Origin of the sequence: Tabrizicola fusiformis, assembly GCF_013328815.1 — a bacterium.
In the GTDB taxonomy this organism is placed as follows: domain Bacteria; phylum Pseudomonadota; class Alphaproteobacteria; order Rhodobacterales; family Rhodobacteraceae; genus Fuscibacter.
This window is the reverse complement of record NZ_JABUHN010000001.1, coordinates 166382-221462: the sequence shown is the minus strand read 5'-3', so window position 1 is coordinate 221462 and position 55081 is coordinate 166382. Positions and strand designations below refer to the sequence as shown.

Sequence of the window (55081 nt, the reverse complement as noted above, 5' to 3'; positions counted from 1 at the left end):
GAAGGGCGAGATTTCGGCCCTGATGGCGACCTTGGGCAAGATGGACCCCGAAACGCGCAAAACGGCCGGGGTCAGCCTCAACGCGCTCAAGGATGAAATCGACGCCGCGCTGCGCGCCAAGAAGGCCGCGCTGGCCGATGCCGCGCTGGACGAACGCCTGCGCTCGGAATGGCTGGACGTGACCCTGCCCGGCCGGCCGCGCCGGATGGGCACCATCCACCCCGTCAGCCAGGTGATGGAAGAGCTGACCGCGATTTTCGGCGATATGGGCTTTGCCGTGGCCGAAGGGCCGCAGGTGGAGAGCGACTGGTATAACTTCGACGCGCTGAACATCCCGCCGGAACACCCGGCGCGGCAGGAACATGACACCTTCTTCATGCACCGTGCGCCCGGCGACAACCGCCCGCCGCATGTGCTGCGCACCCATACCAGCCCGGTTCAGATCCGCGCCATGGCCGAACAGGGCGCGCCGATCCGGGTCATCGCGCCGGGCCGCGTCTACCGGATGGACATGGACCAGACCCACACCCCGATGTTCCATCAGGTCGAGGGGCTGGCGATTGACCGCGACATCAGCATGGCCAACCTGAAATGGACGCTTGAGGAATTCTGCCGCGCCTTCTTTGAAGTGCCCTCGGTCGAACTGCGCTTCCGCGCCAGCCACTTCCCCTTCACCGAACCTTCGGCCGAAGTGGATATCCGCTGTTCCTGGGAAGGCGGTCAGCTCAAGATCGGCCAAGGCGACAAGTGGATGGAAATTCTCGGCTCTGGCATGGTCCACCCCAAGGTTCTGGCGGCGGCAGGGGTTGATCCGACCCAGTGGCAGGGCTTTGCCTTTGGCATGGGCATCGACCGGATCGCCATGCTGAAATACGGCATCCCCGACCTGCGCGCCTTCTTTGAAAGCGACCTGCGCTGGCTGCGCCATTATGGCTTTGCCGCGCTGGACATGCCGAACCTGCCGGGCGGGCTTTCGCGGTAAGTTGGGCAAGGATGGGCAGATTGCCCATCCTCCGCTTTCGCCTGCCGCCCGTAGGATGGGCAATCTGCTCATCCTCCCGCCTGCCGCCCCCAAACAGCGACAGGTCTGGAATCGCCGCTCTTGCCGCAAGGACAGGCGCCGCATAGGCTCCGGGGATATTTGACCCAAATCCTTGTGAGTCCCCCATGGCCGATGACGTTCAGCGCATCACGGGCACCTCGGCGAAATCCGCCGCGCGCCTGTGCAATTTCGTAACCAGCGAAGCCAAGCTTCTGACCTCGCATATCCAGTATCTGGATACCGAGGTTGCCCCGGTCATCAAGGGCATGATCGGGCCATGGGTCGATCTTTTCGGCTATGCCAGCCGCAGGGGCAATTCGGCCTTCAACACCGTGCTGTCCGAACAGCGGATCAAGGCGGTGAAAGAGCGCATCGCCACCTATGCCGAGAATGTCAATTTTCAGCAGCAAACCGGCTTTGGCGACAGCCAGAGCGGCCCCGATGCCAGCGACAATTCCGGCTATTACCGGGCGGTGGATGTGATGGTCTATGCCACCAAGCCGCCGCCGCGCCCGGTGCCCGTCGCCCCCAAACCGCCCGAGGCGACCAAGTTTGAAATCCGCGTCGTCGGCGGCGGGTCGGCTTCGATCCTTGGGCAGGCCGACAATTTCTTTTTCCAGATCACCGATCTGATCCGCAAGAAGACCTGTTTCTTCTTCTATACCGGGGTCGGCATCGGCATTTCGATCCCCAAGATCCCCGGCCCCGGTTCGGTCACCAAGGCGGGGCCGCCCACCAAATTCACCACCTCGCGCCCGGTGGAGCTGTATAACTTCAACACCCGCGCGCAGCTCTATCAGGATGCGGGTGCCACGCTCGGCTCGGCCAGCATCGGCGGCACGATGCGGCTGGCCATGCTGAATTTCTCGGACAGTCAGGGCTTTGTTGCCACTAAGCCCGGGATGATCCCGATTGAGGGCGGATCGGGCGTGCAGATGCCGGGCCTCGGTTCGGTCACCGAAGGCGTGCTGGCCAAGGTTTCGGACGTGTTCGAGTTCAACGGATACTAAAGGCCCAACGCCGCCAGCGCCCGCTGCAATGGCGCGTCGTCGTCGAAATGCAGCCGCACCACCAGCGTCAGCACCCGGGCGCGAAAGGCGGCGGGCAGGCGTGCGGCATCCTTTTCGGTGGTGACAAGCTGGGCGCCTTTCGCAAAAGCCTCGGCCTCCAGCCGCAGCAGCAGGGCTTCGGACAGCGGCGCGTGATCGTCCAGCGGCTCGGCGCGGACCAGCACCGCCCCCAGTTCGCGCAGGGTGGCAAAGAATTTCTCGGGCCGCCCGATTCCGGCAAAGGCCAGCACCCGCTCCCCCTGCCAGTCCATGCCCATCTGCACCGGCGCCAGATGCCCCGTCAGCACAGGCACCCCCCCCAGCGCCGCGCCCCAGCGGGCGCGAAAACCGGCCTGCGCCGGCGCCGGACCGATGGCCAGCACCAGATCGGCCCGCGCTAGCCCCGCCGCAACCGGCTCGCGCAGCGGCCCGGCGGGCAGGCAAAGCCCGTTGCCAAAGCCGGTTTCGGCATCGACCACCACGATGGACAGATCCTTGGCCACCGCCGGGTTCTGAAACCCGTCATCCAGCAGGATCACCTTTGCCCCTGCCGCCTCGGCGGCCTGCACGCCCGCCGCCCGGTCCTTTGCCACCCAGACCGGCGCAAAGGCCGACATCAGCAGGGGCTCGTCGCCCACATCCGCCGCCGAATGCCGGGCCGGGTCCACGCGCACCGGCCCCTCCAGCCGCCCGCCATAGCCACGGCTGACCAGATGAACGTCGCGCCCGGCCACCACCAGCCGCAGCGCAAGGGCGATGGCCGTGGGCGTCTTGCCGGTGCCCCCCGCATTCAGGTTGCCAATGCAGATCACCGGCACCGCGGCGCGGTAGCCGGGCCGTGCCACCCGCCGCGCCGTCGCCGCCGCATAGATCGCACCCAGCGGTGCCAGCAACCGGGCCAGAAGCCCCGGCGCCTCGGGCGGATTGTTCCAGAACCCCGGGGCGCGCATCAGGCCGCCCCATCGGTCAGGCGGCGGATCAGGTCCAGCACGCTGTCGGTCACCTCGGCCCCGTCCGAAGACACCGCCCATGCCGCCTGCGCCAACCGCGCCGCCTTGTCGGGCGCCAGAAGATCGCCCAGCGCCTCGGCCAGATCGCTGCCCGAGGCAACGGCCCGCGCCGCCCGCGCAGCCCCCAGCCGACCAAAGGCCGTGCCATACCCCCCGGCCCGCGGCCCGTGCAATATGGCCGATCCCAGCGCGGCAGGCTCCATCGGGTTGCGCGCCGCCCCCTGCCCGGCGAGGCTGCCCCCCAGAAAGGTTACCGGCGCCAGCCTATACCAGAGGCCATATTCCTGCGGGTTATCAACGATGTAAACCTCGGTCTCCGGGTCCGGCTCTTCATCGCGGCACCGCAGCGCGACGGTCCAGCCCTCAACCTCCTGCATGTGCTTTGCCAAGTCCGCCGCCCGCGCCGGATCCTGTGGCACAAGGATCAACAGCAGCCGATGCGCCAGCCGCAGCGCGGCGCGGTGCGCTTGGCACACCGCCGCCTCTTCGCCCACCGGCACATCGGCGGCCAGCCAGACCGGCCGCGTTGCCATCAGCCCCGCCAGCGAGGCGCGCTCGGCCTCAAGGCAGGGCAACGCGGTGCTTTCCTCTTCCATCCGCCCGGCCACTTCGACCTGCAACGCGCCCGCCCGGCGAAAGGCCCGTGCCGCCGCCTCATCCACCGCCAGAACCGTGCGCACCGTGGCCAGCGCCCCGCGCAACAGGCCCGGAAACCAGCCATCGCGCCCCAGCGGCAGCGAAGGCTCACGCCCGTCCAGCAGCAGCACGGGAATGCGTCGCGCCTCAGCCTCGTGGAACAGTGCCGGGCGCACCTCGCCCTCGGAGACGGCGATCAGTTCGGGGCGCCAATGGTCCAGAAAAGCGCGCACATCAGATTGATGCTCGGCCGGGGGGGGCAGCGCACCGGCGGCGCCGGTGCCCAGCACCGCCAGACCATCCTCTTCGATCAGCCGCCGCGCCAGTTCGGCCAGTCCCTGCGCCGCTTCGGGGCGCGGCGCATGAAACCAGACCAGCCGCCCCGGCGGGCGCGCTGGCCATCCCTGCCCCGAAGACGGCTCCCGCCGCCCGGTCAGATTGTAAAGCCTGCGGCCAATCGACAGCGCCATGGTCAGGCGGGGCTCAGGCCCCCAGTTCCTCGGTCTCGGAACCCGGCGCCGCCTCGTCGCGCAGGCGGTGAATATGGGCGATGAAATAGCGCATATGGGCATTGTCCACCGTGCGCTGCGCCTCGGCCTTCCAGGCCGAAAAGGCACTGGCATAGTCGGGGAACATGCCGACGATGTGTATTTGCGAGACATCCCTGAAGACGTTCTTCTGCGGGCTGACCAACTCGCCGCCAAAGACGAGGTGAAGGCGCTGGCTCATGGAAACTCTCCGCATGGGTTGGGCAATGGGTTGGCGGGCAGGCTATCCGCTTGCATCGGTGGGGGCAAGCCGGGCCGGGCAGGCCAGTTGCAACGGAAATCATCGCTCACAACAGGCAAAGACCTGATATGAAAAGGAAAAACTTACAAAACCCGCGCGATATCCCCGCTTGCCCCCGCGCCGCTGCCCGGCTAGCCTGCGCGGCAAAGCAGCACAGCAAGGGGCCCGCCCATGTCCGCCATCGAAACCCGCCTCGCCGAACTGGGCGTTACCCTGCCCGACGCCCCCGCCCCGGCGGCCAATTATGTGCCCTTCGTGGTGGTGGGCAATCTTGTCCACATCTCGGGCCAGATCAGCGCCAATGCCGCAGGCCAGATCAAGGGCCGTCTCGGCGCCGACATGAGCGTGGAACAGGGCGCCGATGCCGCCCGTGCCTGCGCCATCTCGCTCTTGGCGCAGTTGAAGAAAGCCTGCGGTGGCGACCTGTCCCGCGTGGTGCGGGCGGTGAAACTGGTGGGCTTCGTCAACTCCACCCCCGAGTTCACGGACCAGCCCAAGGTGATCAACGGCGCCTCCGACTTCATGGTCGCGGCACTGGGCGAGGCCGGTCGCCACGCCCGCTCGGCCGTCTCCGCCGCCTCGCTGCCCTTCGGCGTCGCGGTCGAGATCGAAGGCATTTTCGAGATCGCCTGATGCGCGCGGCCCTGCCCGAAATCTTTCTGACCACCCCGATCGCCCATCGCGCCTATCACAAGCGCAGCGAAGGGCGGCCCGAGAATTCGCTTCCCGCGATGCGGGCGGCGCTTGTCGCGGGCTATGGCATCGAATGCGACCTGCAACTGACGAAAGACGGGCAGGCGCTTGTGTTCCACGACGAATGGCTGGAACGGCTGACCACAGCCACCGGCTTTGTCCGCGACTACACTCTGGCCGAAATGCAGGCCATCGGGTTGAAGGATTGTGCCGAACCCGCCCCCGGCCTCGCGCAGATGCTGGACCTTGTCGCAGGCCGCGTGCCGCTGCTGATCGAGCTGAAAGACCCGACCGACACCATGTCAGACACCGACGGCAGGCTTGAGGCCGCCACTGCTGCTGCCCTTGCGGCCTATCGCGGCCCGGTCGCGCTGATGTCGTTCAACCCGCATGTGATGGCCCATCTGGCCCGGCTGGCGCCGGCAATCCCGCGCGGCCTGACCACCGCCGCCTATGATTACGAAGGCTGGGCGCCGCTTGACCCGGCGCGCTGCGACGAACTCCGCGCCATCCCCGATTACAACCGCACCGGCGCCAGCTTCATCAGCCACGAAGCCGCCGACCTTGGTCGCCCGCGCGTGGCCGAGCTGAAGGCACAGGGCGCTGCAATCCTGACATGGACGATCCGCTCGCCCGCGGATGAGGCAAAGGCGCGGACCGTGGCGCAGAACATCACCTTCGAAAACTACGCCGCGCCGTTCCCGGCTTGACCGCTTTCCTGCCTGCCCCATTTCATCTTGGCGAAAATATCCTCGGGGGCACGGGGGCAGACAGCCCCCGCCGTGGCAAAGGGCGACCGGATGGACCTTGAAGCGCATCTCCTCGATGGTATGGCCGCCATCCCCGCCGCCGAATGGGATGCGCTGGCCTGCCCCGAGGCGGCGGAGGGCCGCCCGGACGACCCCTTCACCACCCACCGCTTTCTGTCGGCTCTGGACCGTTCCGCCTCCACCGGGCCGGGCACGGGGTGGAGCGCGCGGCCCCTTGTGCTGCGGCAGGGCGGGCGGGCACTGGCCGCCCTGCCGCTTTACGTCAAGACCCACAGCCAGGGCGAATACATCTTCGATCAGGGCTGGGCCGAAGCCTATGAGCGGGCCGGCGGGCAGTATTACCCCAAATTGCAGGTGGCCGTGCCCTTTACGCCCGCCACCGGGCGGCGGTTTCTGGGGCCCGCCTCCCTTCGCCCCGCGCTGCTCGAAGCGGCCATCGCGCTGACACGCTCAAACGGCCTTTCCTCGCTGCATGTCACCTTCTGCACCGGGGAAGAGGCGGACGCGCTGGCGGGACATGAGGGCACGCTGCACCGGGTCACCCAGCAATATCACTGGGAAAACCCCGGTTACGGCAGTTTCGACGACTTTCTCGGCCAGCTTTCCAGCCGCAAGCGCAAGATGATCCGCAAAGAGCGCGAGGTGGCCCGCGCCCATGGGCTGACGATCCGCGCGCTGACCGGCGATGCGCTGCGCCCGGAACATTGGGCCGCGATGTGGAGCTTTTATCAGGACACCGGCAGCCGCAAATGGGGCCGCCCCTATCTGACCCGCGCCTTCTTTGACGAGATGCACGCCACGATGCGCGCGGATGTGCTGCTGGTGCTGGCCTATGACGGCACGCAGCCGGTTGCGGGCGCGCTGAACCTGATCGGACGCGGCACGCTTTTTGGCCGCTACTGGGGGGCGCTGGCGGATTATCCCTGCCTGCATTTCGAACTGTGCTATTATCAGGCGATGGATTTCGCCATCGCCCATGGCCTGCGGGTCGAGGCGGGGGCGCAGGGCGAACACAAGCTGGCGCGCGGCTATCTGCCCGCCCCGGTGCATTCGCTGCACTGGATCGCCGACCCCGGCTTTCGCAAGGCGGTGGCGCAGTATCTGGAGGGCGAGCGGCGCGCGGTGGATGAAGAGATCGAGGTGCTGACCGCCTATGGCCCCTTCCGGCGAGGCGGGGCGGCAGACTGACCCGGCAGGACCGGGGGTTTCACACCCCCGGACCCCCGTGGGATATTTGCAGAGAGAGGATGGGTAACAACGCAGATGCTGACATTCTACACACACCCGATGTCACGCGGGCGGATTGCGCGCTGGATGCTGGAGGAGGTGGCCCAGCCCTATGAAACCGTGGTGCTGGACTATGCCACCAGCATGAAGGCCCCCGATTATCTGGCGGTGAACCCGATGGGCAAGGTGCCCGCGCTGGTGCATCCCGGCGGGGTGGTGACAGAGGTGGCCGCGATCTGCTGTTTTCTCGCCGATGCCTATCCGCAGGCAGGGCTGATGCCTGCCGAGCGTGGCGCCTTCTATCGCTGGATGTTCTTCGGTGCCGGGCCGGTGGAGCAGGCGGTGGTCAATACCGCGATGGGTTGGGTGCCCAGCCCCGACAGGCGCCGGGCCGTCGGCTATGGCTGCATCGAGGATGTGGTGGCGACGCTGACCGGGCATCTCGACGGGCGGCGCTATTTCTGCGGCGATGCCTTCAGCGCGGCGGATGTCTATGTCGGCAGCCAGATCGGCTGGGGTCTGCGCTTTGGCACCCTGCCCGGCAATGCGGTGCTGTCGGGCTATTGGGACGGGATCAAGGAGCGGCCCGCACTGGCGCGGGCGAATGCGCTGGATGATGCGCTGATGAAAAAGGAGTAGGGCGATGGCCGCCGTTCTGTTGTCGGACGAAGACCGCGTAACCCGGCTGCCCGCCTTGGGTGAAGCGGGCTGGGGTGCGGTGCCCGACCGCGATGCGATCCGCAAGATATGGAAGTTCCGCAGTTTTTCCGAAGCCTGGGGCTTCATGTCGCGCGCCGCCTTGGTGGCGGAGAAGCTGAACCACCATCCCGAATGGTCCAACACCTATAATGTGGTGGATGTAACCCTGACCACCCATGATTGCGACGGGCTTTCGGCGCTGGATATCGAGCTGGCGCAGAAGATGGACAAGCTGGCGGGAGAGGCAACGGTGGTGCGCAACCATTCCGAGCCGGTGGACTGCCTGTGCAAGATTCATGCAAAGGGCGCGCCGGAATAACCGGCGCAGCCCGGTTGTTCAGATCGCGTCGAGCATCGCCTCGCCGCCCGAAATCTCGCAGGCCGAGGTTTCCTGACCTTGGTTCAGCACCTTGACCACGCCATCTTCGGCATAAAGCGCGAAACGCTTGCTGCGGTCGGCAAAACCCAGATGCGGCACCGAGAATTCCTGCCCGATAGCCTTGGTAAAGCTGCTGTCGGCATCGGCAAGGAAGGTGATGCCGCCTGCCGCCGCGCCGGTCGCCTCGCCCCAAGCCTTCATCACGAAGGGGTCGTTGACGGCAATGCAGATCACCTCATCCACACCCTTTGCCGCCAGCTTTTCCCGCACACGCAGGAAGCTGGGCACATGCGAGGTGGTGCAGGTGCCGGTAAAGGCGCCGGGCAGCCCGAAAATCACCACCTTGCGCCCGGCGAGCTTGTCGCCCAGCGCCACGGTTTCGGCGCCATTGGCGCCCATTTGCAGCAGATTGGCCTGGGGCAGCTTGTCGCCCACGGAAATCGTCATTTGGTCCCTCGCGCGTTGCGTTTCCTCTGCATCGGGATATAGGCTCCGCGCCGGGACAGGACCAGAGGGGGTTTCACATGTCGCATGTCGTGGTGGTGGGGGCCGGGCAGGCCGGATCGGCTGTGACGGCCAAGCTGCGGGCCCTTGGCTTTGACGGCGAGATCACCCTGATCGGCGAAGAAGCAGCCCCGCCCTATCAGCGCCCGCCGCTGTCGAAAGCCTATCTGCTGGGCGAGATGGAGCAGGAGCGGCTTTGGCTGCGCAGCCCCGAGTTTTATGCCGAGCAGCGGATCACCCTGCGGCTTGGCGCGGCGGTGACGGCGGTTGATCCCGCAGCGCAGACGGTGACTGTGGGCGGCGAGGTGCTGCATTATGACGATCTGGTGCTGACCACCGGGTCACGGCCGCGGCGCCTGCCTGCGGCGATCGGTGGCGATCTGGCCGGGGTCTATGCGGTGCGCACACTGGCCGATGTCGATGCCATGCGGGCCGAGTTTGTGCCGGGGCGGCGGCTGGTTGTGGTGGGCGGCGGCTATATCGGGCTTGAGGCGGCGGCAGTGGCGCGCAAGCTGGGCGTCGCGGTGACGGTGATCGAGATGGCCCCGCGCATCCTGCAACGGGTGGCGGCACCGGAAACCTCGGACTGGTTTCGCGCACTGCATGGGGCCCATGGTGCCGAGATCCTTGAGGCGACCGGGCTGGAGCGTTTGCTGGGCGAGGGGCGCGTGACCGGCGTGCGCCTGTCGGACGGCCGCGAACTGCCCGCCGATTTCGTGATTGCCGGGGTGGGTATCACCCCGGGCGCGGAACTGGCCGAGGCGGCCGGATTGGCGATTGAAAACGGCATCCGCACCGATGCCCAAGGCCGCACCAGCGACCCGCATGTCTGGGCGGCGGGCGATTGCGCCAGCTTCCCGTGGAAAGGCGGGCGCATCCGGCTGGAATCGGTGGGCAATGCGATTGATCAGGCGGAATGCGTGGCGGCCAATATTCTGGGCGCGGGCAAGGCTTATGAGGCCAAGCCATGGTTCTGGTCGGATCAATATGACTGCAAACTGCAAATCGCCGGGCTGAACAGCGGCTACGACCGGATAGTGACGCGGGGGGGCGAAGGCGGTTCGGTCTCGTTCTGGTATTACCGCGGGGCGGAGTTGCTGGCGGTGGATGCGATGAACGATCCGCGCGCATATATGGTGGGCAAGCGGCTGATCGAGGCGGGAAAATCGCCTGACCCGGCGCTGGTGGCCGATGCGGGCAGCGATCTGAAAGCCCTGCTGAAGTGACGGGCCGCGCCGCCTTGCCGCGCAGGAGACCGGCATGAGGATCATCGGTGGCGCGCGGCGCGGGCTGCAATTGGCGGCGGTGGGCGAGGGTGACCCGAAGGCCCATCTGCGGCCCACCTCGGACCGGGTGCGCGAGGCGATTTTCAACCTGCTGATCAATGGCGGTTACGGCGACCCGATCACCGGCGCGCGGGTGCTGGACCTGTTTGCAGGCACCGGCGCGCTGGGGCTTGAGGCGCTGTCGCGCGGCGCGGCGCGGGTGGCCTTTGTCGATGACGGCACGGCGGCGCGGGCGCTGTTGCGGCGCAACATCGAGTTGATGCAGGCGATGGGCGTCACCGATGTCTGGCGCCGCGATGCCACCCGGATGGGGCCAAACCGGGGCGCGGGCTATGATCTGTTGTTCCTTGACCCGCCCTATGGCAAGACGCTGGGTGAGGTCAGCCTTGCCTCGTGCCGCGAGGGCGGCTGGATCGCACCGGGGGCGCTGGTGGTCTGGGAAGAAGGCATGGCCCCGCTGCCGCCTGAGGGGTTCGATATGCTGGATCAGCGCAAATACGGCGACACGCTGGTCACGATCCTGCGGGCGCCGGATGCTCCCGGGAAAGGTGCGTGAAATCACGCACCCTACCCATGTGATGCCGTAGGGTGCGTGATTTCACGCACCTTTCCTGCCCGGCTTCAGTCGTTCGGGCTAAAGAATTTACCTGCGGGCGACAGGGTGAAAATCTCGCAACCCGTCGCGGTGACGCCGACCGAATGCTCATATTGCGCGGAAAGCGATTTGTCGCGGGTGATGGCGGTCCAGTCGTCAGCCAGCACCTTGGTCTCGGGCCGGCCGAGGTTCACCATCGGCTCGATGGTGAAGAACATGCCCTCTTCCAGCACCGGCCCGCTGCCCGCGCGGCCATAATGCAGCACATTCGGCGGTGCGTGAAACACCCGGCCAAGGCCATGGCCGCAGAAATCGCGCACCACCGACATGCGGGCAGCCTCGACATGGGTCTGGATCGCATGGCCGATGTCGCCAAAGGTGTTGCCGGGCTTTACCGCCGAGATGCCGCGCATCAGCCCTTCGTGGGTGACATTGATCAGCCGCTGGGCAAAGGGTTTGGGCGTGCCCGCCACATACATCCGGCTGGTATCGCCGAACCAGCCATCCACGATCACCGTCACGTCGATGTTCAGGATGTCGCCGGGTTGCAGCACGTCATTGCTGCGGCCCGGAACCTTGCTGCCCGGAATGCCGTGGCAGACGACGTGGTTCACGCTGATACAAGAGGCGTGCTGATAGCCTTTGTAACCGATGGTGGCCGAGGTGACGCCGCGCCGCACGATCTCTTCGCGGATGAAATCGTCGATCTCGCCGGTGGTGGCGCCGGGTTTGACCAGCGGCCCCACCATATCAAGGATTTCGGCGGCAATGCCCCCCGCCGCGCGCATTCCTGCAAAATCCGCCTCCTGATAGATGCGGATGCCGTCTTTGGTCACGCGGCCACGGGTATCTTCCAAGGTCAGCCTCTTTGCGGTTCGGACCCTAGATAGGCCATGGCGCAGGGATTTGCCAGTGGCGCAGGGCCAAGCCGCCGCTTTGACATCCGCCGGCACCGGCCTATACCCGGAGTTGCGACAAAGAGGTGCAACATGAGCAATCCCACCGCAGCCATGCTGGTGATCGGAGACGAAATCCTCTCGGGCCGGACCCGCGATTCCAACATGCATTATCTGGCCGGCGAGTTGACCCGCATCGGCATCCGCCTGCAAGAGGCGCGCATGGTGGCCGACGATCACGGCGATATCGTCGCGGCGGTGAATGCGCTGCGCGGGCGCTATGACACGGTGTTCACCTCGGGCGGGATCGGGCCGACCCATGATGACATCACCGCCGATGCCATTGCCGCCGCCTTTGGCGTGGCCATCGGGCACCGGGCCGATGCGATGGCGCTGCTTCAGGCGCATTATGACCGCTCCGGCCAGCCCTTCAACGAGGCGCGGCAGCGGATGGCGCGTATCCCCGAGGGGGCGCGGCTGATCGACAATCCGGTGTCGATCGCGCCGGGGTTCAGTCTGGACAATGTGCATGTGATGGCGGGGGTGCCGGGGATCTTTCAGGCGATGGTGGCCAGCGTGCTGCCGACGCTGACCGGGGGCGCGCCGCTCTTGTCGCAAAGCCTGCGGGTGAACCGGGGCGAGGGCGAGATTGCCACGCCCTTTGCGGCGCTTGCGGCCGAGTTCCCCGACCTGACCATGGGATCATATCCGTTCAACCAGAATGGCGCCTATGGCACCAATCTGGTGGTGCGCGGCACCGATCCGGGGCGGCTGGATGCCGCCATGGTCAAGCTTGTGGCGCTGTTCGGATGAAGCAGGATGCGCTTTTCGCCGCGATGGAGGCGACATGGCCCGCTGCCCGCGATTGGCGCCTTGGCCCACTCTGCCTGCGCGATGGTGCCGGGGGGGGCAAGCGGGTTTCTGCGGCAAGCCTTGAAGGGCCCTTTGCCGCCGCCGACCTTGATGCCGCCGAAGCGGCGATGGCCGAACCGCTGTTCCTGATCCGCCCGGGCGAAGAGGCGCTGGACAGCGCCCTTGCCGCGCGGGGCTACCGCGTGGTCGATCCGGTGCTGGCCTATGCCATGCCGGTGGCGGGCGTCGCGCCGCCGGAACGGATGACCACCTTCCCGCATTGGCCGCCGATGGAGATTGCCCGCGCGCTTTGGGCCGACGCGGGCATCGGTGCGGCGCGGCTTGCGGTGATGGAACGGGCTGCGGGGCCGAAATGCGTGATCCTGGGCCGGGCACAGGACCGTGCGGCAGGCGTGGCCTTTGTCGCCTGTCACGGCGATATCGCCATGTTGCACGCGCTTGAGGTGGTGCCCGCCCTGCGTCGGCAAGGTTCCGCGCACAATATCCTGCGGGCCGCTGCCGCATGGGCACTGGATCAGGGCGCTGTTACATTGGCGCTGGTGGTGACCGAGGCGAATGCGGCGGCCCGGGGTCTTTATGCTTCTCTCGGCATGAAGCTTGTGGGACAATACCACTATCGACAGAAGTGAGCCCAGAAGAGGCCAGAGCAGGTGAAGACCCGGATTGCCCCGTTGCGGCGCTGTGCTGCGGCCTTGGCTGCGACCGTGATGGTTGCGCAGCCCGCGCTTGGGTTTGACCTGATGCTGCCCGGCCCAGCGGAAACCACGGCCAGCCGGACCGATCCTTCGACCACCTTCCGCCTGCCGATCGGGCCCTATGCGGCGGGCGCCCTGCCGACACAGCAGACCGAGGGCGCGCTGGAACAGACGGCGTGGAAAATCGCCACGCCCGGGCTTTCGACGCTGGAACTCATCGCACCCCTGCGCGAACAACTGGCCGCGGAAGGCTTCTCCGCGCTTTACGAATGCGAGACCGAAGCCTGTGGCGGGTTCGACTTCCGCTTTGGCACCGATGTTCTGCCCGAACCGGACATGCATGTTGATCTGGGCGATTTCCGCTATCTCGCGGCCGAGCGCAGCGGCCCGTCCGGGCCGGAATTCGTCGCGTTGCTGGTCAGCCGGTCGGCACATGACGGTTTTGTTCAGGTGACACGGATCGGCAGGGGGCTGCGTCCGGCGCCGCTCTTGACCACTTCGACCAAATCGCCCTTCATCGCGCCGGTGCCCGACCAGTCGGCCTTTGCCCTGCCCGCCCCGCCCCCCGGAACCACGGTGGAAAGCGCTGCCAATCTGGGCAAGCGTCTGGAACTGGGGCAGCCCGAGGTGCTGGAGGATCTGGTCTTTGCCACCGGCAAGGCCGAATTGGCCACGGGTGATTTCGCCTCGCTCACCGCGCTTGCCGGTTGGCTGACGGCCGATCCGGCGCGGCAGGTCACGCTGGTCGGCCATACCGATGCCTCGGGCGCGCTGGCGGGCAATATCCGGCTGTCCAAGGCGCGGGCGGAAAGCGTGCGCGCCTATCTGATCAACCGGCTGGGTGTGGGCAGCGGACAGGTGCAGGCCGAGGGGGTGGGCTATCTGGCACCCCGCGCCTCGAACCAGACCGATGAGGGGCGGCAGAAAAACAGAAGGGTCGAGGTCATTTCGACCTCGACCAAGTTGCTCGCGCCTTGAGGAAACTGTCGTGCGGATCGGATGGTGGGGGCCTGCGGCCCCTCACCAGTTGTCGGGGCCCTTGTCGATATAGCGCCGCGCCAGAAAGTCGATGAAGGCGCGCACCTTGGGCTGGGTAAAGCGGCCCGGCGGATAGACGGCATAGATGCCCAGAACCTCGACCGGCAGACCGGGAATGGCCTCTTCGACCTGACCTTGTTTCATCGCATCCGCGTAAAGGAAGCTGGGCAGATAGGCGATGCCAAGGCCGGAAATCGCGGCGTTGAGCAGACTTTGACCGTCATTCACCGTCAGCCAGCCCGCCGTGCGCACCTGCCGCTTTTCGCCCGAGGGGGCGGAAATCTTCCAGACATTGCCATTGGCCTGATTGGAATAATGCAGCAGCTTGTGGTCGTTCAGATCGTCGATCTTCATCGGCCGGCCGTATTTCTGGAAATAGGACGGCGAGGCGATCATCCGCTTGGTCGTCTCGGTCAGCTTGCGGGCGCGAAGTGAACTGTCTTCCAGCTCCCCCACCCGGATGGCAAGGTCGAAGCCTTCGCTGATCAGTTCCACATAGCGGTTGTTCAGCACCATGTTCACGGTGATGTCGGGATATTCCAGCAGGAAATCCCCCAGAATGGGCGACAAGAGGTTCACCCCGAAATCGGTGGCAACGCTGATGCGCAGCAACCCCGACGGCGCCGATTGCATCGAGGTGACCAGCGCATCCGCCTCGCCCGCATCGTTCAGAACGCGGCGGGCGCGGTCGTAATAGGCCAGCCCGATCTCGGTCGGCGAAACGCGGCGGGTGGTGCGGTTGAGTAGCCGCGCGCCAAGGCGGGCCTCCAGTGCCGAAACGTGTTTCGACACGGCAGATTTCGAGATGCCCATCTTCTTGGCGGCATCGGTGAAGCCGCCTTGGTCTACGACCGTGGCAAAGGCTTCCATTTCAGTCAGACGATCCATTGTTTTCCCCAGGTTGGCAGCGAGGGCAGATGGAGCGTTATTGATCCCGAAATCGGGCAGGATCGCGGCGCGGACGCGACCGATCCGGGGTATTATGGGCTATCGTTGATGGCAGGGAAACGAAACGGCGGGTCAGAGACGGAACCGCGCCGGGTCCAGCCGCAGGATCAGATTGGGGTCCGGCGAGATGCTTTGCCAGATATCCCAAAGGCTTTCCTGCCCCACGCCAAAGAAGTTCCCGTCCCTTTGCGCCAGAAGGTCGGTGACAATCTGGAAATGCACATGCGGCGCCCAGCCGCCATTTTCCGGCCAGTCGCCCAGATGGGCGATGATCTGCCCCGCCTCCACCTCTTGCCCGACCGTCAACAGGCCCGGCAAAGTCCCCGCAAGATGGCCGTAGAGGGTGAAGAAGGCTACCTCCCCGGCCTGATGTTCCACAATAAGGGTGTGGCCATAATCCAGCGGGTCGGCGTTATAGGTCAGATGCCGCACCTTACCCGGCAGCGGCGCATAGAGCGGCGTCCCTGCGGGGGCGAAAACATCAATGCCAAGGTGGATCACCCGCCGCTCGGGGCTGGCGGCATCGGCAAACTGGTCGGTGGCGTAGACGCTGCGCTTTTCGCCATAGCTGCCCAAGCCATAGGGCACGCCTTTAGCGGCAAACCACGCATCAAAGGCGCGGTCGGAAAAGGCGGGCATATCCGGCACCTCGCCCCGGGTCAGCAGGGCGATTGTCGGGCCGTTGCCGATTTCGGGCAGGAAGAGCGGCGCCGGGCTTGTGCTTTCGATATGCGCCCGCACCGCCGCCGCACCCGCCACCGCAGGCAGGCCGCGCCCGGCGCGCATCACCGCCGCCAACAACCCCTGATCGACCGAGGCGAGCCGCCGCGCCGTATCCTGCGCCACACCATCCCCCGCCGCCAGCGCGGCATGAACCTGCGCCAGCGTCAGGTCAGGCGCCTGTCCGGCAAGGGCGCGCAGGGCGGTGTAAAGGTCGGGCTGGCCCGAAAGACGCGCGATGATGTCAGACAAGGCAATCCTCGTTGCGGATGTTCAGCACTTCAAATTCCCACCCGTCATGCTTGCGCGCGAAATGGCGCGCGACGGTGCCTCCAGATTCCAACAGCCATGCCAGCCCGCTGCATGTGTCACTGATCAGCGCACGGCGGTAAGCTGCGTCCAGCTCCTCGGCCTCGGGTTCGTCAAGCTCGTGAAAGATGTGCAGTGCCGAACCGCGCGCCTCCACCTTCAGAATGCGGTGCCCCGGCTCGACCAGCAGCGGATCGGGTTGCCCGGCGGCAACCTCGGCGATCACCGAAGGCAGCCCCCGCGCCTCGATCTGGTAGCGCAGGAAGTGGTCTGAAAACACCAGCTCTTGCGAAGCTTCGGCGATGACAGGCTCAAGCCGGGTTTCCAGCACGGCCGCCATCCCCTTGTTCATCACAACCAGCGAAATGCCCATCACCATCACGGCGGCGGCAGGCAGATCCCACGACGGCAACAGGCGCCGCTGCCCCTCGGTTCCCTCGCGCGAGGCGGTCAGCAACAAAGGCAGGTTCAGCAGCGGCAGCATTTGCAGAAAGGCCCATCCGGCATGGCCAAAGGCATCGCGCGACCGCGCCTTGCCCAGCCGCGCCAGCATGACGCCGACGATCAGCGCCGACAGAACATCGCCGAACGGCAACAGCCAGAACAGATCGGCCCGCACGGCGACGGGCATGGCAAACCACGCGAATTGCTCCACCGTCAGCAAAAGGATCAGCAGCAAAACGGCCAGCCAATGCGGCCCGCGCGCAATATACTGCCCGGGGCTTGGCAGTATGAGGCCCAGAACAAAACCGGGCAGCGGCATCAGATAGGGGATCGCCGGCCATTGCTCGAGCGCCGTGACATATTGAAAGGCCAGACCGTTCAGCGTCATCACACCACCCCTTTCCGGCAGGCTGGCGTGCAGGCGCCGCAAAGTCCAGCCCCCGGGGCGCGCAATCACGCTTGCCGCTGCCCGCCAGCCCCTTTATTCCCTTGCCCCAAGCCAATTCCCGGAGGAACCGCCATGCGTAATCAGCGCTTCGACAAATCCCGGCTGCCCAGCCGCCATGTCACCGAAGGCCCGGCCCGCGCGCCGCACCGCAGCTATTTCTACGCCATGGGCATCACCGAGGAAGAGGTGCATCAGCCCTGGGTTGGCGTCGCCACCTGCTGGAACGAGGCGGCGCCCTGCAACATCGCGCTGAACCGTCAGGCGCAGATCGTCAAGCACGGCGTCAAGAAGGGCGGCGGCACCCCGCGCGAATTCACCACCATCACCGTGACCGACGGGATTGCGATGGGGCATGAGGGGATGCGCTCTTCGCTCGCCTCGCGCGATGCGATTGCCGACACGGTGGAACTGACGATGCGCGGCCATTGCTATGACGCGATCGTCGGCCTTGCCGGTTGCGACAAGTCGCTGCCGGGCATGATGATGGCCATGGTTCGCCTGAACGTGCCGAGCGTGTTCATCTATGGCGGTTCGATCCTGCCCGGCCGCTACAAGGGACAGGACATCACCGTTCAGGACATGTTCGAAGCTGTGGGCAAAGTACAGGCCGGCAACCTGTCAGAGGCCGAGCTGGACATCATGGAGCGGGTGGCCTGCCCGTCCTCGGGGGCCTGTGGCGCGCAATACACCGCCAACACCATGGCTTGCGTGTCCGAGGCGCTGGGTCTGGCGCTGCTGAATTCGTCCGGCGCCCCGGCGCCCTATGAAAGCCGCGACCAGTATGGCGAGGCGTCGGGCGTCGCCGTGATGCATCTGATCGAAAAGAACATCCGGGCGCGCCACATCGTCACCCGCAAGAGCCTTGAGAATGCCGCCCGCGTGGTGGCCTGCACCGGCGGCTCGACCAACGGCGCGCTGCACCTTCCGGCGATTGCCCATGAGGCGGGGATCGACTTTGACCTGTTCGACGTGGCCGACATCATGCGCGACACGCCCTATTTCGTCGATCTGCGTCCGGGCGGCAAATATGTGGCCAAAGACCTCTATGAAGTCGGCGGCGTGCCGGTGGTCATGAAGGAACTGGCCAAGGCTGGCCTGCTGCATCTGGACTGCATCACGGCTTCGGGCAAATCGCTGGGCGAAAGCCTTGAAGAAATCACGGGTGAGGCCGATGGCCGCGTGATCTATCCGGTTTCCGCCCCGATCACCAAGACCGGCGGCGTTGTTGGCCTGCGCGGCAACCTTGCCCCCGATGGCGCCATCGTGAAGGTGGCGGGCATGACCGAGGCCGAGCAGGTCTTTACCGGCCCGGCCCGCGTCTTTGAACGCGAGGAAGAGGCGTTCGAGGCGGTCAAGGCCCGCACCTACAAGGAAGGCGAAGTCATCGTCATCCGCAACGAAGGCCCCGCCGGCGGCCCGGGGATGCGCGAGATGCTGTCCACCACCGCCGCCCTGTCCGGCCAAGGCATGGGCAAGAAGGTGGCGCTGATCACCGATGGCCGCTTCTCGGGCGCGACGCGCGGTTTCTGCGTGGGCCATGTGGGGCCGGAGGCGGCGCATGGCGGGCCGATTGCCCTCTTGAAGACCGGCGACATCATCACCCTGAACGCCCTGACCGGCGAGCTTTCGGTGGCGCTGTCGGATGAGGAACTGGCCAAACGCAAGGCGGAATGGAAAGGCCCGCGCAAGACCGACTATAACGCCGGTGCGCTGTGGAAATATTCCCGTCTGGTGGGATCGGCCCGTTACGGCGCCGTCACCCATCCCGGCGCCAAGGCCGAGTCGCATGTCTACATGGATCAGTAAGGCCGCGGCCTTGCTTTGCGCCCTCGCTCTGGCCGCGTGCCAGGTCGAGGGCGGTTTCGGCACCACCCGCAGCGCGCCCGTCCTGAACGGGGCGCTGACGGTTGCGGTGCCCGCAGGTTATTGCGTGGACCGGGGTGCCAGCCGCGAAAAGGGCGACAGCGCCGTGGTGATCATGGGCCGCTGCGCCGATACGGCAAGCGTGCCCCCGGCGCTGGTCACGGTCGCCGTCGGGCAAGGCGGTTCATCAGGGGTAATGACGGCGGGTGGGAAGGCCCTTGCTGCATTCTTCACCTCGCCGCAGGGCCGTGCCACGCTGTCGCGTGACGGACGCGCCCGCGATATCCGGGTGATCGAGGCTATTGGCGCGGGCGATGCGCTGCTGCTGCATCTGACCGACCGCGAAGTGGGAGAATACTGGCGCGGCATCGTCGGCCTGAAGGGCCGCCTTGTCACCGTCTCGGCCACCGGAACCCCCGCCGTGCCCCTGTCCCCGGCCGAGGGGCGCAAGCTGATCGACCGGCTTCTGGCCGCAATGACCGCGGCCAACCGCAGTTGAGAAATAACTTCCTCGTAGACCCCTGCTGAGGGAGTCTTTACTCCTTTGATGAATAAACGAATCGTTTCCGGGCGGCAAACAATGCCCGGACGGAAAAGGGCAGGTTTCGGCAATGTCGGGGGTGATGTCAGGGCTTCTGGACCGGATGCTGCACAAACGGATGCTGCGCCGCTGGGCCGCCGCCGCCGATACCGCCGCGGGCACCGATCTGGAAAGCCTGCGCTCCCTGCGGGCCCGCGCCCGCAGCCTGCGCCGCAACCTTGACCGGGTGATCCATCTTGCCGAACACCGGCTGGCGCTGCCTGTCATCGGCTCGAACTTCATACGCAAGCCGCTGGGCACCGACTGGGCCTGGCGTCCCGAATTGTGGAAAGGCCCGATCCCGGTGCCCGGCTTTGCCACCGTGCCCGGCAAGGCCGAAATCAATCCCGGCGCCACCATCTTTCACGACTGCCGCCGCAGCGAACTGACCGTCCGCCAGATCCGCAACACGCGCGAAGCCGACATCGCCCCTTTCGGCTTTCGCATGGATGTGTTCCGCTTTGACGGTTCCTTCCTGTCGCTGGTGATCGACCTGCCGCCTGAGGCGGCACAGGGGTTGCGGCTCAAGCATCTGATCCGGCTGGACGTGATCGTCGAAATGGAAAAGCCGCTGGAAATCTTCGCGCGGCTGAACATCAAGCACGGCCCGAATGTGGAGCAGATCGTCCGCGAACTGCCCCTGAACGAAGAAGAGGTGATGGTGGAATTCGACCTTGCCTATTCCAAACTGAACGAAAAGCGGGTCGAACGGCTGTGGGTGGACCTGATCTTTGAAGGCCCCGAAATGAACCAGATCATCCTGCGCGACGTGACCTTCAGCCGCCGCCCGCGCGCCGAGTTGTGAGGCCCGACATGAGCGATATCACCCTGACAAAAACGCGCATCCGGGCCGGAATCTGGGAAGGCATTCTGGCCGGTTCCTCGGCCATGCCCTCGCTCGACGTCGTGCATCTTGAGAAAACCATCCCCGGCGTGACGGTCACCGCCGTGACCGAGCGTCCGGGCGACTGGCTGGTCAAGGTGCCGGTGCCGGTCGAAGCCCTCAGCGAAGGCGTGCAGACCTTCCTGATCCGGGATACCGGAACCGGCGAAAAGCTGCAGCATTTCACCATCATCACCGGCGTCGCCATGGAAGACGACCTGCGCGCCGAGATCGACCTGTTGCGCGCCGAGCTGGACATGCTCAAACGTGCCTTCCGGCGCCATTGTCTGGAAACGGCGGGCTGATCCGGGGCCCGAAAAGTTTTCGGCGAAAACTTTTCTGCAAGAAGATTTTTCGGACGAAAAATCTTCGCAACGGCCTAGAAATCGACGGCGAGGCCTTTTTTTTCCCAGTCGCCATAGCGCACCGGCTCTGGCCCATCGCGCCCGCCCAATTCGGTCGGCAGATGCTGCGGCGGGGTGGCCTTGCGGCGGGCTTCGGCTTCGGCAAGGGCGCGCCGGGCGGCGGGCGGAAGATCGGGTTTGGGATCGGACATGCGCACTCCTCGCGCCGTCTGGTCTTGCGGGCGCTGCCAGTGATATAGGCGCGCAGGGCGGCTTTGGGCAAGGATGGCGGAATGGCGCAGGCAAAACCGGCAGGACAGACGGCGCGGGGTGGCGCGGTGGCCCTGCTGAACGCTGTTCTGGGCGAAGGACGGCTTCTGTCGCAGCTTCTGACCGAAGATGGCCCGCTTGCGGGGCTTTCGGGACCGGAACGCGCCCGGGCGCAGCGGCTGACACTGGCGGTTCTGCGCGCAGTCGAGCCGGCAGACCGGCTGCTGTCCCCCCTTTTGCGCCGGGCGCCGCCGCTGATGGCGATGAACGTGCTGCGGCTGGCGGTGGTGGAATTGGCCGGTGGGGCCGCCCCGCACGGCGTGGTGAACGAAGCGGTGGGTCTGATGCGGGCGGGTCGCAAGACGATGCATCAGGCCGGTCTCGTCAATGCCGTCTTGCGGCAGCTTCCCCCCGATTTGCGCCTGCCCGGCCCGGCGCAACGCTTGCCACGCTGGTTGCGCCAGCCGCTGGTCCACGCCTGGGGGCGCGAGGCGGTCAGTGCGATGGAGGCGGTCTTTGCCGCCCCGCCGCCCCTGGATCTGACGTTGCGCCCCGGGGCCGACGCGCCCGCCGGGCAAACTTTGCCCACTGGCAGCCTCCGGCTGGACGAGACGGGGCAGGTTTCCGCCCTGCCCGGATATGCCGCAGGTGGCTGGTGGGTGCAGGATGCCGCTGCTGCCTTGGCCGCACCGCTGCTGGGGGCTGTCGCCGGGCAGCGGGTGCTGGACCTGTGCGCGGCACCGGGGGGCAAGACGCTGCAACTCGCCGCTGCCGGGGCAGAGGTGACGGCTCTGGATATCTCGGAACCGCGCCTTGGCCGGCTGTGCGAAAATCTCTCCCGCACCGGCCTGCGGGCAGAGGTCATTGCCGCCGATGCCCTGATCTGGCAACCCGGCGCGCCGTTCGATGCAATCCTGCTGGATGCGCCCTGTTCGGCCAGCGGCACGCTGCGCCGCCATCCCGACCTGCCTTTCGTCAAGGATGGCTCAGAGCTGCCGGGGCTGGTTGCCTTGCAGGCGCAGCTTCTGGACCGGGCGCTGGCGTGGCTCAGGCCGGGGGGGCGGCTGGTCTATTGCACCTGCTCGCTCTTGCCGGAAGAGGGCGAGGCGCAACTGACCGCCGCCCTTGCCCGCCATCCGGGGCTGCGGGTTCTGCCCCCCGCGCTGCCCGGCATCGCGCCGGACTGGATCACCGCCGAAGGGGCCTTGCGGCTGCGGCCGGATTATTGGGCGGATCGCGGTGGCATGGACGGGTTCTTCATGGTCTGCCTGACCCGCGATTGAGGCACCTTCACGGGTGATCCAGGGACCGCGCTGGCCCGTATCCCCGCCATGACCGCGCAAACCGCCCCTTTCCAGATTTGCCGTGCAGCCCCGCTGCGCCGCCGCTATGCTGCGGCAGCAGAAGGGCAGACCGCGCAGGAAAGGGCAGCCGTGACCGCAACCGAGCCCGATCTTGCGGCCCTTATGACCGCGGTGCGCGACCGGCAGGATCGCGCGGCCTTTGCCGCGCTGTTTCGTCATTTCGCCCCGCGGATCAAGGGCTTCCTGATCAAATCAGGCACCGAGGCCGCGCTGGCCGAGGAATGCGCGCAGGATGTGATGGCCACCCTCTGGCACAAGGCGCATCTTTACGATCCGGCCCGCGCCGGGGTGGCGACCTGGGTTTTCACCATCGCCCGCAACCGCCGCATCGACCTTGCCCGCCGCGACCGGCGGCCCGAGCCGGAAGACCTGCTCTGGATGCAGGATGGCACCGAACCCGATCAGGCAGAGCTGTTCGAGGCGGCCGAGGAAAATCGCCGCCTGGCCCAGGCCCTTGCCGACCTGCCCGAAAAACAGCGCGCACTGGTGCAGCGCGCCTTCTGGGGCGAGCGCTCGCACAGCGAACTGGCCGCCGAAACCGGCCTGCCGCTGGGCACGATCAAATCGCGCCTCCGCCTTGCGCTGGACCGGCTGCGCACGCGAATGAGTTAGACCATGGCCCACTATCCGATCACCCACCACTTGACCGATGACCTGTTGATGTCCTATGCTGCGGGCACCCTGCCCGAAGCCTTTGCGCTGGTCGCCGCCAGCCATGTTTCCCTCTGTGACGAATGCCGGGCGCGGCTGGGCGCCTATGAGGCGCTTGGCGGTGCCGTGCTGGACACGGAGGCAGAGGCGATGACCGACGACGCGCTGGAGCGGGGCCTTGCCGCCTGCCTGTCGCGGCTGGACCGCCCCGCGCCTGTCCAGCGCCCGGCGATGCGGCAAGGGCCGCTGCCCGGGCCGCTGGCCGATTGGATCGGCGGCGGGCTTGAAACGGTGCGCTGGCGGCCGCTTGGCATGGGGGTGCGTCAGGCGATCCTGCCCACCTCGCGCCGCGCGACGGCCCGGCTGTTGCACATCCCGGCGGGGGTGGCGGTGCCCGACCACGGCCATCGGGGAACCGAACTGACGCTGGTGCTGCAAGGCGCCTTCCGCGATGAAACCGCTCGTTTCGGTCCCGGCGATGTGGAAGTCGCCGGGCAAGAGCTTGATCATCAGCCGGTTGCCGAACCGGGGGTGGATTGCATCTGCCTTGCCGCCACCGATGCGCCGCTGCGCTTCAACGCGCTGTTGCCACGGCTGTTGCAGCCGCTGTTCCGTATCTGAGCCTTAAAGGTTCAGAAACACCGCAATCGCGGCGCCCGGATGGTCCAGCGGTTCATCCGTCAGGATCAGTTCGGCAAGGTCGGGCCGGTAAACCGCCAGCAACCCGCCCGGGGGCGGTATCAGCCGTTCTACCACCGTCAGCACCCGCACCTGCGGGCGCGGCAGGGCGCGGGCGGTCATCACGTTGAAATCGTCCGAAGGCGCCGAAACGCCTTCGGCCCGCACCGCAACATCGCCGGCAAATGCCACGGGCTGCATCGGCCGGGCCGCCAGATGCACCCCTTCCCCCACCAGATCGAAACCCGGGCCGGTCAGGACCGTCAGGTTCCGCTCTACCCCCGGAAAAATCGAGAAGGGCCCGTTTTCAACCACACTCGCCCGCGACAACCGCCAGAGCATTCCCTCCGACCCGTCGGCGCGGGCCATCTCGACAGTGACGCCCTTGCCATTGGCCCATGGCATGGGGCGGAAATCAGCGGCGCTCAGATGGCGGATCATTCGGCAGCCTGCGGCGCGATGGGCGGGGCCGATTGCGGGGCCAGTTCCTCAAAGTCGAAATTGTCCAGACGGCGGGCGCGGCGGGCGGCCTTGTCAGAGGAAATCCTGATCTCTTCGATATCCTTCGCCGCCTGCCCGAAGTGGCGGTCCAGATTGCCCACCCGGTCCGAGAGCCGTTCGACATCCTTGTAAAGCTCGGCCAGTTCCTTGCGGATGGCGCCCGCCTGTTCGCGCATCCGCGCATCTTTCAGCACGGCGCGCATGGTGTTCAGCGTGGCCATGCAGGTGGTGGGCGACACGATCCAGACCCGCGCCGCGAACCCCTCGCGCACGAGTTCGGGGAAATTCGCGTGCAATTCGGCATAGACTGCTTCCGAAGGCAGGAACATCAACGCACCATCGGCGGTTTCGCCTTCGAGAATGTATTTCTCGGCAATGGCGCGGATATGCTGACGCAACGCGCCGCGCATCAGGGTCGCCGCCTCTTGCGCCTGCCGCGGAGTTTCGGCACGGCGGATCGCCTCATAGGCTTCCAGCGGAAATTTGGCGTCGATCACGATGGGGCCGGGTGGCTGCGGCAGATGCACAAGGCAATCGGCGCGCTTGCCGTTGGACAGCGTGGCCTGCATGGTGAAGGCGTCGGATGGCAGCGCCTTTTGCACGATGTCATTGAGCTGGATTTCGCCAAAGGCGCCGCGGGTCTGCTTGTTCGACAGAATATCCTGCAAGGACAGGACGTTGCCCGACAGCTTCTCAATCTTCTCCTGCGCCTTGTCGATGGTCTCAAGCCGCTGCTGCAACTCGCCCAAGCTGCGCGCGGTGCGGGTGGAGGAGCCGTGCAGGCTTTCGCCCATCTGTCGGCTGACTTCGGCCAGACGCTGTTCCATCAGTTGCAGCATGGCCGACTGGCTGACCGCCTGATTTTCGCTGACATGGTGCAGGCCGCCCGCCAACCGTTCCTGCCCGTCCGACAGGCTTTGCACCCGCTGCGAGAGCCAGCCCATTTCCCGCATCAGCGGTTCGGCCGCCTGCGCCGAGCGGCCCGCCGTCCGCAGGATCAGCAACAGCACGGCAAGGAGCAGCAAGACGAGCCCGCCCACCACCAAAGCCTCGGGTGAATTCCATGCGAAATTCTGGCCAAACAGCGTGATCATTTGCGGCCGAACAGACGTTCGATGTCGTGCAGCTTCAGCTCGACATAGGTGGGGCGGCCGTGGTTGCACTGGCCGGAATGCGGCGTTGCCTCCATCTCGCGCAGCAGCGCGTTCATCTCATCGGCGCGCATCTGGCGGCCCGAGCGGATCGAGCCATGGCAGGCCATCCGGCTCAGGATCGCCTCAATCCGGGTTTGCAGCGTGTCGCTGCGGCCAAGGTCGGAAATCTCGTCCAGCACATCCTGCAACAGGGCCGCCGCCGAAACATTGCCCAAAATGGCCGGCGTTTCGCGCACGGCGACGGCGCTGCCGCCAAAGGGTTCGATGACAAGACCCAGCCGGGCAAGATCGGCTGCCACCTCCATCAGGCGGGCGGAATCATTGGGCGAAAGCTCGACAATCTCGGGGATCAGCAGGGCCTGCGCCTTGATGCCGGTTTCCGCCATCTGGCGTTTCAGGCGCTCATAAACCAGCCGTTCATGCGCGGCGTGCTGATCGACGATCACCATGCCGGTGGCGGTCTGGGCGATGATGTAATTCTCATGCACCTGTGCGCGGGCGGCGCCCAGCGGAAAGGTCTCGACCGCCTCTGGCGGCGCTTCGACCCGGGCCATGGGCGCCTCGGCAAAACCGGGGGCGGGCATCGGGGTTTCCGGTGCCTGCCAGAGCGTGGCGCGGGCAAAGCTAGTCTGCGACGGACGGTCCATCTGATAGATGCGGGGCGCCTCGGGGCGGAGGGCGGCCAGCGTCGCATCGGCCACGGTGCTGCTGGCGCGGTGGCCCGCCCCCGACAAAGCCGTGCGCAACCCGGTGATGATCAGGCTGCGCACCGCCTCGGGCTCGCGAAAGCGCACCTCGGCCTTGGCGGGGTGGACGTTCACATCCACCCGCTCAGGGTCGCAGATCAGGTTCAGCACGGCGGCGGGGTGACGGTCGCGCGACAGGAAATCGAAATAGGCCACCCGCAGCGCACCCAGAAGCATCCGGTCCAGAACCGGGCGGCCATTGACGAAAACGAACTGCTGCACCGAAGAGCCGCGCGAATAGGTCGGCAGTGCGGCATAGCCGGTAAGGTGCAGCCCCTCGCGCTCGACATCAATGCGCAGGGCGTTGGTGGTAAAGGCCGCGCCCAGCACCTGCGTCAGCCGCCCCTGCAGCGCGTCAAAGAAATCGCCCGGTTGCGGATCGGCGCGGAAGATCACGCGCGGCGCCTCACCCTCGGCGATTTCGGACAGGGTAAAGCCCACCATGGGTTCGGCCATCGACAGGCGGCGGATGACATCGGCAATCGCCTGCGCCTCGGCCCGGTCGCTGCGCAGGAATTTCAGCCGGGCGGGGGTTGCATAGAAGAGGTCGCGCAGCTCGATCACCGTGCCGCGCGACAGCGCCGCCGGGCGCACCGGCGCCACGCGCCCGCCCGTCACCGCGATCTGCGCCGCCTCGTGCCCTTCGGCCCGCGAGGTGATGGTCAGCCGCCCGACCGAACCGAGCGAGGCCAGCGCCTCGCCCCGGAAACCGAAACTGGTGATGTTCAGCAGGTCGCTGCCGTCGATCTTGGACGTGGCATGACGGGCCACGGCGAGCGGCAGATCTTCCGCCGTCATGCCGCAGCCATCATCGGTGACGCGGATCAGCACCTTGCCCCCGGCGGAATAATCCACCGCGATGCGCCGCGCCCCGGCATCCAGCGCATTTTCCACCAGTTCCTTCACCGCCGAAGCAGGCCGTTCCACCACCTCACCCGCAGCGATGCGGTTGATGGCGGCTTCGTCCAGCGGGCGAATGACAGGGCGCGCAGCATCCTGCATATGGGGGGCATGAAGGGTCATGCCCCTATCACTAGCAGGCGGCTGAGATTCGGCCAAGGGAATGTTCCCGTTTCGGCCCTATTCGGTGGGGGTAAGTCCGGTCGCCCCGCCGACCACCACGAAGAACAACTCATCCGGCTTGATCAGCCGCGCCGCCACGCGCTTCACATCCTCCAGCGTCACCGCCTCGACCCGCTGATTGCGGGTGCGCGGATAATCGGTGGGCAGGCCCATGATCTGCATTCCGACAAGGATCGAGGCAATCGTGCTGTTGCCGTCAAAGCGCAGCGGATAGGCGCCGGTCATATAGGTCTTGGCGCGGGCAAGCTCTTCGGGCGTCACGCCTTCTGCCGCGACCTTGGCCCATTCCGCGCGGATCACCTTGATCGCCTCGGCCACCTTTTCGTTGCTGGCCTGAAACTGCCCGACCAGCGTTTCGGCATGGTCATAGCTAGCCAGCCCCGTGCCAATGCCATAGGTCAGCCCGCGCTTTTCGCGCACCTCGGTCATCAGCCGCGCCGAAAACCGCCCGCCGCCAAGGATTTCGTTCAGGAGGACGGCGGCAAAATAATCCGGGTCGTCAAAACGGATGCCGCCTTGGGTGAACTGCACCACCGACTGCGGCCCCGGATAGGGTTTCAGCATCAGCCCGCCTTTCAGCGTGATCTCCGCCTTGCCGGGCAGGGGCGCCCCGGTGGCGGGCAGGTCACCCAGAAGCCGGTCCAGCAGTTTGCCCAGATCCTCGGGCGAAATATCACCTGCGGCCGAGACGAACACCCGGTCGCGGGCAATCGCGCCCTTCCACGCCGTCACCACATCGTCGCGGGTCAGGGCGGTGACACTGTCAATCGTGCCGTCGCCGTTGCTGCCATAGGGATGGCTGCCATAGGTGCGCGCCGCCATAAGATCGCCCGCGATGGTGCCCGGGTCTTCGGCGCCGGCGCGCAAATTGGCCAGAACCTGCCCCTTCACCCGATCCACCGCATCCTGATCGAACCGCGGGTTCACCAGCGCCTCGCGCAGCAGGGTCACACCCTGATCCCGGTTTTCAGTGAGGAACTGCGACGAGACGGAAACCCCGTCACCATCAGAGGAAAACCCGATCTGCGCCGCCAGCGAATCGCGTGCGGCGGCAAAGCCTTGCGAATCCATGGCGCCCGCGCCTTCTTCAAGCGTGGCGGTCATCAGGTTGACCGCCCCCCGCTTGCCGGCCAAGTCGAGCGAGTTGCCGCCCTGAAACCGCAGCTCCAGCGCCACGAAGGGGATGGTGTGATCTTCGACCAGCCAGGCCTTGATCCCGCCGGGCGAGGTGACGGCCTGAATGGCGGTTTCGGCCTGCACGGGCAGGGCCAGTGCCACAAGAACGGCCAGCGAACGCAGGATCATTGGGCTTCCCCCTTTTTGGCGGTCAGCCAGCCGGTGACGGCCTGATCGCGGTTCAAGACCTTGGCGGCGGCGGCCATCACATCTTCGGCGGTGACCGCTTGCAGGATGGCGGGCCAGTCCTGCACATCCTTGACCGTCAGCCCCACCGCCAGCGCCTGACCATAGCTGCGCGCCAGCCCGCCGGAATCGTCGCGGGCATAGATTTCCGAGGCGCGTATCTGGGTTTTGATCCGCGCCAGTTGCTCGGCATCCGGGCCGTCCTTCAGGAACTTCGCAATCACCTCGTCCATCGCCGCCTCAAGATCGGCCAGCGAGGTGCCCGGCACGGGTGAGGCGTAAAGGCTGAAAGTGTCGGGATCGACGGTGGTGCCATCATAGCCCGCCGCCGCCCAGACCGCGATCTTGCGGTCGAATTGCAGCGATTTCGCCAGAACCGAATTGATCGGGTCGCCCCCCAGCAACTGCGCCAGAATGGTCAGCGCCGCCGCCTCTTTCTGGTCGCCGGTATTCCGCTCGGGGGCCAGATAGCTGCGGATCAGATAGGGCTCTGAAACCCGCTCATCCGACAGCACAAGGCGGCGCTCGGCCAGTTGCGGCGGCTCTTGCGGGCGGTCGCGCGGCACGATCCGGTCCGAAGGCGCCACGGGGCCATAATATTCCTTGGCAAGGGCCAGAACGGCCTCGGGCTGCACGTCGCCAGCGACCACAAGGATCGCATTATTGGGCGCATAATTGGCCTGATAGAAATCCAGCGCATCCTTGCGCGACAGCTTCTCCATCTCATGGCGCCAGCCGATCACCGGAATGCCGTAAGGATGGTTCAGGAACTGCGCCGCCGACATCTGTTCATTCAAAAGCGCGCCGGGGTCGCTGTCAGTGCGTTGCGAACGCTCTTCCAGAATGACCTGACGTTCGGTTGCAACATCGTCTTCGGTCAGTTGGAGGTCGCGCATCCGGTCGGCCTCCATCTGCATCATCAGGCCCAGACGGTCGGCAGCAACCCGTTGGAAATAGGCGGTATAATCATAACTGGTAAAGGCGTTGTCGGTGCCGCCATTCTCTTCCACCGTGGCCGAAAGCTCCCCCGCGGCCAGATCGTCGGTGCCCTGAAACATCAGGTGTTCCAGAAAATGCGCAATGCCGGAATGGCCCGGAGGCTCGTCCGAGGAACCGATGCGATACCAGACCATCTGCGTGACGACCGGAGCGCGGTGATCTTCGATCACCACCACCTGCATTCCGTTGTCGAGGGTGTATGAGGTCACCTCATCGCCCAGCGCGGGCGCTGCGCCAAGGGCCAGAAGGCAGAGGGGTCCGAAAAGGCGTCGCGGCATCGCTTCCTCGCGGCTTGGGCTTGCCGCGCCAAGCTACGCAGCCGGGCGGCAGGCGCAAGGCCCGCCATCCGACAGGACGATCACTTCTCCTTGGGCAGACGCGGCGGGGCCGAGGGGGTGCGCACCCCCGCCTGACGCCAGCGCTCCAGCTCGCGGTGCTGATCCAGCGCCATCTTGCGATACGCCTTGAAATAGACGTTCACATTGAACATCCGCTCCAACACCCGGCCGTTGTTCTTGCGCCGGAACTCAAGGTCTTCCGAGGCGAGGGTGTTGCGGATGCCCGCCTCGGTGCCATAGCGGTTGGCGCGGGCGTAAAGCGCCGCATCCGCCGATGGAATGCCGCCCGCCTTGGCCGGATTGCCGCCCAGCGCCACGATGGCATCGGCATGGGGGTTGGGGTCCGTCAGGTTGGAACCGCCCGGCGTGGGTTCCGGCAGGGTCGCCAGATCTTCCGGCAGCTCCAGCGCCTTGGGCGGCAGGATGGCAAATTCGTCCGGCCCGTTGGTGTCGGAGGTGACGTTCATCAGAATCGGCTGACGGTCGCCCCTGCCGCAGGCCGTCAGCGACAACAGCGCCACGCCCGCAACCGCGAGAACCACCCGAGCTGCCGTCATGCCTGCCGCCTCCGCCACCTGTCTCTGCGTCGTCTTAGCCTATCGCCCGGCCCGCGTCACGGGGTCTTGTCGCCGCGCGGTCCCTTGCGGCGTCAGCCCGCCCGGCGTTTGCGCGTCTTGGGCGGGTTGGTGAACAGCACCAGTCCCAGCGCCCCGGCAAAAACCGCAATATCGGCAACGTTGAAGGAATAGGGATTCTCGATGCCGCAGCAGGTCATGTTCAGGAAATCGGCCACATAACCATAGGCCAGCCGGTCCACCACATTGCCCAGCGCACCGCCCACCAGAAGCCCCGCCGACAGTTCCGACCATGGGCCGAATTTCGCCCGGCGCACCCAGATCACCACCCAGGCCGAAATCGCCAGCGCAATCAGGATCAGACCCCAGCGCGCAAGGTCCGCATCATTCGAGAACAGGCCGAAGTTGACCCCCCGATTCTCGGCCCAGCGCAGGTTCAGAAGCGGGTCGATCACATCGACCTCCCCCCGCTCGCGCAACCCGACCAGACGGATCACCGCCAGCTTGGACAGTTGATCCGCCGCGAAGGTCACAAGTCCCGAGATGACAAGGCGGCGCATGTCAGTGCCGGAAATGGCGCTGGCCGGTGAAGACCATGGCCAGCCCTGCCGCATCCGCCGCTTCGATCACCGCGGGGTCGTTCATGCTGCCCCCCGGCTGGATAACCGCCGTCGCCCCGGCCTCAGCCGCGGTCAGAAGACCGTCGGGGAACGGGAAGAAGGCATCCGAGGCGACGACCGACCCTTTGGTCAGCGGCCCGGGCAGGCCCAGCGCCTCGGCCATGTCTTCGGCCTTGCGGGCGGCGATCCGGGTGCTGTCCACGCGGCTCATCTGGCCAGCACCGACGCCCACGGTCGCGCCATCCTTCACATAGACGATGGCGTTGGATTTCACATGCTTGGCCACTTTCCATGCGAACAGCAGGTCGGCCAGTTCCGCCGGGGTCGGCGCGCGTTTGGTCACCACCTTCAGATCGGCGGCGGTGATGCTGTCCACATCCGAATCCTGCACCAGAAAGCCGCCCGCAACCTGACGGAAGGCCAGATTGCCCGTCTTTGGGTCAGGCAGCGCGGCGGTGGTCAAAAGGCGCAGGTTCTTCTTGGCCGCGAAAATCGCCTTGGCCTCATCACTCGCACCGGGGGCGATCACGACTTCGGTGAAGATCTTCACGATCTCTTCCGCGGTTTCGGCATCCAAGGGCTGGTTCAGCGCCACGATCCCGCCAAAGGCCGAGGTCTGGTCACAGTGATACGCCCGCAGATAGGCGTCCTTCAGGCTGCCCGCCTGCCCCACGCCGCAGGGATTGGCGTGTTTGATGATCGCGCAGGCCGGGCCTTGGGTAAACTCGGCCACCAGTTCAAAGGCCGCGTCGGTGTCGTTGATGTTGTTGTAGGACAGCTCCTTGCCCTGCCACTGACGCGCGGTCGCCACACCCTCGCGGCGGCTGCCATCGGTGTAGAAGGCCGCCTTCTGATGCGGGTTCTCGCCATAGCGCAGCGTCTGCGCCAGCTTGCCCGCGAAAGAGCGATAGCGCGGCGCGGGTTCCTTGATCTCACCCGCAAGCCATGTCGAAACGGCGGTGTCATAGGCGGCAGTGCGCGAATAGGCCGTCAGCGCCAGCTTCTGGCGAAAGGCCAGCGTGGTCGCCCCGTGATGCGCCTTCATCTGGTCAAGCAGCCCGGCATAATCGGTGGGATCGGTGACCACCGCCACGAACTTGTGGTTCTTCGATGCCGCGCGGATCATCGCCGGACCGCCGATGTCGATGTTCTCGATGCAGGTGGCGTGGTCGGCACCCTTGGCCACGGTTTCCTCGAACGGGTAAAGGTTCACGATCAGAAGGTCGATCGGCTCGATCCCATGGGCGGCCATCGCCACCAGATGCTCGTCATCGTCGCGCAGCGCCAGAAGGCCGCCATGCACCGCCGGGTGCAGCGTCTTGACCCGGCCATCCATCATTTCGGGAAAGCCCGTCACGTCGGACACATCGCGCACCGGCAGGCCCGCCGTGCGCAACATGCCAGAGGTGCCGCCGGTGGAAATCAGCTCTACCCCCTGCGCGTGCAGCGCCCGGGCGAGGTCCAGAAGGCCCGATTTGTCGGATACGGAAATCAGCGCGCGGCCGATGGGGACAAGATTGGTCATGGTCTGCCCTTGCGTCACAGAGGGACCGGCATCTCGTCGCGGTCCAGATCGCGGATGGCCAGCGGAGTATCCTGCGCCTTCGCCAAGGTCCAGCCCAGCTTGGTCTCGATCCCCACCGCGCGGCCAGAAAGGACGATCTGACGCGCCGGTCGCGGCTTCAACCGCCCATTTTCCAGATAGACCGAGGGGTCGAGCGACAGTTTCGCGCCGCTTTCATGACGGAATACCCAGATCTCACCGCTTTTCAGGGCCAGCGAAACCGCCGTGCCGCCAAGGTCCAGCGCGGCATCGACATCGGGATGCAGGTGGAACCGCAGCGACCAGGCCACCCCCTCCAGCCCACCGCGCGCCAGCAGCCGCTCGAATCGCTGGCGGGCCGCCGGGGTTTCGGCAATCAGATCGTCGCTGCCGCGCAGGCGGCGCCCGTCCGCCGACAGATGCAAGTCGCGCCGATGGATCAGCCCATGCGTTGTCAGCCAGCCGTCATGCGCCAGATGCAGATGCACCCCTTCGGCATCCCCCCCTTGCCGCAGCAAGGTCACCGCCGCCCGGTCGGCCAGTACATCGCCCCGCGCATCCAGCCGGGACGAGGAATAGCCGTCCAGCCCCAGCACCGAATGTGAAGGCGTGGCCCGCCCGGCCTGCCGCCACTCGGCGCCAAAGCGCAGCCCCGATCCGCAAGACACCACCAGCGGCCGCCGCCCCGAAGTCACCTCCATCGCCAGGGTCGAGGCATGAGCCGCCGCCCCCGCCCGCCCATCCGGTGGCGCCGCGGCATCGACGATCAGCGTGGTGCGCCCACCCTGCAACCGGGCAAACCCCATGGCAAGGCCAAAGCCGCCCTGCGATGTCGGCTTCACCCCCGCCACCGACAGCGCCTGTTCCAGCCGCCCTTCGGCCCCCCGCCCGCCGCCATGAAACCGCGCCAGCCCGCCATCGGCATGACGCAGCAGGCGCAGCGCCGGCGCCATCCGCTCCAGCGCCGCCAGCAGCGACGAGGGCGGAAGCCGCCCGGTTTCCGACAGAGCCGTCTCGGCCCAGGTCAGCAAGGTGAACACCTCGAGCAATTCCTCGGGGTTGCGGGTGGGAATGCCGCCCTCGCCATCCACCTCCCGCCCGCAATGCTCGGCCAGCGCGGCAATCGCCGGAGCGGCAAGCGCCTCCATCCCGGTCAGGGCCAGCGTCGCGGAAACCAGCCCGGTCAGCGCCTCGATCCGCGGCAGACCGGGCGCGGCATGGGACCAGCGCCGCGACAGAAACAACGTCTGCGCCGCGAGCTGGCGATAGAACAGGTCGCTGGCCGCGCGGTCGCGCGCCGTCAGCAGAAACAATGCATGGTTGATCCAGCGGATCAGCCGCCGCCCGGTCAGATCGGGGGTCCAGCCCGGCCCCTGCCCCTGCCCATAGCGCGCGATCCATTGCCAGAGCCAATCCTGCGCCCGCGCCCGCGCCGCCGCATCCCCCACCGCGGCCAGATCGTCCAGCCAGGCAAAACCATGCGCACCGTCGAGAAATCCCGGCTCGACGCTCGCCACGTCCCAGATCGAAAGTCCCGGCGCCTCGACCAGCGGGCCAGCGAACAGGAAATTCCCCGCCAGCAACTGCCGCCCCCGGGCGTGCAACCCGATCGAACGCGGCTCGGGCTGCGAGACAAAGCCCGTCGCGGCCCGCGCCCGAAGCGCACGCCACATCGCCAGCCGATTGCCAAGGCTTGCCCGCCCCATGATGATTCGCCCGTCCTGCCCATCCCCTGTTGCCCGGGGCTCGGAACGGACCATAGCTTTTCAAAGCCCCCCTGTCACCCGCCGCACCTTTGGCCGGCCTGCCTCCGCCGGGGATATCCGGACCAGGACAAAGGCCGCAGATTTCATCTTGGCGAAAATATCCCCGGGGGCCGGGGGCGGGCCCCCGGCGGCGCCACCCGCGCCAAGGGGTCAGGGCGGCGCGGGCGCAACAGGGTCGGCGACGCGACGTGGAGGCGCCGCCTTGCTTCAGGCCAGATGGTCAACCCGGTGCAGATATTGCGCCAGCTTGCCGATCTCGCCCATCCAGCGGGCGATCAGCCGGGGATCATGTGGCGCAGGATGCACCCCCGCCGCAATCTCGCGCGCCTGCACCGCCTCGATGGCCAGCGACACCGGCACCGACACCAGCCGCCCCATGGCCGAACCACGGGCATCGCCCCAGGCATCCATCGCCCAGGTTTCGTGGAAGACGGCGCGTCCCTCGCGCTCGGCCTTCAGGCTGACGAACAGCACAACGCGGTCCGGCTCACCGGGCGCATAGGCGTTTTCCTTCAGCAAAGCATTGGCGCGGGCGGTCAGGGCGGCATCCACTTCGGCGGCGCTGGCGCCTTCCAGCCCCTCGATCTCGGCAAAGATCGGCGCCCATGCTTCGGCCCAGCCATTCAGCCGGATGGTTCCCCGCACGAAATCGCGCACTTTCCATGCCGGATCAAAGCGGTAATCGGTCAGGAAAGGATAGCTGTCGCGGTTGGGATAAACCTCAAAGCTTTCCGGTTGCGGCAGCGGCGCGTCATAGGCGGTGATCGCGTCCCAAGGCCGGTTGACCCGCAATTCCGAGAAATTCCGCAAAGAGCGCGAGGGCGAGCGCAGCGCCTTCAGCACCCCCGCCGGGGCCCAACTGAACTTATAGCGGAAAGCGTTGGGAATCTTCGGCACACCGCCACAATAGCTGAAGAAACTCAGCACATTATCGGGGTGATAGGCGGCCGAGGCGCGGTAGCGCGCCACAAGGTCATGCGCCATCAGGTGGTCGATGCCCGGATCAAGGCCGACCTCATTGACCGAAACCAGCCCCTTGGCGCGGAAATCGTCATCCAGCGCCTTCATCTCGGGTGCGATATAGCTCGACGAGGTGAAATGCGCCCCCTTCGACAGGCAGGCTTTGGCAATCGCCACATGCTGATCGGCGGGCAGCATCGACACCGCGATATCGCCGGGTTCCAGGGCCGCCGTCAGCGCCTCAAGCGAATAGGCGCGGATGTCGCTGGCCAGATCGCCCACCACCTCGCGCGCCTTTTCCGGCGTGCGGTTCCAGACCACGACCTTCTGCCCGGTCTCAAGCAGCCGCCGCAGCCCCGGCCCCGACGAAAGCCCCGTTCCGCACCAGTGAATCGTCATGTCCATCTCCCTTCAGAGGTCCGCCGCGTGGCGGTCATATTCGGTCTTTGCCCGGCCCCAGACCCCGGCCTCCAGCGCACCCAGCGTCAGGAGCGAGGGCAGAAGCTGCGCCGCGTAATCCTCGCTCGACTCCACCGGCATCAGCGACGGCAGGTTGTCGATGGCGGTCACGTCCAGCGGCGGGTTTCCTGCCACGCGCAGCGCCGGTGCGTCCCAATCCGTCGCGCGGTCATAGACCTTGATCGGAGAGAAATCCGAAGTCGGGTCGCAGGCGATATCACCGATCACCGTCAGCTTGCGCGCGGGGTCGGTCTTGGCGCTGGCGGGCACGAACACCGGGCAGCCGGGGCGGGCAAGGATGCAGTTCAGGAAAATCTCGTGTTGCAGCACTTCCGGGAAAGGGCCGCCGCCCGCCGTTTCGGCCATGTCCCATTGGGTGACCTTGATGCCCAGATCAGTGCAAAGGTCGCTGGCGCCGGTGCCGACCCGGCCCAGCGCGCCGATCACCAGCGCGCTCGGCAGGTCATGGCCGGTCAGTTCGGCGTCCAGCTCGGCCAGAAGCGCCGCCTTGCTGACGGCCTTCTTCACTGGGCCGCAAATCTCGCCCCGTTGCTGCGCCGCCCAGCATTTCAGGCTGACTGCAGCCCCGGCATAGCCGGCCCAATAGCCGAAGGCGGCCACGCGGCGGCCCGTCTGGTCCACCAGATATTCCAGATCGTAAAGGGTGCCGCCCCCCGCCTTGAACCGCTTCAGCAGCACCTGCCCCGCCGGTTGCCCCTTGTAGGCATGGCCGAACATGATGTGGCGATGGGTCAGGGGCGTGCCATCCTCGGGCAGTTCCTTGAGCCCGAAAATGATCGCATCGACAGGCGCCTGCGGCCAAAGATTCTCGGCGGCAATCTCGCAGCCCGCCGCGAGGTAACCGTCGATCGGAATGGCCCGGACCGAGCTTTCCTCGACCGTCACGCGGATGCCCGCCTTGATCAGCGCCGCGGCACCTTCGGGGGTCAGGCCCACACGTTCCTCGTTCGGGCGCTGTTCGGCGCGGACCCACAGATGCGTCATGGCATTCTCCTTCGGCTGCCCTCTGGTCGGACGGCGCGAGAGATACCAGATCAGGGGAAGACCGAAAGCGGAAATGCGGGGGGCAGGGTGCGGCGAAGATGGCTGTTGGGGGCGGGGGCGGCGCTGGCCGGGGCAGGATGGTTCCTGTGGCCGCAGGGCGCGGCGCCTGTTGCCGCGACATTGCCCCGGCCCACAGGGCCGCTGCGCACCTATCACCTTGGTCACAGTCTGGTGGGCCGCGACATGCCCGCGATGCTGGCGGCAATGGCGGGGCATGACCATGCCAGCCAGTTGGGTTGGGGCGCCTCGCTGCGCAACCATGCGACGGGCGAGGTGCCGGGCTTTGCGGTGGAGAATGACCACCCCGACCATCTCCCGGCCGAAACCGCGCTGGCGGGGGGCGGTTTCGATGCCGTGGTGCTGACCGAGATGGTGGAACTGCGTGACGCCATCCGCTGGCACGATTCGGCGCGCTGGCTGGCACATTGGGCCGGGGTGGCGCGAGCGGGCAATCCGGGTGTGCGGGTGTATCTGTATGAGACATGGCACCGGCTGGACGACCCCGAGGGCTGGTTGCAGCGGATCGACGCCGATCTGTCGCGCCGCTGGCTGGATGAGGTGTTACGCCCCGCCATGGCGCGGGGGGCGGGGGATATCCACCTGATCCCCGGCGGTCAGGTCATGGCAGCGGCAGCACGGGCGATCGAGGCGGGCGGCGTGCCGGGCCTGACCTCGCGGCGCGATCTGTTCCAGCCGGGCGACCCGATTCATTTCAGCGATCTGGGGGCCTGGCTGATGGCCGTCACCCATCACGCAGTGCTGTATCACAGGCTGCCCGCAGCAGCCCCGGTTGCCCGCGCCGATGGCAGCCCGGCGGATTTGCCGTCCGAACCCGCGCTGACGCGGCTGCAAGAGGTGGTCTGGGCGACCATCCGCCGCTATCCTGAAACCGGACTGTCAGGAACCCCGGGGTAAGATGTCGCTGTTTTCGCTGTTGTTCGAGGTGTTGTTCGTCGGGCACAGCCTGATCGGCCCCACCCTGCCCGAACTGGTCGAGGCGGCGCTGGACCGACACCAGCCGACCGTGGTTGAGGTGCAACTGATCAATGGCGCCTCGCTGGCCTTCAACTGGGATCATTCGGTGGAGGCCGAGGGCGTGGATGCCCGCGCCCGGCTGGCCAACCGCCCAGCCGATGTGCTGATCCTGACCGAAGCGCAGCCGGTCAGCGACCCGCGCGGCCATGCGGGCAGCGCCGAGGCGGCGGCCCGCTTTGCCACGCTGGCGGCCAAGACCAACCCCGAGGTGCGCGTTTTTCTTTATGAGACATGGCCTGCACGGGGTGAAGGGGCGGATTGGCTGGCAGGCTGGACCGCGGCCATCGCCGCCGACCTGCCGGCATGGGAAGGCATCGCCGAGATGGCCAGCGCGCATGGCGTGCCTGTCGCGGTGATTCCCGCCGGTCAGGGTATGGCGCGGCTGGCGGCGGCGATGCAGGCGGGCCAGGTGCCGGGGCTGCCCGACCCTGCCGCCCTGCTGTCCGACGATATTCACCCCAGCGGCAAGGCATTGTATTTCCTCGCCATGGTGCAGGTGGCGACCATCACCGGCCAGTCGCCCGAAGGACTGCCCGCGCGGCTGACCCGGGCCTGGCCTTCGCGCGATGCCGCGATCACCGCGGAACAGGCGCAGGCGATGCAGCGCATCGCATGGGAGGTCGTCTCTGCCTATCGCCCCGCTGGGGCGCCGGTGCCTGCCGCCGCCGGACCCGAGACGCCAGAAAACCAGCCCGCTGTGGCCGAAGTGCCGGCCGCCGCCCCGGCGCCACTGGCCACCTTCCCGCCGGTGACAAATCCGAACCTTGCGCTTGGCCTCTCCTCCGTCACCGACTGGTCGGTGCAGCAGCCCTTCCTTGACCTGATGAAAACCGCGCGGCCATGGGTTGGCCATCTGCCCGGCCAATGGGGCGGGTGGGAGCATGACCAGCTTGCCGAAGGTGGCTATCTGGATGCCGAGGGCTGGCCCAAGGCCCTTCCGCCCGAGGTGACGGGCCTGTCCACCCTGATCCTGACCGACCTGCCGCCCGAAGCGGCGGGCGTCGCCGGACGCTATGTTCTGACATGGGAGGGGGACGGCGCCCTGCGGGTTGAAGGGCGGGCAGCGGTGGTCAGCGCGACGCCGGGACGCATCCTGTTCGACTATACCCCCGGCGAAGGCACCGTCCTTCTGACCATCGGCCGCACGGCCCCGGCAGACCCGATCCGCCACATCCGCGTGGTGCGCGAAGACCGGGCGGCGCTGTTGGAAAGCGGGGCGATCTTCAACCCCGACTGGCTGGCGCGCATCCGGGGGGTGAAGATGCTGCGGTTCATGGATTGGGGCATGACCAATGACAGCCGCCTTGTGACGGCTGCCGACCGGCCCCGGCCATCCGATTACACATGGGCCCGCATCGGTGTTCCGGTCGAGGTGATGGTGGCGCTGACCAACGAACTGGACGCGGATGCCTGGTTCGCCGTGCCGCATCTGGCCGATGACACGCTGGTGCGCGACATGGCCGGGGTGGCCAAGGGGCTGGAACCCGGACGGCGGGCTTGGGTGGAATATTCGAATGAGGTCTGGAACTGGCAATTCGCCCAGGCCCGCTGGGCCGAGGAGCAGGGCCGCGCCCGCTGGGGTCAGGATCAGACCTGGGTGCAATTCTATGCCCTGCGCGCCAGCGAGGTTGCCGCCATCTGGGCAGAGGTCTTTGCCGATCCGGCCCGGCTGGTGCGGGTGATCTCGGTGCAGACCGGCTGGCTGGGGCTGGAAGAGGCGATCCTGAACGCGCCACTGGTGATGGCCGAAGGGCGCCCGGCCCCGGTGGACAGTTTTGATGCCTATGCCGTGACCGGCTATTTCTCGGCCATGCTGGGCAGCGAGGGCAAGGCGCCCGTGGTGCGCGACTGGCTGGCACAAAGCCGCGCGGCAGACTCGGCGGTGCCCTATGCGCTGGCCAACCGGCTGGCGGCACAGGAATTGCGTGACGGCTCGGTCACCGGCGATCCGACCGACACGCTGGCCACACTTCTGACCGAAACGCTGCCCTATCATGCGGCAGTGGCCGCCGATCATGGGTTGAAACTGGTGATGTATGAGGGCGGCAGCCATGTGGTGGGCTATGGTCCGGTGATGGAGGATGCCGAACTGACCGATTTCTTCGTGCAACTGAACGCCGCGCCCGAGATGGGGGCCCTGTATGAAACCCTGTTGGCCGGATGGTCCGCCATGACGGATGCCCCGTTCAATTCCTTTGGCGATGTCTACCGGCCCGGGAAATGGGGAAGCTGGGGCGCATTGCGGCATCTGGGCGACGACACGCCGCGCTGGCGGGTGCTGTCGCGGGGCTGCGCGGCATGTTGAGCTTGATCATCCCCGCCTCGAATGAAGAGGGGTATATCGGGGCCTGTCTTGCCGCCCTGATCGCCTCTGATCCGGTGCCCGGCGGGGCCGAGGTGGTGGTGGTCGCCAACGGCTGCCGCGACGCCACCGCAGCGCGGGCACGCGATTGGCAGGAACGTGCCGCAGAGGCAGGATGGCGCCTGACGGTGCTGGAGCTTGCGGCGGGTGGCAAGCCCGGGGCGCTGAACGCGGGCGATGCGGCGGCGGCGGGCGATCTGCGCGCCTATCTCGATGCCGATGTGATCGTCTCGCCCCCCTTGATGGCGGAACTGGTGGCGGCGCTGGTGGGGCAAGCCCCCCGATATGCCACCGGCACCGCCCGCATTCCCCCTGCGCAAAGTGCGGTGACCCGGGCCTATGCCCGCTTCTGGCAGCGTCTGCCCTTTGCCCGGTCAACCGCGCCGGGCTATGGGCTTTTTGCCGTCAATGCGGCGGGACGGGCGCGCTGGGGGGCGTTTCCCGGCATCATTTCGGACGATACCTTTGTGCGGCTGCAGTTTGACCCGGCAGAGCGGGTGCAGACCCCGGCCCGCTATGACTGGCCGATGATCGAAGGTTTTGCCGCCCTGACCCGGGTGCGGCGGCGGCAGGATGCTGGGGTGGCCGAGATTGCCCGGCGCTTTCCGGGCCTGCTTGACCGCGAGGGCAAGGCACCGCTTGGCAAGGGGCAGCTTGCACTTCTGGCGCTGCGCGACCCGTTGGGTTTTGGCGCCTATGCCGCCGTCTCGCTGGCGGTAAGGCTGGGCAAGGGTCCGTCCGTCTGGACACGCGGGCGCTAACGCCGATTTCTTCAAAGAAATCGGGCGGAGTTCTGAAAAACTCCGCTCTCGGGTGTCAGAGGTCAAACGTGGCAAAGACCGGGGCGTGGTCGCTGGGCTGGGTCCAGCCGCGCACATGGCGCAGGATGCGGCTGCCATGGGCGGCAGCGCTGATATCGGGGGTGGCCCAGATATGGTCCAGCCGGCGGCCCTTGTCGGCGCTGTCCCAATCGGGGCTGCGATAGGACCACCAACTGTAAAGCAGCCCCTGCGGGATGTCCTGCCGGGTGACATCCACCCAAGCCCCCGCCTCTTGCGCGTCGTGCAGATGCTGCACCTCGATCGGGGTGTGGCTGACGATCTTGAGCAGCGCCTTGTGGTTCCAGACATCGTCTTCGCGCGGCGCGATGTTCAGATCGCCCACCAGAATCGAGCGTTCCGGTCGGTCGGCGCGGAAAGCATCCCGCATGTCGGTCAGGAAATCGAGCTTCTGGCCGAATTTCACATTCTGCTCGCGGTCAGGAATGTCGCCCCCGGCGGGCACATAGCAGTTGTGGATCACGACGCCGTTTTCCAGACGCGCAGCCACATGACGGGCATGACCCAGCTTGGCGTAATCCCTGTCGCCCGCATCGGTGATGGGCAGCTTGGACAGGATGGCCACGCCGTTATAGCCCTTTTGCCCGCGCGCAACCATGTGGGTATAACCAAGGGCGCGGAACTGCTCCATCGGGATGCTCTCGACCGGGCTTTTGCATTCCTGCAGGCAAAGGATATCCGGGGTTTCCTCGGCCATGAGCTGCGCCACCAGCGCCTCGCGCAGGCGAACCGAATTGATGTTCCAGGTGGCAAGGGTAAAGGCCATGGGCGCGCTCCGCTAAGACTGAGCGGCCAGACTAGTCGCTTGGCCCTGACGTCTCAATCGGCAAAGAGGTGTCCGAGGGCAAAGAAAGGCCCGGTCCATCGGGGGCCGGGCCAAAGTCCAACAGGGAGGTGTCCCATGCATACCACGGAATCCCGCCCCGCCGAATTGCCTGTGTTCAGATAAGCGGAAACCATGGTTTTTCGGTCACAACCCCGGATTGTGGCGCCTGACCAAAGCCCGGCCAGCCCCTTGACGGCCCGAAAGGCCCGCGCCAATCATGCCGCCATGACCGAAGCGCCCCTGTTCCGCGAGCGGAATTTTCGTTTCCTGTTCACCGCTTCGGCCTTCACCAATCTGGGCGATGGCATCCTTGCGGTAGCCTTGCCTTGGGCCGCCACGCTGATGACGGACAATCCGCTGCTGATCGGGCTGGTGGCCACGGCACGGCAATTGCCCTGGCTTTTGCTGTCGCTGCCCGCCGGGGTGATGACCGACCGTTTCGACCGCCGCCGGGTGATCCTGGCCTGCGACGGGCTTCGGCTGATGCTGGCGCTGGGGCTGGTGGGGCTGATGCTGTCGGGTGCGGGCGGGGTCTGGGCGCTGATTGCGCTGACCTTTGCGCTGGGTTCGGCCGAGGTGCTGCGCGACAACACCGCGCAAACCATGCTGCCGCAAGTGGTGGGCACTGCGCGGCTGGAAAAGGCGAACGGGCTGATCTGGACGACGGAGCAACTGGGCGGGCAGTTCCTTGGCCCGCCGCTGGCCGGGCTGCTGATCGTGCTGTCCATTGCGCTGCCCTTCGGCTTTCAGGCGGGGATGCTGGCGCTGGCGCTGCTGCTGGTCGCGCGGATGGTGTTGCAGCCGGTTGCGCTTGGGCCACGGCAGGCGTTCTGGCCCGCCCTGCGCGAAGGGATGGTCTGGCTTTGGCAGCACGCCACGTTGAGGCGGCTGGCCTTTGTGCTGGGCGCCTTCAACTTCTTTGGCAGCATGGTCTGGGCGGTGATGGTGCTTTACGGCCAACGTGTGCTGGGGCTGGACGCGGCGGGCTATGGCGCGATGCTGTCGGTTCTGGCGGCGGGCGGGCTGGCGGGCAGCCTGCTGGGCCCGGCGCTGATCGCACGGATCGGGCCGACGGCGGCGCTGTTTCTGGGCATGGCTGGCTTTGGCACCTCTTGCCTTGTGCTGGCGGTCAGCTCTTCGGTGATGCTGACCACGATTGCCCTGACCATAGAGGCGTTTTCGGCGCTGATCTGGAACATCGCCACGGTCAGCTACCGGCAGCGGCATATTCCGGGCCCGCTTCTGGGCCGGGTGAACTCTGCCTATCGGTTCTTCGGCACGGGCACCAACCCGATGGGCGCCTTTGCCGGTGGGGCCATCGTGGCGGCGGCGGCCCCGCTGGGGCAAACCGCGCTGCACCTGCCCTATGCCATCGCCTTTGCCGGAACGGTGGGGATGATCGCCTATGCAGCCTTCCGGCTGCGGTTGGATTGAAAAAAAGGCCGGGCACAAGGCCCGGCCAGGTCCAACAGGGAGGTGCCGTGTCATAACCCCGACACGGCAAGGGGAACCTTCGGGCCTTGCGACCGTAACCCGAATATAGGAACCGATTCGGGCGGCAATAAGGCCCCAAGCGGCATTTTGTTTCCGATTACGCCACCAGCTTGTAACCGCCATTCTCGGTCACCAGCAGGCGCGCGTTCGACGGATCAGCCTCGATCTTTTGCCGCAGCCGGTAGATGTGGGTTTCCAGCGTATGCGTGGTCACCCCGGCGTTATAACCCCAGACCTCGTGCAGCAGCACATCACGCGCCACCACGCCCGACTGCGCCCGGTAGAGGAACTTGAGGATATTGGTCTCTTTCTCGGTCAGGCGCACCTTCTTGTCCTTGGCATCGACCAGCATCTTTTGCGCGGGCTTGAAGGTATAGGGGCCAAGCTGAAAGATCGCGTCTTCGGACTGTTCATGCTGGCGCAACTGCGCGCGAATGCGGGCCAGCAGGACCGGAAACTTGAAGGGCTTGGTCACATAGTCATTGGCGCCCGCGTCCAGACCCAGAATGGTGTCGGCATCGGTGTCATGGCCGGTCAGCATCAGCACAGGGCATTTCACCCCGACCTTGCGCATCCGGCGGCACAGCTCGCGCCCATCGGTGTCGGGCAGGCCGACATCAAGGATCACCAGATCGTAAAGCCCCGCCTTGGCCTTTTCCATGCCCTCGGCGCCAGTGCGGGCCTCGAACACGTCGAAATCCTCGGTCATCACCAATTGCTCGGACAATGCCTCGCGCAGATCGTCGTCGTCATCGACCAGCAGAATTTTCCGCAACGTTGCCATATCGGGCCTCCATTCCGTGCAGCCTCTCTTGGCCGCGTGAACCGCATCTGAGCGTGAAACACCCTGCCGACAAGATTTGCTGCAAAAGCCTCACGCGGTCGTGTCGCAGCGCGGCGGAATGTTTCAATTCCGTCACCTTGGGCCTATGTAGGGCGCAGGAGATGCCCATGACACTTGCCCCAACCCAGACCGAAAAACTCGCCCGTGCCCGGGGTGACCTGCGGCTTGGCCTGCCGATCGTGCTGGCGGGCGGAGGGCATGCGATCATCGCGGCGGCGGTGGAAACGCTGTCGTCCGACCGGCTCATGGCGCTGCGGGGGCTTGGGCCGCTGGTGCTGGCGCTGACGGCGCGGCGGGCGGAAACGCTGAAGGCCCGCGCCTATGACGGCGATGTCGCCCGCATCGCGGTACCCGAGACGGTGGGGCTGGAATGGCTGGGCGCGGTGGCCGATCCGGCGGACGATCTGCGGGTGCCGATGAAGGGGCCGCTCGCCTCGCACCGCACAGGTGAGGCTGGGTTGCACCGCGCGGCGATCCAGCTTGCCAAGGCGGCACAGCTTTTGCCCGCCGTCCTGACCGTCGATCTGGCCGAGGGGCTGGCCTTTGCCGCAGAGCAGGGGCTGACTTTTCTGACGCTGGCCGATTGCAGCGATCTTTTCCGTCTTGCCCCCCTGGAAGAGGTGATTGCCGCCCGCCTGCCGATGGTGGCCAGCAATGCCGGCCGCGTGCATGTCTTTCGCCCCGATGATGGCAGTTCGGAACATTATGCCATCGAGATCGGCCGTCCCGACCGCGACCAGCCGGTGCTGGCGCGGCTGCATTCGGCCTGTTTCACCGGCGATGTTCTGGGCAGCCTGAAATGCGACTGCGGCCCGCAGTTGCGCGCCGCACTGGCCCAGATGGGCGACGAGGGGGCGGGGGTTCTGCTTTACCTCAACCAAGAGGGGCGCGGCATCGGCCTTGCCAACAAGATGCGCGCCTATTCGTTGCAGGATCAGGGCTTTGACACGGTCGAGGCGAACCACCGTCTTGGTTTTGAGGATGACGAGCGGGATTTCCGCATCGGCGCCGAGATTCTGAAACGGATGGGATTTTCGTCGGTCCGGTTGCTGACCAACAACCCGCGCAAACTGGCCATGATGGAAAGCTGCGGCGTGCATGTGGCCGAGCGGGTGCCGCTGAAAGTGGGCGAGACGGCACAGAACGCGGGCTATCTGGCCACCAAGGCCGCCAAATCAGGGCACCTGCTGTGAGCCCCGCCGATCTGGTGGTCACGCCCACCGGCCTGCGCTTTGCCGGGCGGCATTTTGCCTGCACCCTTGGGCGCGGCGGCGTGATTTCCGCGGCAGACAAGCGCGAAGGCGATGGCGCAACCCCCACAGGCGCGCACCGGATCGTCGGGATGCTCTATCGCCCCGACCGGATGGTGCGGCCCGCCAATTGGGCGGTGCCGATCGGGCCGGGCGATCTGTGGTCGGATGACGCGCGTGACCCCGACTATAACCTGATGGTGCGCAAGCCGCATGGTTTCGGGCATGAGGCGCTGCGGCGGGCGGACCCGCTTTACGATCTGGTGCTGATCACCGACTGGAACTGGCCGCAGGCGGTGCCGGGACGCGGTTCGGCCATCTTCATCCATCGCTGGCGGCGACCGGGTTACCCCACGGCGGGCTGTGTCGCGCTGGCCCCGGAAAGCCTCTTGTGGATCGCCCGCCGCCTGCAACCCGGCGCGCGGCTTCTGGTTGCTGAAAATCTTCCCAAAGCGCTTCGGTTCCGCTAACCTGTTTCCGCTAACGGGAGGAAGCACAATGGCCGGATCATCCACACCTGACGAGGTGGTTTTCGACATGCGCCGCAAACGGTCGGCGCCCGATCTCTGGCCGATGCTGGAGGCGCTTTACGGCAGCCACCCCGGATATGATAGCTTCCGCGACGACCTTGAAGCGGCGCTGGCCGCAGGCTGGAAGGCCCGGCCCGTCGACCTCAAGCGGCTGGATTTGCAGCGGGATATTGAACCCGATTGGTTCCAGCGGCCCAATATGGCCGGCTATGTCTTTTACATCGACCGCTTTGCCGGAACGCTGAACGGGGTGCTGGACAAGATCGGCTATCTCGAAGACCTCGGCATTTCCTATGTCCATTTCATGCCCTGCCTGAAGCCCCGCCCGGGCGATTCGGATGGCGGCTATTCCGTGATGGATTATGGCGCCATCAACCCTGCGCTCGGCACGATGAAAGACTTCAAAGCGGTATCAACTGCCTTGCGGCAGCGCGGCATTTCGATCTGCGTCGATCTGGTGCTGAATCACACCGCCAAGGAACATGACTGGGCGGAAAAGGCCCGAGCGGGTGACCCGGCCTATCAGGACTATTACCTGATGTTCGACACGCCCGACCTGCCCCGCCAATATGAACAGACGCTGGTCGAGGTCTTCCCCGACAACGCCCCCGGCAATTTCACCCATTACCCCGAGATCGGCAAATGGGTCTGGACCACCTTCAACGAACATCAATGGGATCTGAACTGGGCCAATCCCCGGGTGTTCCTTGAGATCGTGAAGGTCATGCTGAACCTCGCCAATCAGGGCGCCGATGTGCTGCGGCTGGATGCCGTGGCCTTCATGTGGAAGCGGATGGGCACCCGCTGTCAGTCGGAGCCCGAGGTTCACATGATCCTGCAGGCCCTGCGCGCCTGTTGCCGCATCGCCTGCCCCGCGCTGATTCATCTGGAAGAGGCCATCGTCAGCCCGCAGGAAATGCTGCCCTATCTGGGCCGCGGTAAACACGACGGCAAGGAAGGCAATCTGGCCTATCACAACAGCCTGATGGTGCAGTTCTGGGGCGCGCTGGCCACCCGGGATGCCCGGCTGATGGCGCATGTGCTGGGCAGCCACTTTCCCGACCGGCTGACCAATGCGACCTATGCCACCTATATCCGTTGCCACGACGATATCGGCTGGGCGATCACCGATGAGGATGCGGCGGCGCTGCACATGAACGGGCCGGCACATCGCGCCTATCTTTCGGCCTTTTATGAGGGCAGTTTCCCCGGCTCTTTCGCCGCCGGAGCGCCGTTTCAGGTGAATGAGGCGACGGGGGACAAGCGGATTTCCGGCAGCTTTGCCGCGCTGGCCGGGCTGGAAAAGGCGCGCACCCCGGATGAGGTGGAGGCGGCGGTGCAACGCATTCTGCTCGGCCACGCGCTGATCGCGGGGTTTGGCGGTATCCCCCTGATCTATATGGGCGACGAGTTGGCGATGGGGAATGACCACGGCTATCTGGACGTGCCCGAACATGCCCATGACAGCCGCTGGCTGCACCGGCCCCGGATGGATTGGGCGCTTGCCACTGCGACCGAGGGGGTTTCGGCGCGGGTGTTGCAGGGGGTGAAAACCATCCTTGCGCGGCGGCGGGCGACCGAAGGGTTGCACGCCGCGCATCCGCAGCGGGTGCTGCCCTGCCCGCGCAATCCGGTGCTGGCCTTGCAGCGGCTGGCACCGACCGGGACAATTCTGGGCCTGTATAACTTCTCGGAACATTGGCAGCAGGTGCCGGGGCGCTGGCTGCGCGATCATGGCCTGCTCGAGGGCTATGACGCCTTGTCAGATGCCAACGTGACCCTGCATGACGACCAGCTTGCCCTGCCGCCGTTCGGCAGGGTGTGGCTGCGGTAGGATGGGCAATATTGCCCATCCTACTGAACGCTGCGGGCCCCGAAAATCGCGCTGCCGACGCGAACATGGGTGGCGCCCTGGGCGATAGCTGCCTCAAAATCGCCGCTCATGCCCATCGACAGGCCGGTCAGGCCGTTGCGGGCGGCCATTTCGGCGAGTTGCACAAAATGCGGCGTTGACGCCTCACCCTCGGGCGGAATGCACATCAGGCCGTGAACCGGCAGGTCCATCGCGCGGACGGTGGCAACAAAGGCATCCAGATCGGCGGGCAGAACGCCGGCCTTTTGCGGCTCTTCCCCGGTGTTGACCTGCACGAAAAGCTGCGGGCAGGCGCCCCGGGCCTGTGCAAGCCGGGCCAGTTTTTCGGCCAGCGCGGGGCGGTCAAGGCTGTGGATGGCGTCAAACAACTCGACCGCCGCTTTGGCCTTGTTGGTTTGCAGGGGGCCGATCAGATGCACCGAGACCGGGCCAAATTCGGCGCGGAAGGCGGGCCATTTCGCCTGCGCCTCTTGAACGTAATTCTCGCCGAACAGGCGATGCCCGGCTGCCAGCACGTCGCGCACGCGGGCGTCGGGCTGCACCTTGGATACGGCGATCAGGTGGACGGAGCCGGGGCTGCGGCCTGCGCGCAGGCTGGCCTCAAGGCAACGGCGGGTGATATCGGTGTAAGACATGGCGGCCTCCTGCCGGGCACTTGGCCACAGGAGGCACAAAAAGAAAAGAGCGGGCGCAAGGCCCGCTCTCTCTTGCTCAAATCCCGAAGGATTAGAACGACATCGTGATACCGATGTCGGCGATCGAGTCGTCGCCGTCCGAGACGATACCGCCCTTGACAGCAGCGCCGCCGCCCAGGTCGTAGGTAGCGCCCAGACCGAAGACTTCCGGAGCATCGTGGTAGAAGGCGGTGATGGTCGCAGCGCCAGCCACATAGTCAACCGACAGAGCGAAGTCGGTGTCGGCGAGGTGGTCGGAGTCCAGAACCACGGCCTTGACGGTCGCAGCGCCGAAGGTGGCCGAGCCGCCCAGCGAGATGGTCTGGTCATCGAAGCCGAAGCCTTCGTCTTCGTAGCCCAGGGCCACCGAGAACGCGTCGGTCGAGTACTTCACGGCCACCGAGTAGGCGTCCGAACCCAGCTGGCCAGCGCCCAGGGCGAAGGTCACAGCGCCGGTGCTGTATTCATACAGCATGGCGGTCTTCGGGTCGCTGCCGAAGTAGCCGACTTCGTTGTACGAACCCAGATCGGTGAAGCCAACGGCCGAAACCTGACCAACCAGAGCCTGAGCGGCCGAGTCGACGTCGCCGAAGGTCAGCTTGCCGAAAGCGCCCGAGATGTAGACGGTCGAGTCATCGTTCGTCAGTTCGCTATTGCCGAAGGGCGCACCATTGCTGTTGCCGCCGAACTGGTCAGCGCGCATCGAGGCGCCGAACGACAGGCCGCCGTCGGTTTCACCCGAAGCGGTGAAGACGATACGAACGCGCGACGAGAAGTAGGTGTCGTCGCCGTCATAGATCAGACCCATGCGGGCCGAGCCCGACACGGCAACTTCAGCAGCGGCGAAGCCAGCCGAAGCGGCCAGGATGCTCGTCGCGAGAAGAACCTTTTTCATGTTTTCCCTCTTTCCTCAAGGTCAAGCCCACCGCAGGGGAATCCGCGGGGGAATGGATGGTATTTCGCGCCACGGGCCGACGATTGCAACTTCGACAGTCCGCCGCCGGAAACTACGGCCCGCGATGGTGCAGCAATGCCACAGTCACGCCAGACGCCCCGCAGCCTTGCCCCGCGCCCCAGCCGGGGCTATTCACGCGCAGGCCCGCTCAACGAATACACTGAGGAATATCTGATGAGTTCTGCCGTTGACCGCGCGATCCGCGATGCGAAAACCGCCCTTCGCGCCGGGCAGGGCCGGGCCGCGCGGCGGACCCTGCTGGACATGCTGGAACGGTTTCCGGCCAATCCGCGCCTGCAAAATGAGCTTGCCGGCCTGGCAACCACGCTCTCGGGCCTGCCCGCGCGGGGCTTTGGCCCGGCACATGTCAAGCGGATCGTCGCCATGCTGGGCGCCGGAGCGATTGCCGAGGCCATAGAAGAGATGGTGGCGCTGGCGCTGCTGAACCCGGCCAACCCGATGGCGCGCAATGTTCTGGGGCGGCTTTATCTGGATGCCGGGGTGCCGCAGGCCGCGCTGCCGCATCTGATCACCGCGGCCCATGCCGATCCGGCCTTTCGGGAGGCGCAGGTCAATCTTGCCACCGCCTATCTGCAACTGGGCCGTGCCGCCGAGGCGGTTGCCCCGCTTGAGGCGGTCCTGCGGGCGCATCCCGACTTTGTTCCGGCGCTGGACATGCTGGGCCGGGTGCTGGTGACGTTGGAACGCGGGCGCGAGGCGATTGCGCCGTTCCGCCGCCTGCTGGCGCTGCAACCCGGCGACCCGGAGGTGCTGCTCAGTCTGACCAATGCCCTGAATGCCGCGCAGGAAACCACCGAAGCGGCAGAGATTCTGCACGGGCTGGTGGCGCGCGATCCGGCCAACCACCGCGCGCTGAACAACCTTGCCAATATTGAACTGGCCGAGGGCCGCCTGACCGAAGCCGAAGCCCATGCCCGCGCCGCCATCGCGGCATCGCCGCTGACTGCGGCGGGCAATGCCTATTACAACCTTGGCCGGATCATCACCTTTGCCGAAGGCGACCCGGCGATTGCCGCGATGCAGGCCCTTGCCGTGCGCAAGGAAACCATGCCGCCGGACGAACAGGTGGCGCTGATGTTCGCGCTGTCCAAGGCGCTTGAGGATATCGGCGCGGTGGACGACAGTTTCGCCGCACTGGCCGAGGGCAACCGGCTGAAACGCGCGACATTGAACTATAGTCTGGATCAGGACCGCGCCCTCTTGGGCGATCTGCGCCACCGCTTTGCCGCCGCCGTGCCGGGCCTGAACCCCGCCGATCTGCCACCGCCGCCGGTGGTGCCGATCTTTGTCGTGGGCATGATGCGGTCAGGCACCACGTTGACCGAGCAGATCATCTCGGCCCATTCGCAGGTGCATGGCGCGGGCGAGTTGCGGTTTCTGGGCGGTGCGGCGGGCCCCGAGATGGCCGCGCAGGACGGCCCGCTGGACCCGGCGGCACTGCTGCGCATCCGCCAGAGCTATCTTGCCGAACTGGCGGCACTGGCGGGCGGGGCGTCCTATGCGGTGGACAAGCTGCCGGCGAATTTCCGCTTTATCGGGCTGATCCGCAAGGCGCTGCCCGAGGCGCGGATCGTGCATCTGCGGCGCGATCCGGTGGCGGTGTGCTGGTCGAACTACAAGACCTATTTCAACGCGCAAAACATCGGCTACGCCTGGGACTTGCAGGAAGTGGCGGGATATTACCGGCTTTATGAAGACTTCATGGCGCAGATGGATGCCGATTATCCGGGGCAGATCCTGACCGTGGATTATGCCGCGCTGACCGAAACGCCCGAGCCGGTGATCCGCGGCATCCTCGATTTCTGCGGGCTGCCGTTCGAAGAGGCGTGTCTGCGGCCGCAGGAAAACACCCGTGCGGTGCGCACGGCCAGCGTGCGTCAGGTGCGCAGCGGCATCTACAAGGGATCAAACAGCAAATGGCGCGGCTTCGAGGCGCATATGGGACCGCTTCTGCAGGCACTGGCCCAGCCATGATCCACGTTTGGGGAAAAGCCTTGGCACGCAATGGCGGCTCGGCTAGACAGCAGAAAGCACCATTCTGGGGGTCTTCGATGAAGCTGAACCGTGTCGCACAAAGCGCGCTGCTCGTGGGCCTTGCGGTCGCACTTGCCGGTTGCGGCGGGCTTTCCAGCGGTGACAGCGGGCTTTTCGGACGCAAGCAGGCCGATGCCGTGCCGACGGAAAGCCAAGTTTACGCCCGAAGTGCGCGCGAAAAGCAGGAAGAGGCGATTGCCGCCGCCCGCTATGAAAAGGACCGCAACACCGGCTCGACCCTGTCGGACCTCTTCGTCAAGCGCGACAACCCCAACACCACGGTCGAGGTGAACAAGTATATCTGGGCGGCGGCGCTGGATGTGCTGAACTTCCTGCCCATCGAATCGGTCGATCCCTTTACTGGCGTGATCGTGACCGGCTATGGCAAGCCGCCGGGCGGCGGACGCGCCTACCGCGCGACGATCTATGTGCAGGATCCGGCACTGGACGCCCGCAGCCTGAAGATTGCCATGCAGACTTCGGGCGGCGGTGCCGTTGCCCCCGAAACCGTGCGCGCCATCGAGGATGCCATCCTGACCCGCGCCCGCCAGTTGCGCATTCAGGACACCAAGCTTTAAGCGCGCTGCGGGTTGATCCGCCGGACCGGGGCGCTGCCCCGGACCCCGGGATATTTTGGCCAAGATGAAAGGGGCCCGTCGCTCTGGACCTTCCGGGGTTCGGCGGTGTATCCCGCTTGCGGAACAGAATGAGGCCCCAGATGTCGCGCTACGACCCCGCCACGATCGAACCGAAATGGCAAAAGGCCTGGGACGAGGCCGGGGCCTTTGCCGCGCGGCGCGATCCGGCCAAGCCCAAGTATTATGTGCTGGAGATGTTCCCCTATCCGTCGGGGCGCATCCACATGGGCCATGTGCGCAATTATACGATGGGCGATGTGGTGGCGCGCACCAAGATCGCGCAGGGATACAGCGTGCTGCATCCGATGGGCTGGGATGCCTTCGGGATGCCGGCCGAGAATGCCGCGATGGAGCGGGGCGGCCATCCCAAGGAATGGACCTATTCCAACATCGCCGACATGCGCGCGCAGATGAAGCCCCTGGGCCTGTCGATCGACTGGTCCCGCGAATTTGCCACCTGCGACCCGGAATATTACGGCCAGCAGCAGGCCATGTTCATCGACATGATGGAGGCGGGGCTGGTCTATCGCAAGGCCGCCGTGGTGAACTGGGATCCGGTCGATATGACCGTTCTGGCGAATGAACAGGTGATCGACGGGCGCGGCTGGCGTTCCGGCGCCTTGGTGGAACGGCGCGAGCTGACCCAGTGGTTCTTCAAGATTTCCGACTATTCGGCGGAATTGCTGTCGGCGCTGGACGGGCTGAAGGACTGGCCCGAGAAGGTGCGACTGATGCAGGCCAACTGGATCGGCCAGTCGCGCGGGCTGCAATTCGCCTTTGCGACGCGCGGTGCCCCCGAAGGGTTTGACCGGCTGGAGGTTTACACCACCCGGCCCGATACGCTGATGGGCGCCTCCTTTGCCGCGATCAGCCCGGATCATCCGCTGGCCAAGCATCTGGAGCGGCATGACCCGGCGATTGCCGCCTTTGTCGCCGAATGCCGCCGTGGCGGCACGAGTGCCGAGGCGCTGGAGACGGCCGAGAAGCTGGGCATGGATACCGGCATGCGCGTGGCGCATCCCTTTGATACCGATTGGGAACTTCCGGTCTATATCGCCAACTTCATCCTGATGGATTACGGCACCGGCGCGATTTTCGGCTGCCCGGCGCATGACGCCCGCGACTTTGAGTTTGCCACGAAATACGGGCTGCCGATTCCGCCGGTCTTCGTGGCCGAGGGCGCCGAGGCTGCCCCCTTGGCCGAGCCCTTCGTGCCGATGAAATCCGAGAAGGTCCGCTATATCCGCGGCTTTGCCGGGGCTGCGGTGCAGACCGGCGAAGAGGCGGTGGTGGCGGCGATTGCCGAATGCGAGGCGCGCGGCATCGGGCGCGGCGTGACCAACTATCGCCTGCGCGACTGGGGGATTTCGCGGCAGCGCTATTGGGGCTGCCCGATTCCGGTGATCCATTGCGCCACCTGCGGCGTGGTGGCCGAGGCCAAGGCGAACCTGCCGATCAAATTGCCCGATGATGTGACCTTTGACATCCCCGGCAACCCGCTGGACCGGCATCCGACATGGCGCGACTGCACCTGCCCGCAATGCGGCGCCAAGGCGCGGCGCGAGACCGACACGATGGACACCTTTGTCGATTCGTCGTGGTATTACGCCCGCTTCACCAGCCCGCGCGCCGAAACGCCGACCGTGGCCGAGGATGCCGATTACTGGATGAACGTCGATCAGTATATCGGCGGCATCGAACATGCGATCCTGCACCTGCTCTACAGCCGGTTCTTCGCCCGGGCGATGCACAAGACCGGCCACCTGCCCGCCAAGGCGATTGAGCCGTTCAATGCCCTGTTCACCCAAGGCATGGTGACGCATGAGATTTACAAGACCACCGATGAAAAGGGCCGCCCGGTCTATCACCTGCCCGAAGACATCATCCGCAGCGAGAACGGGGCGACCTTGCAGGATGGCACGGTGGTTGAGGTGATCCCTTCGGCCAAGATGTCGAAGTCGAAGAAGAATGTCGTCGATCCGATGAACATCATCGCGGCCTTCGGGGCCGACACCGCGCGCTGGTTCGTCATGTCCGACAGCCCGCCCGAGCGGGACGTGGAATGGACCGCATCCGGCGCCGAGGCGACGTTCAAGCATCTGTCGCGCGTCTGGTCGCTGTGCAGCCGGATCGGCGAGATGCCGGCCGACCATACCGGCACGGGCGATGACGATCTGCGCCGCGCCACCGCCCGGGCCATCGACGAGGTGACGCGCAGCATCGAGGGCTTTGCCTTCAACAAGGCCATCGCGGCGCTTTACGGCTTTACCAACACGCTGGCCAAGGCGACCGCCTCGACCCCGGTGATGAAGGCCGGCATCCGCACGCTGGCGAAACTGATGTCGCCGATGACGCCGCATATCGCCGAATCGATCTGGACCTATCAGGGCGGTGAAGGGCTTTGCACCCAGGCGCCCTGGCCCAAGGCCGATCCGGCGCTGTTGGTGGATGACACCGTGACGCTGCCGATCCAGATCAACGGCAAGCGGCGGGCGGAAATCAGCGTGCCCAAGGATATGGCGGCGGCAGAGGTTGAAAAGATCGCGCTGGCGAATGAGGATGTCATCAAGTTCCTTGCCGGGCAGCCGGTGAAGAAGATCATCGTCGTTCCGGGCCGCATCATCAATGTCGTCGCTTGACCCCATGGCGCTTCACCGCCGCACCCTGCTGCTGATGCCGCTGGCGCTGGCCGCCTGCGGCTTTACCCCCGCCTATGGCCCGCAAGGCCCGGCGCGTGGGCTGATGGGGCGGGTCCGCATCGACGATCCCTCCAGCAAGGATGCCTTCGATCTGGTCGAGCGGCTGGAAGAGCGGTTGGGCCGGGCGCAGGTGGTGCGTTATGACCTGTCTTA

Annotated in this window: 53 protein-coding genes and 1 pseudogene (2 of these 54 cut by a window edge); 30 read left to right on the top strand and 24 right to left on the bottom strand. The window is 66.1% G+C overall.

The window, feature by feature from the left end:
* Together pheS and HS053_RS01060 are read left to right on the top strand one after the other, a co-directional pair.
* Positions 1–982 carry the 3' portion of a phenylalanine--tRNA ligase subunit alpha gene (gene pheS, locus HS053_RS01065; protein ID WP_174209331.1) on the top strand. Its footprint begins 101 nt before the window's first position, so 982 of the gene's 1083 nt are visible here — the last part of the coding sequence; its start codon lies off the left edge, out of view; its stop codon occupies positions 980–982.
* A 185-nt stretch (positions 983–1167) separates the two neighbouring features.
* Entirely contained in the window at positions 1168–2052 is an 885-nt protein-coding gene (locus HS053_RS01060; RefSeq protein WP_174209330.1) for an OmpA family protein, read from the top strand.
* Here the strand turns inward: HS053_RS01060 and lpxK are convergent.
* From lpxK to HS053_RS01045, 3 genes are read right to left on the bottom strand one after another with little or no spacing between them, the layout of a single operon-like run.
* A complete protein-coding gene (lpxK, locus tag HS053_RS01055) occupies positions 2049–3041 on the bottom strand; it encodes a tetraacyldisaccharide 4'-kinase (RefSeq protein WP_174209329.1) in 993 nt (330 codons plus the stop codon). The two genes, HS053_RS01060 and lpxK, sit on opposite strands and share 4 nt — an antisense overlap.
* Entirely contained in the window at positions 3041–4207 is a 1167-nt protein-coding gene (locus tag HS053_RS01050; RefSeq protein ID WP_174209328.1) for a 3-deoxy-D-manno-octulosonic acid transferase, read from the bottom strand. Before HS053_RS01050 ends, lpxK begins: the two co-directional genes overlap by 1 nt.
* A 13-nt stretch (positions 4208–4220) precedes the next feature.
* On the bottom strand, positions 4221–4466 hold the full coding sequence (locus tag HS053_RS01045; RefSeq protein ID WP_174209327.1) for a DUF4170 domain-containing protein: 246 nt from the start codon (positions 4464–4466) through the stop codon (positions 4221–4223).
* Between the two features lie 231 nt (positions 4467–4697).
* Between HS053_RS01045 and HS053_RS01040 the strand changes: the two genes are divergently transcribed.
* The 5 genes from HS053_RS01040 to HS053_RS01020 all read left to right on the top strand — a co-directional run bounded on the left by HS053_RS01040 (position 4698) and on the right by HS053_RS01020 (position 8234).
* Complete coding sequence (locus tag HS053_RS01040) at positions 4698–5159, top strand: RidA family protein (RefSeq protein WP_174209326.1); 462 nt, start codon at positions 4698–4700, stop codon at positions 5157–5159.
* The gene (locus HS053_RS01035; protein ID WP_174209325.1) at positions 5159–5929 is read left to right on the top strand and encodes a glycerophosphodiester phosphodiesterase family protein; all 771 of its coding nucleotides are present in this window, start codon (positions 5159–5161) and stop codon (positions 5927–5929) included. Before HS053_RS01040 ends, HS053_RS01035 begins: the two co-directional genes overlap by 1 nt.
* A gap of 90 nt (positions 5930–6019) precedes the next feature.
* Positions 6020–7177, top strand: coding sequence for a GNAT family N-acetyltransferase (locus HS053_RS01030; RefSeq protein ID WP_174209618.1), 1158 nt, complete (start codon positions 6020–6022; stop codon positions 7175–7177).
* Positions 7178–7252: 75 nt separating this feature from the next.
* Positions 7253–7855, top strand: coding sequence for a glutathione S-transferase family protein (locus tag HS053_RS01025; RefSeq protein WP_174209324.1), 603 nt, complete (start codon positions 7253–7255; stop codon positions 7853–7855).
* Positions 7856–7859: 4 nt separating this feature from the next.
* Positions 7860–8234, top strand: a complete 375-nt coding sequence (locus HS053_RS01020; protein WP_174209323.1) for a 4a-hydroxytetrahydrobiopterin dehydratase — start codon at positions 7860–7862, stop codon at positions 8232–8234.
* 18 nt (positions 8235–8252) lie between these two features.
* Here HS053_RS01020 and HS053_RS01015 read toward each other — a convergent pair whose 3' ends face one another.
* Positions 8253–8741 carry a peroxiredoxin gene (locus HS053_RS01015; RefSeq protein ID WP_174209322.1) on the bottom strand — a complete coding sequence of 163 codons (489 nt, stop codon included), beginning with the start codon at positions 8739–8741 and terminating at the stop codon, positions 8253–8255.
* Between the two features lie 77 nt (positions 8742–8818).
* On the opposite strand from HS053_RS01015, the gene HS053_RS01010 reads away from it, so the two are divergent.
* On the top strand, positions 8819–10024 hold the full coding sequence (locus HS053_RS01010) for an NAD(P)/FAD-dependent oxidoreductase (protein ID WP_174209321.1): 1206 nt from the start codon (positions 8819–8821) through the stop codon (positions 10022–10024).
* A 31-nt stretch (positions 10025–10055) separates the two neighbouring features.
* Positions 10056–10640 (top strand): annotated as a pseudogene (gene rsmD, locus HS053_RS01005) (16S rRNA (guanine(966)-N(2))-methyltransferase RsmD); the annotation flags it as partial.
* Positions 10641–10705: 65 nt separating this feature from the next.
* Here rsmD and map read toward each other — a convergent pair.
* Positions 10706–11536, bottom strand: coding sequence for a type I methionyl aminopeptidase (gene map, locus HS053_RS01000; RefSeq protein WP_174209319.1), 831 nt, complete (start codon positions 11534–11536; stop codon positions 10706–10708).
* 132 nt (positions 11537–11668) lie between these two features.
* Between map and HS053_RS00995 the strand changes: the two genes are divergently transcribed.
* The 3 genes from HS053_RS00995 (at position 11669) to HS053_RS00985 (ending at position 14121) form a co-directional block, all read left to right on the top strand.
* Positions 11669–12388 (top strand): competence/damage-inducible protein A, encoded by a 720-nt coding sequence (locus HS053_RS00995; RefSeq protein WP_174209318.1) that lies wholly within the window; start codon positions 11669–11671, stop codon positions 12386–12388.
* Positions 12385–13077, top strand: a complete 693-nt coding sequence (locus HS053_RS00990) for a GNAT family N-acetyltransferase (protein WP_174209317.1) — start codon at positions 12385–12387, stop codon at positions 13075–13077. The genes HS053_RS00995 and HS053_RS00990 overlap by 4 nt, the downstream gene beginning before the upstream one ends.
* Positions 13078–13140: 63 nt before the next feature.
* Positions 13141–14121 (top strand): OmpA family protein, encoded by a 981-nt coding sequence (locus HS053_RS00985; protein ID WP_174209316.1) that lies wholly within the window; start codon positions 13141–13143, stop codon positions 14119–14121.
* A gap of 42 nt (positions 14122–14163) precedes the next feature.
* Here HS053_RS00985 and HS053_RS00980 read toward each other — a convergent pair whose 3' ends face one another.
* The 3 genes from HS053_RS00980 to HS053_RS00970 form a co-directional block, all read right to left on the bottom strand.
* A complete protein-coding gene (locus tag HS053_RS00980) occupies positions 14164–15069 on the bottom strand; it encodes a LysR family transcriptional regulator (protein ID WP_174209315.1) in 906 nt (301 codons plus the stop codon).
* A gap of 132 nt (positions 15070–15201) precedes the next feature.
* A complete protein-coding gene (locus tag HS053_RS00975; RefSeq protein ID WP_174209314.1) occupies positions 15202–16101 on the bottom strand; it encodes a peptidoglycan DD-metalloendopeptidase family protein in 900 nt (299 codons plus the stop codon).
* Positions 16094–16990 (bottom strand): hypothetical protein, encoded by an 897-nt coding sequence (locus HS053_RS00970; protein ID WP_174209313.1) that lies wholly within the window; start codon positions 16988–16990, stop codon positions 16094–16096. Before HS053_RS00970 ends, HS053_RS00975 begins: the two co-directional genes overlap by 8 nt.
* A 132-nt stretch (positions 16991–17122) precedes the next feature.
* Here HS053_RS00970 and ilvD point away from each other — a divergent pair, with 132 nt between their 5' ends.
* From ilvD to HS053_RS00950, 4 genes are all read left to right on the top strand, one after another.
* Entirely contained in the window at positions 17123–18856 is a 1734-nt protein-coding gene (gene ilvD / locus HS053_RS00965) for a dihydroxy-acid dehydratase (RefSeq protein WP_174209312.1), read from the top strand.
* A 10-nt stretch (positions 18857–18866) separates the two neighbouring features.
* The gene (locus tag HS053_RS00960; RefSeq protein ID WP_174209311.1) at positions 18867–19412 is read left to right on the top strand and encodes a cation transport ATPase; all 546 of its coding nucleotides are present in this window, start codon (positions 18867–18869) and stop codon (positions 19410–19412) included.
* Between the two features lie 124 nt (positions 19413–19536).
* Positions 19537–20298 (top strand): DUF6478 family protein, encoded by a 762-nt coding sequence (locus HS053_RS00955; protein ID WP_174209310.1) that lies wholly within the window; start codon positions 19537–19539, stop codon positions 20296–20298.
* Positions 20299–20306: 8 nt separating this feature from the next.
* Complete coding sequence (locus HS053_RS00950; protein WP_174209309.1) at positions 20307–20681, top strand: hypothetical protein; 375 nt, start codon at positions 20307–20309, stop codon at positions 20679–20681.
* A gap of 74 nt (positions 20682–20755) precedes the next feature.
* On the opposite strand, the gene HS053_RS00945 is transcribed toward HS053_RS00950, so the two are convergent.
* Positions 20756–20932 (bottom strand): DUF1674 domain-containing protein, encoded by a 177-nt coding sequence (locus HS053_RS00945; RefSeq protein WP_174209308.1) that lies wholly within the window; start codon positions 20930–20932, stop codon positions 20756–20758.
* Between the two features lie 81 nt (positions 20933–21013).
* Here HS053_RS00945 and HS053_RS00940 point away from each other — a divergent pair, with 81 nt between their 5' ends.
* The 3 genes from HS053_RS00940 (at position 21014) to HS053_RS00930 (ending at position 23626) form a co-directional block, all read left to right on the top strand.
* On the top strand, positions 21014–22273 hold the full coding sequence (locus tag HS053_RS00940; protein ID WP_174209307.1) for an RsmB/NOP family class I SAM-dependent RNA methyltransferase: 1260 nt from the start codon (positions 21014–21016) through the stop codon (positions 22271–22273).
* Positions 22274–22456: 183 nt separating this feature from the next.
* The gene (locus HS053_RS00935) at positions 22457–22966 is read left to right on the top strand and encodes a sigma-70 family RNA polymerase sigma factor (RefSeq protein ID WP_174209617.1); all 510 of its coding nucleotides are present in this window, start codon (positions 22457–22459) and stop codon (positions 22964–22966) included.
* 3 nt (positions 22967–22969) lie between these two features.
* Entirely contained in the window at positions 22970–23626 is a 657-nt protein-coding gene (locus HS053_RS00930; protein ID WP_174209306.1) for a ChrR family anti-sigma-E factor, read from the top strand.
* A 3-nt stretch (positions 23627–23629) separates the two neighbouring features.
* On the opposite strand, the gene HS053_RS00925 is transcribed toward HS053_RS00930, so the two are convergent.
* The 11 genes from HS053_RS00925 to HS053_RS00875 form a co-directional block, all read right to left on the bottom strand.
* Positions 23630–24124, bottom strand: coding sequence for a HutD/Ves family protein (locus tag HS053_RS00925; protein WP_174209305.1), 495 nt, complete (start codon positions 24122–24124; stop codon positions 23630–23632).
* On the bottom strand, positions 24121–25278 hold the full coding sequence (locus HS053_RS00920) for a DNA recombination protein RmuC (RefSeq protein ID WP_174209304.1): 1158 nt from the start codon (positions 25276–25278) through the stop codon (positions 24121–24123). Before HS053_RS00920 ends, HS053_RS00925 begins: the two co-directional genes overlap by 4 nt.
* Positions 25275–27107 (bottom strand): DNA mismatch repair endonuclease MutL, encoded by a 1833-nt coding sequence (gene mutL / locus HS053_RS00915; RefSeq protein WP_174209303.1) that lies wholly within the window; start codon positions 27105–27107, stop codon positions 25275–25277. Before mutL ends, HS053_RS00920 begins: the two co-directional genes overlap by 4 nt.
* Before the next feature lie 57 nt (positions 27108–27164).
* On the bottom strand, positions 27165–28472 hold the full coding sequence (locus HS053_RS00910; RefSeq protein ID WP_174209302.1) for a M16 family metallopeptidase: 1308 nt from the start codon (positions 28470–28472) through the stop codon (positions 27165–27167).
* Positions 28469–29806 carry a M16 family metallopeptidase gene (locus HS053_RS00905; RefSeq protein WP_174209301.1) on the bottom strand — a complete coding sequence of 446 codons (1338 nt, stop codon included), beginning with the start codon at positions 29804–29806 and terminating at the stop codon, positions 28469–28471. Before HS053_RS00905 ends, HS053_RS00910 begins: the two co-directional genes overlap by 4 nt.
* A gap of 80 nt (positions 29807–29886) precedes the next feature.
* Complete coding sequence (locus HS053_RS00900) at positions 29887–30423, bottom strand: DUF3035 domain-containing protein (protein WP_174209300.1); 537 nt, start codon at positions 30421–30423, stop codon at positions 29887–29889.
* Positions 30424–30515: 92 nt separating this feature from the next.
* Positions 30516–31001 carry a signal peptidase II gene (gene lspA, locus HS053_RS00895; protein ID WP_174209299.1) on the bottom strand — a complete coding sequence of 162 codons (486 nt, stop codon included), beginning with the start codon at positions 30999–31001 and terminating at the stop codon, positions 30516–30518.
* Between the two features lies 1 nt (position 31002).
* Positions 31003–32586, bottom strand: a complete 1584-nt coding sequence (gene purH, locus HS053_RS00890) for a bifunctional phosphoribosylaminoimidazolecarboxamide formyltransferase/IMP cyclohydrolase (RefSeq protein WP_174209298.1) — start codon at positions 32584–32586, stop codon at positions 31003–31005.
* Positions 32587–32600: 14 nt separating this feature from the next.
* Positions 32601–34310: a heparinase II/III domain-containing protein gene (locus HS053_RS00885; protein ID WP_174209616.1), complete on the bottom strand. Its 1710-nt coding sequence runs from the start codon at positions 34308–34310 to the stop codon at positions 32601–32603.
* 267 nt (positions 34311–34577) lie between these two features.
* The gene (locus HS053_RS00880) at positions 34578–35729 is read right to left on the bottom strand and encodes a saccharopine dehydrogenase family protein (protein ID WP_174209297.1); all 1152 of its coding nucleotides are present in this window, start codon (positions 35727–35729) and stop codon (positions 34578–34580) included.
* Between the two features lie 12 nt (positions 35730–35741).
* Positions 35742–36794, bottom strand: a complete 1053-nt coding sequence (locus tag HS053_RS00875; protein WP_174209296.1) for a saccharopine dehydrogenase — start codon at positions 36792–36794, stop codon at positions 35742–35744.
* Between the two features lie 87 nt (positions 36795–36881).
* Here HS053_RS00875 and HS053_RS00870 point away from each other — a divergent pair, with 87 nt between their 5' ends.
* The 3 genes from HS053_RS00870 to HS053_RS00860 are packed head-to-tail and all read left to right on the top strand — an operon-like array spanning position 36882 to position 41012.
* The gene (locus HS053_RS00870) at positions 36882–37769 is read left to right on the top strand and encodes a hypothetical protein (RefSeq protein WP_174209295.1); all 888 of its coding nucleotides are present in this window, start codon (positions 36882–36884) and stop codon (positions 37767–37769) included.
* A 1-nt stretch (position 37770) separates the two neighbouring features.
* Positions 37771–40194 (top strand): hypothetical protein, encoded by a 2424-nt coding sequence (locus tag HS053_RS00865; protein WP_174209294.1) that lies wholly within the window; start codon positions 37771–37773, stop codon positions 40192–40194.
* Positions 40188–41012, top strand: a complete 825-nt coding sequence (locus HS053_RS00860; protein ID WP_174209293.1) for a glycosyltransferase — start codon at positions 40188–40190, stop codon at positions 41010–41012. Before HS053_RS00865 ends, HS053_RS00860 begins: the two co-directional genes overlap by 7 nt.
* Positions 41013–41067: 55 nt before the next feature.
* On the opposite strand, the gene HS053_RS00855 is transcribed toward HS053_RS00860, so the two are convergent.
* A complete protein-coding gene (locus HS053_RS00855; protein WP_174209292.1) occupies positions 41068–41856 on the bottom strand; it encodes an exodeoxyribonuclease III in 789 nt (262 codons plus the stop codon).
* A gap of 285 nt (positions 41857–42141) precedes the next feature.
* Between HS053_RS00855 and HS053_RS00850 the strand changes: the two genes are divergently transcribed.
* Positions 42142–43350: an MFS transporter gene (locus HS053_RS00850; RefSeq protein WP_174209291.1), complete on the top strand. Its 1209-nt coding sequence runs from the start codon at positions 42142–42144 to the stop codon at positions 43348–43350.
* A 157-nt stretch (positions 43351–43507) separates the two neighbouring features.
* Here the strand turns inward: HS053_RS00850 and HS053_RS00845 are convergent, their stop codons facing one another.
* Positions 43508–44194 carry a response regulator transcription factor gene (locus tag HS053_RS00845; RefSeq protein ID WP_174209290.1) on the bottom strand — a complete coding sequence of 229 codons (687 nt, stop codon included), beginning with the start codon at positions 44192–44194 and terminating at the stop codon, positions 43508–43510.
* Between the two features lie 167 nt (positions 44195–44361).
* On the opposite strand from HS053_RS00845, the gene ribA reads away from it, so the two are divergent.
* Genes ribA through HS053_RS00830 form a run of 3 tightly spaced genes read left to right on the top strand, consistent with a single transcriptional unit; the run spans position 44362 to position 47868 of the window.
* On the top strand, positions 44362–45447 hold the full coding sequence (ribA, locus tag HS053_RS00840; protein ID WP_174209289.1) for a GTP cyclohydrolase II: 1086 nt from the start codon (positions 44362–44364) through the stop codon (positions 45445–45447).
* Positions 45444–45974 (top strand): L,D-transpeptidase family protein, encoded by a 531-nt coding sequence (locus HS053_RS00835; protein ID WP_174209288.1) that lies wholly within the window; start codon positions 45444–45446, stop codon positions 45972–45974. Before ribA ends, HS053_RS00835 begins: the two co-directional genes overlap by 4 nt.
* A 28-nt stretch (positions 45975–46002) precedes the next feature.
* Positions 46003–47868 (top strand): alpha-amylase family protein, encoded by a 1866-nt coding sequence (locus HS053_RS00830; RefSeq protein ID WP_174209287.1) that lies wholly within the window; start codon positions 46003–46005, stop codon positions 47866–47868.
* A 20-nt stretch (positions 47869–47888) separates the two neighbouring features.
* On the opposite strand, the gene HS053_RS00825 is transcribed toward HS053_RS00830, so the two are convergent.
* Together HS053_RS00825 and HS053_RS00820 are read right to left on the bottom strand one after the other, a co-directional pair.
* Positions 47889–48542, bottom strand: coding sequence for a YggS family pyridoxal phosphate-dependent enzyme (locus tag HS053_RS00825; RefSeq protein WP_174209286.1), 654 nt, complete (start codon positions 48540–48542; stop codon positions 47889–47891).
* 91 nt (positions 48543–48633) lie between these two features.
* Complete coding sequence (locus HS053_RS00820; protein WP_174209285.1) at positions 48634–49476, bottom strand: porin; 843 nt, start codon at positions 49474–49476, stop codon at positions 48634–48636.
* A 234-nt stretch (positions 49477–49710) separates the two neighbouring features.
* Between HS053_RS00820 and HS053_RS00815 the strand changes: the two genes are divergently transcribed.
* The 4 genes from HS053_RS00815 to lptE all read left to right on the top strand — a co-directional run.
* Positions 49711–51531 (top strand): tetratricopeptide repeat-containing sulfotransferase family protein, encoded by a 1821-nt coding sequence (locus HS053_RS00815; protein WP_174209284.1) that lies wholly within the window; start codon positions 49711–49713, stop codon positions 51529–51531.
* A gap of 77 nt (positions 51532–51608) precedes the next feature.
* A complete protein-coding gene (locus HS053_RS00810) occupies positions 51609–52169 on the top strand; it encodes a DUF3576 domain-containing protein (protein ID WP_174209283.1) in 561 nt (186 codons plus the stop codon).
* Between the two features lie 140 nt (positions 52170–52309).
* A complete protein-coding gene (gene leuS, locus HS053_RS00805; RefSeq protein WP_174209282.1) occupies positions 52310–54868 on the top strand; it encodes a leucine--tRNA ligase in 2559 nt (852 codons plus the stop codon).
* Between the two features lie 4 nt (positions 54869–54872).
* Positions 54873–55081, top strand: partial view of an LPS assembly lipoprotein LptE gene (gene lptE, locus HS053_RS00800; protein WP_241699714.1) — the start only. It continues 277 nt past the right edge of the window; 209 of the gene's 486 nt are visible here — the first part of the coding sequence; its start codon is at positions 54873–54875; its stop codon lies beyond the right edge, outside the window.

What these genes read in the sequence shown, in the direction of transcription:
- HS053_RS00995 (WP_174209318.1), top strand. Translation starts at nt 11,669, where the DNA reads ATGAGCAATCCCACCGCAGCCATGCTGGTGATCGGAGACGAAATCCTC.
- HS053_RS00815 (WP_174209284.1), top strand. Translation starts at nt 49,711, where the DNA reads ATGAGTTCTGCCGTTGACCGCGCGATCCGCGATGCGAAAACCGCCCTT.
- HS053_RS00860 (WP_174209293.1), top strand. Translation starts at nt 40,188, where the DNA reads ATGTTGAGCTTGATCATCCCCGCCTCGAATGAAGAGGGGTATATCGGG.
- leuS (WP_174209282.1), top strand. Translation starts at nt 52,310, where the DNA reads ATGTCGCGCTACGACCCCGCCACGATCGAACCGAAATGGCAAAAGGCC.
- HS053_RS00920 (WP_174209304.1), bottom strand. Translation starts at nt 25,278, where the DNA reads ATGATCACGCTGTTTGGCCAGAATTTCGCATGGAATTCACCCGAGGCT.
- HS053_RS00955 (WP_174209310.1), top strand. Translation starts at nt 19,537, where the DNA reads ATGTCAGGGCTTCTGGACCGGATGCTGCACAAACGGATGCTGCGCCGC.
- HS053_RS00810 (WP_174209283.1), top strand. Translation starts at nt 51,609, where the DNA reads ATGAAGCTGAACCGTGTCGCACAAAGCGCGCTGCTCGTGGGCCTTGCG.
- HS053_RS01030 (WP_174209618.1), top strand. Translation starts at nt 6,020, where the DNA reads ATGGACCTTGAAGCGCATCTCCTCGATGGTATGGCCGCCATCCCCGCC.
- ilvD (WP_174209312.1), top strand. Translation starts at nt 17,123, where the DNA reads ATGCGTAATCAGCGCTTCGACAAATCCCGGCTGCCCAGCCGCCATGTC.
- HS053_RS00880 (WP_174209297.1), bottom strand. Translation starts at nt 35,729, where the DNA reads ATGACGATTCACTGGTGCGGAACGGGGCTTTCGTCGGGGCCGGGGCTG.
- HS053_RS00950 (WP_174209309.1), top strand. Translation starts at nt 20,307, where the DNA reads ATGAGCGATATCACCCTGACAAAAACGCGCATCCGGGCCGGAATCTGG.
- HS053_RS00930 (WP_174209306.1), top strand. Translation starts at nt 22,970, where the DNA reads ATGGCCCACTATCCGATCACCCACCACTTGACCGATGACCTGTTGATG.
- HS053_RS00825 (WP_174209286.1), bottom strand. Translation starts at nt 48,542, where the DNA reads ATGTCTTACACCGATATCACCCGCCGTTGCCTTGAGGCCAGCCTGCGC.
- HS053_RS01020 (WP_174209323.1), top strand. Translation starts at nt 7,860, where the DNA reads ATGGCCGCCGTTCTGTTGTCGGACGAAGACCGCGTAACCCGGCTGCCC.
- HS053_RS01050 (WP_174209328.1), bottom strand. Translation starts at nt 4,207, where the DNA reads ATGGCGCTGTCGATTGGCCGCAGGCTTTACAATCTGACCGGGCGGCGG.
- HS053_RS00910 (WP_174209302.1), bottom strand. Translation starts at nt 28,472, where the DNA reads ATGATCCTGCGTTCGCTGGCCGTTCTTGTGGCACTGGCCCTGCCCGTG.
- purH (WP_174209298.1), bottom strand. Translation starts at nt 32,586, where the DNA reads ATGACCAATCTTGTCCCCATCGGCCGCGCGCTGATTTCCGTATCCGAC.
- HS053_RS01060 (WP_174209330.1), top strand. Translation starts at nt 1,168, where the DNA reads ATGGCCGATGACGTTCAGCGCATCACGGGCACCTCGGCGAAATCCGCC.
- HS053_RS00940 (WP_174209307.1), top strand. Translation starts at nt 21,014, where the DNA reads ATGGCGCAGGCAAAACCGGCAGGACAGACGGCGCGGGGTGGCGCGGTG.
- HS053_RS00885 (WP_174209616.1), bottom strand. Translation starts at nt 34,310, where the DNA reads ATGGGGCGGGCAAGCCTTGGCAATCGGCTGGCGATGTGGCGTGCGCTT.
- lspA (WP_174209299.1), bottom strand. Translation starts at nt 31,001, where the DNA reads ATGCGCCGCCTTGTCATCTCGGGACTTGTGACCTTCGCGGCGGATCAA.
- HS053_RS00990 (WP_174209317.1), top strand. Translation starts at nt 12,385, where the DNA reads ATGAAGCAGGATGCGCTTTTCGCCGCGATGGAGGCGACATGGCCCGCT.
- HS053_RS00820 (WP_174209285.1), bottom strand. Translation starts at nt 49,476, where the DNA reads ATGAAAAAGGTTCTTCTCGCGACGAGCATCCTGGCCGCTTCGGCTGGC.
- HS053_RS00980 (WP_174209315.1), bottom strand. Translation starts at nt 15,069, where the DNA reads ATGGATCGTCTGACTGAAATGGAAGCCTTTGCCACGGTCGTAGACCAA.
- HS053_RS01045 (WP_174209327.1), bottom strand. Translation starts at nt 4,466, where the DNA reads ATGAGCCAGCGCCTTCACCTCGTCTTTGGCGGCGAGTTGGTCAGCCCG.
- HS053_RS00945 (WP_174209308.1), bottom strand. Translation starts at nt 20,932, where the DNA reads ATGTCCGATCCCAAACCCGATCTTCCGCCCGCCGCCCGGCGCGCCCTT.
- mutL (WP_174209303.1), bottom strand. Translation starts at nt 27,107, where the DNA reads ATGACCCTTCATGCCCCCCATATGCAGGATGCTGCGCGCCCTGTCATT.
- HS053_RS00865 (WP_174209294.1), top strand. Translation starts at nt 37,771, where the DNA reads ATGTCGCTGTTTTCGCTGTTGTTCGAGGTGTTGTTCGTCGGGCACAGC.
- HS053_RS00935 (WP_174209617.1), top strand. Translation starts at nt 22,457, where the DNA reads ATGACCGCGGTGCGCGACCGGCAGGATCGCGCGGCCTTTGCCGCGCTG.
- HS053_RS00900 (WP_174209300.1), bottom strand. Translation starts at nt 30,423, where the DNA reads ATGACGGCAGCTCGGGTGGTTCTCGCGGTTGCGGGCGTGGCGCTGTTG.
- HS053_RS00925 (WP_174209305.1), bottom strand. Translation starts at nt 24,124, where the DNA reads ATGATCCGCCATCTGAGCGCCGCTGATTTCCGCCCCATGCCATGGGCC.
- ribA (WP_174209289.1), top strand. Translation starts at nt 44,362, where the DNA reads ATGACACTTGCCCCAACCCAGACCGAAAAACTCGCCCGTGCCCGGGGT.
- HS053_RS00850 (WP_174209291.1), top strand. Translation starts at nt 42,142, where the DNA reads ATGACCGAAGCGCCCCTGTTCCGCGAGCGGAATTTTCGTTTCCTGTTC.
- HS053_RS00875 (WP_174209296.1), bottom strand. Translation starts at nt 36,794, where the DNA reads ATGACGCATCTGTGGGTCCGCGCCGAACAGCGCCCGAACGAGGAACGT.
- HS053_RS00855 (WP_174209292.1), bottom strand. Translation starts at nt 41,856, where the DNA reads ATGGCCTTTACCCTTGCCACCTGGAACATCAATTCGGTTCGCCTGCGC.
- HS053_RS01010 (WP_174209321.1), top strand. Translation starts at nt 8,819, where the DNA reads ATGTCGCATGTCGTGGTGGTGGGGGCCGGGCAGGCCGGATCGGCTGTG.
- lpxK (WP_174209329.1), bottom strand. Translation starts at nt 3,041, where the DNA reads ATGCGCGCCCCGGGGTTCTGGAACAATCCGCCCGAGGCGCCGGGGCTT.
- HS053_RS00905 (WP_174209301.1), bottom strand. Translation starts at nt 29,806, where the DNA reads ATGCCGCGACGCCTTTTCGGACCCCTCTGCCTTCTGGCCCTTGGCGCA.
- HS053_RS01035 (WP_174209325.1), top strand. Translation starts at nt 5,159, where the DNA reads ATGCGCGCGGCCCTGCCCGAAATCTTTCTGACCACCCCGATCGCCCAT.
- HS053_RS01040 (WP_174209326.1), top strand. Translation starts at nt 4,698, where the DNA reads ATGTCCGCCATCGAAACCCGCCTCGCCGAACTGGGCGTTACCCTGCCC.
- HS053_RS01025 (WP_174209324.1), top strand. Translation starts at nt 7,253, where the DNA reads ATGCTGACATTCTACACACACCCGATGTCACGCGGGCGGATTGCGCGC.
- HS053_RS00970 (WP_174209313.1), bottom strand. Translation starts at nt 16,990, where the DNA reads ATGACGCTGAACGGTCTGGCCTTTCAATATGTCACGGCGCTCGAGCAA.
- HS053_RS01015 (WP_174209322.1), bottom strand. Translation starts at nt 8,741, where the DNA reads ATGACGATTTCCGTGGGCGACAAGCTGCCCCAGGCCAATCTGCTGCAA.
- HS053_RS00830 (WP_174209287.1), top strand. Translation starts at nt 46,003, where the DNA reads ATGGCCGGATCATCCACACCTGACGAGGTGGTTTTCGACATGCGCCGC.
- HS053_RS00845 (WP_174209290.1), bottom strand. Translation starts at nt 44,194, where the DNA reads ATGGCAACGTTGCGGAAAATTCTGCTGGTCGATGACGACGACGATCTG.